A 57671-nucleotide genomic window follows, 5' to 3' on the forward strand; every position below is an offset into this window, starting at 1 on the left:
AAGCGGTTGCGCCCGATCCGCTTGATCGGACTGCCTGAGAACAGCGCGCGGAAACCCGTATCGTCGAGTGCGAGCAGCTCCGGCAGCCGCGGGGCGGCCAGTTCCGCGCGCGGCAGGAAAGCGCGGTTGGACGCAGCCGCATCCGCGAACTTGTTCCACGGACACACCGCAAGGCAATCGTCGCAGCCGTAGATGCGGTTGCCGATCGCCTTGCGGAATTCGTGCGGGATCGGGCCGGAATGCTCGATGGTTAGATACGAGATGCAGCGCCGCGCATCGAGTCGGTACGGTTCGGGGAAGGCATCAGTGGGACAGGCGCGCTGGCATGCGTCGCACGATCCACAGGTGTCCGGATGCGCCCCGTCCGATGCCAACTCGATCGTGGTATAGAGTGCGCCCAGGAACAGCCACGATCCGTGTACCCGGCTGACAAGATTGGTGTGCTTGCCCTGCCAACCGATCCCCGCGACTTGCCCCAGCGGCTTTTCCATGACCGGGGCGGTATCAACGAACACCTTGACCTCGGCTCCCGGAACTTCCCCGACCAGCCAGCGGGCGAGGCGCTTGAGAGCTTTCTTGACCGTGTCGTGATAGTCGCGGCCCTGTGCATAGACCGAAATCCGGCCCCGGTCCGGATGACCTTCGAGTGCCAGCGGATCGGTTTCGGGGGCGTAACTCATGCCAAGCGCGATCACGCTGCGGGCGGCGGGCCAAAGTCCTTTGACCGAAGCGCGCTCTTTCGCACGCTCGACCATCCACTCCATCGATCCATGATGGCCATCGGCCAGCCAGCTCTGAAGCCGGGCGGCGCGCACCGGGTCCGTTTCGGCGGACGCGATGCCCACCGCCACGAAACCCTCGGTCCCCGCGCGCTCGATCAGCCGCTGGCGCAGGTCGCCGCTTGGATCGCCATTAACCAATCTTGGGGTTGCTCCCGTTCATGCCGCAGGGTTAACGCCCGCAGCCTATGCACGCACCGCTAGGCGCAACCGCCGCTTCCGACAATGTATCGCGCCCCCTGGCGCTCGAGGCCATCGGCCTCGTCAAACGGTTCGACGGCACGACCGCCGTCGACGGAGTCGACCTGACCGTGCCGCAGGGTGCGATCTACGGCATTCTCGGCCCCAACGGTGCGGGCAAGACCACGACGCTGCGAATGCTGCTCGGCATCATCGACCCCGACGAAGGCGTGCGCCGCATGTTCGGGCACGAGCGCCCGCACGATATCGCCCGCCTGGTCGGATACCTGCCCGAGGAACGTGGACTCTACCCCTCGATGAAGGCCTACGAAGCGATCGGCTTCCTGGGTGCGCTGCGCGGAATGCCGCTGGCCGAAGCCAAGCGGCGCGGCCGGGATCTGCTCGAGGAGCACGGACTCGGCCACGCCGCCGACCGGCAGATTCGCCAGCTGTCGAAGGGCATGGCGCAGACCGTGCAGCTGCTCGGCACGCTGGTCCACCGCCCGCGCCTGGTCGTCCTCGACGAGCCGTTCAGCGGGCTCGATGCGCTCAACCAGGGTAAGCTCGAACGGATGATCCGCACGCTCGCCGACGAGGGGACGACAGTGATCTTCTCGACCCACGTTATCGCCCATGCCGAGCGGTTGTGCGAAGGCGTGGCAATCATCGCCGGGGGCAAGGTGCCCTACGCCGGCAGCGTGGATGCCGCGCGCGACCGCATCCCGGCGCAGGTCCGGCTCGAGACCGCCGCGGTCGACGGTCCGTGGCGCGCCGCGCTGCCTGCCGATGTCCGGCACAAAGGAAACTTCTGGCTGTTCTCGCTGCCCGAAAGCGGGATCGAGCCGCTCTTGCGCGCCCTTATCGAAGGAAACGCGGGGATCCTGTCGCTCTCGATCGAGCGGGCCGGACTGCACGATGCCTTCGTGCACATCGCGGGCGAAGCTGCGGCGCGCGCGCTCGATGAAGAAACTTCGGCGGAGCAGGCGCGATGACCGATCAAATGGCCAACACGCGAATGAGCCGCCTGCCGCTGCCTCGCGCCGCGTTCGTGATCGCCAGGCGCGATTTCACGGCGATCCTGTTTTCCAAGGCCTTCCTGTTTTTTCTACTCGGCCCGGTCTTTTTCGGCCTGATCAGCATCGGCGCCGCGTCAGTCGGTCGAAAGGCTGCCGAGAACACGACGCCAGCCGTGCTGGCGATCGCGATGGATCAGGCCGACGCGGCCGCGATCGAGCGCGCGTCCGACCGGCTCGACACCCTTATCGACCTGCCCGACATGGTCCGGGTAGATCCCCTGGCGGGCGAAGCGTCCGCGATTCTCGCAGACAAGGACCGCAATTTCGGCGCGGTCCTAACCGGAACACTCGAAGCTCCGCGCCTGATCGGCACCGAGGAACGGATCGATCGATGGAAGGGCGAGGTCGCGCTCGCTGCGGCGGCGGCGCGGGGATCGGGCGAGGATTACCCCGAGGTCGCATTGGAACCGACCGCGTCTAGCGGAGCGACCCAGCGCAGCGCGCGGGCGGGCACCGCCACGGGCTCGGTCACCCTCATGTTCCTGCTGACCATGTTGCTGGCTGGCATGGTCATGTCCAACCTGGTCGAGGAAAAGGCCAACAAGATCATCGAAATTCTGGCCGCGGCAATTCCGATGGACGCGGTTTTCGTGGGCAAGCTGTTCGCAATGCTCGGGGTCAGCTTCGTCGGGATCGCAGTCTGGGGCGGATTGGGCGGACTGGCGGTGGGCATTGGCGGCATGGGCGGCGGGATGAACGGCATCGGGATGGCGGGCCTGCCCGCGCCCGCAGTGGGCTGGCCCCTCTTCGCGCTGCTGTTCCTGATCTATTTCGCGATGGCATACTTGCTGATCGGGTCGATCTTTCTGACGATAGGCGCGATGGCCCCGACGGTGCGCGATGTGCAGACCCTGTCGATGCCCGCCACGATCCTACAACTGGGCGTATTCTTCCTCGCCACTTATGCAACCAGCGACATCGGCTCGCCGGTCGAGATCGCGGCGGTCGCGTTCCCCTTCAGCAGCCCTTACGCGATGATATCTCGCGCGGCGCAGGAAGCGGCGCTGTGGCCCCATCTCATGGCGCTTGGTTGGCAGGTGCTGTGGGTTGTCGTCTTCGTCCGCTTCGGTGCGCGGCTGTTCCGCCGTCGGGTCATGAAGTCCGGCCCGCAGGGCGCGGGTAGGAGCGGCCTGATCGCGCGCTTCATGGGGCGCGGCGGCAAGGCGCCCGCCTGATCGGTCGCAATTCGAAACCTGCTATTGACACTGCGGTAAGCAGCGGCAGGATAGGCGCGACGAGAGGCGGCCGGACCGGAGTCGCCCGAGCAGGAGAGAATCGATGGCCACGCAGCCACTCGAAGCGCCAATGACCTGGACCACTTCGCCCCGTGCTGCGGACGCGCTCGAAAAGGCGTTGAAGGAAAATCCGCAGGTCATCCCGCATCATAGCGAAAAGTGGGACGTCAGCCGCTCGGACATCTATTACGAGGATCGCTGGCAGCCGATCTTCCGCGAGATGCGGGCCGCGGGAGATCTTCACAAGGTCGAGGACAGCCCTTTCGGACCGCACTGGAACGTCGTCAGCCACCGTGCGATCCAGCATATCGAGGCGTTGCCCGATCTCTATTCCTCGGCCGAGGGCATCACGATCCTCGACAAGCTGAGCGACGAGAAGCTGGCCGAACTCGGCCGCGACCGGTTCGAGCTGCCGATGTTCATCGCGATGGACCGGCCCAAGCACACCGGCCAGCGACGCACCGTGGCACCTAAGTTCACGCCATCGAACATGGGCGACATGGAAACCGAAATCCGCGCGCGGACCGGCGAATTGCTCGACACACTGCCGCGGCGCGAGGTGTTCGACTGGGTCGATACCGTTTCGATCGAACTGACGACGGGGATGCTCGCGCTCCTGTTCGATTTTCCGTGGGAAGATCGCCGCCTGCTGACTTTCTGGTCGGACTGGGCGGGCGATACCGAGATCGGCCTTGTCCGCGACCTCGACATGCAGCGGCAGGGCATCCTGCGCGAAATGGGCGCCTATTTCACCAAGCTCTGGATGGAGCGGGCACAGAAGGAACCTTCGCCGGACCTCATCTCGATGATGATCCATTCGCCGGCAATGAACCAGATGAGCCCCGAGGAATACATGGGCAACCTGGTGCTGCTGATCGTGGGCGGCAACGACACGACCCGCAACACCATGAGCGGGATCATTCATGCGTTCGACAAGTTCCCCGACCAGCGCAAGCTGTTCGAGGAAGACCCCTCGCTGATCCAGAATGCGGTCCAGGAATGCATCCGGTACCAGACCCCGCTGGCCCACATGCGCCGCCAAGCGACCGAGGACAGCGAGATCTTCGGACAAACGGTCAAGGCGGGCGAAAAGCTCATCCTGTGGTATATCTCGGCTAACCGCGACGAGGCGGTATTCGAGAATCCCGACAAGCTCGACATCACGCGCGAAAACGCGCGGCGGCACCTTGCCTTCGGCTACGGCATCCATCGGTGCGTCGGCGCCCGCCTTGCCGAACTGCAGCTTCGCGTCCTGCTCGAGGAAATGCACAAGCGGCGGATGCGCGTTCACGTTGCGGGCGACGTCGAACGGGTGCGCGCCAACTTTGTGCACGGGTTCCGCAAGCTCGAGGTCGAGGTAACCGAATTCTGACCCGTTCAGGCCCCGTTGTGCACCCTGGTGCGACCACCGCGGACATGACGCAGACATCTCGCCGTTCGTTCGTGGCATGGTTTGCCGGTGCGGCAGCAGTGCCGATCCTGGCCGCATGCGGCGGTTCGCCGGCAGAGGCGAAGTCGTGGCCCAAGGGCATGAGCGACGCCCAATGGAAAGCCAGACTGACGAAGAATCAGTACTACATCCTGCGCGAGGCTGGCACCGAACGCCCCTTCTCGCATCCGCTGGACAAGGAAAAGCGCAAAGGCACGTTCCTGTGCGCCGGCTGCTCCAACGAACTGTTTTCGTCGGCGACCAAGTACGACAGCAAGACGGGCTGGCCGAGTTTCTGGCAGCCCCTGCCGGGCGCCATCGCGACCGATACCGATTACAAGATCGGCGTTCCGCGGACCGAGGTCCTGTGTGCGGATTGCGGTGGACATCTGGGCCACGTATTCAACGACGGACCCAAGCCGACCGGCAAGCGGTATTGCATGAACGGCGGCGCGATGAAGTTCCGACCTGCGAAAGCCTGACGTTCCATCAATCGCGCCGGGTACGAAAAAGGCGGCGGAACCTAGGTCCCGCCGCCCGTAATTTCACTTGCCTGCTAGTTCTTAGCGAACCCGTCCGCGCTGGACGAGGTTGGCGATCGCAAGCAGGATAATCGCGCCGACGATGGCGACGAGGAACCCGGGAAGGTTGAACGTCTGGATCGTTGTATCGATGCCGAACAGGGGACCTGCGAGCAGGTTGCCGATGATCGCCCCGACGATGCCGACGATGATGTTCATGACGATGCCCATCGACGCGTCGCGCGCCATGACCATGCTTGCAAGCCAGCCAGCGACGCCGCCGACGATAATAGCGATGATCCAACCCATTTTCGCACTCCTCCTGTTTTTGCGCCCGTAAGTATTGCGCACTGTACGCCGCATAGAACGGCGCTTGGCACAAGGCGTTCCCCGGCTGCGATGAGCCGGGAAGAGAATGCTAGCGCGTTTCCGGGAATTGGCCGAACGATTTCGCAGAGACGCCCCCCGGCGCCCCATGCGTCGCTCAGTACTTGAGCTGGCGTTCGTAGAGGTCGCGGTAGTGCTGTATGCGGGTAACCCGAAGACCCTGCATGCCCGATCGATCGACCGCACGCTGCCACGAAGCAAACTCCTCGAGCGTGAGGCCGTATCGCTCCAGAACTTCGTCGATCGTCAGCAGACCGCCGTTGACCGCGGCAACGACCTCGGCCTTGCGGCGCACGACCCAGCGCTTCGTGTCGGGCGGCGGCAGGTCGGCTATGCTCAGCGGCTCGCCAAGCGGACCGATCACTTGCGCCGGACGGATTTTCTGGTTCTCGATCATCGCGTTCCCTGGTCGCTCATGGCCACCTTGTCTGCTGTGATGAGGCATTTGGCCTCAGGCGGTTTCATGCCCTCTAAACCTTCAAGGTTAATGGTCGGTTGGTCATCCCGACAAATTGCATCGTAGTCGTGCGGCAGCCCGGAAGTCGCACGCGCCGCGAAGCTGTTGCCACCCGCCGCCGCGCGGCCGACAAGCGCACGCATGTCGCGGGTGGCGCCGAATCTTGCGACGAGTTCACCCCAGTCGAGGGGACGCAAAAATTCGCCGGCTTCGGCGACTGCAGGCTTGATGGCTGCTTCGAACATTTCGCGGTGATACGCGCGTATCGGTCAAGAACCGGTAAAGCCGCAATTCACTTGGCATTAGGAGGTTGCCGGTGCGTCGGTCGGCCGAAACTGGCCAGCGACGTCCGGCCGGTGTATGCGCCGCCACCGAAATGACCGTGACCGCCGCCTTGTCACCCCTGCTCGCCCCCGAAGCGGCCGCCGCGCTGTTCGACCTGACGCGCGCCGCGAATGCGAGCCGGATCGTCGTTGCCATGTCGGGCGGGGTCGATTCGTCGGTCGTCGCCGCCCTGGCCGTCGCGAGCGGGGCCGAGGTCATCGGGGTCACCCTCCAGCTTTACGATTACGGTGCGGCGACAGGGCGCAAAGGCGCGTGCTGCGCCGGAGATGACATTCGGGATGCCCGCGCGGTCGCCGACAGGCTGGGCATCGCGCACTACGTGTTCGATCACGAGAGCGCCTTTCGCGAGGATGTGATCGATCGCTTCGCCGACGATTATCTTGCCGGTCGCACTCCGGTTCCCTGCATCCGGTGCAACATGGGTCCCAAGTTCACCGACCTGCTGCGCATGGCACGCGAGCTGGGTGCGGACTGTCTGGCGACCGGTCACTACGTGCGGCGGATCGTCGGGGTTGCCGGTGCCGAGCTTCACCGTGCGGTCGATCCGGCTCGGGACCAGTCCTATTTCCTGTATGCAACGACCGAGGCCCAGCTCGATTTCCTCCGTTTCCCGCTAGGCGGCTTGCCGAAGTCCGAGGTTCGCCGCCTTGCCGAAGCGGCCGGCCTGCGTAACGCGGCCAAGCCAGACAGCCAGGACATCTGCTTCGTGCCCGACGGCGATTACGCGCGCATAGTGACGAAGCTGCGCCCCGAAGGCGCTCGGCCCGGACGGATCGTCCATGCCACTACGGGCGAGATGTTGGGATCACACAAGGGCGTGATCCACTACACCGTGGGCCAGCGGCGGGGACTTGAGATCGGCGGACAGCCGGAACCGCTCTATGTCGTGGGCATCGACGCCGATTCCGCCGAAGTGCGGGTGGGTCCAAAGGCCATGCTCGCGGTCGCCGCGGCGCGCCTGATCGATACGAACCGCATCGGCCCCCTGCCGGCCGAGCCCCTCACCGCCAAAGTCCGCAGCCTGGCCAAGCCGGTCCCGGTCGTCCTCGAAGGTCCCATCGGCGAAGGAGCCGCGACCACCATCCGCTTCGCCGCACCCGAATTTGGCGTCGCGCCGGGTCAGGCGGCCGTCATATATGCCGGCGAGCGCGTGGTCGGCGGCGGATGGATCGATTCGACCGAAGCCGCGGTTCAGTTCTCCCAGGGGTCCATCACGCATCCGTAACCGGGTTTCATGCGGGCGGTATCGCTGATCACCAGCATTCGCGCGGTCACGCTCTTTTCCTCGATGTCCTCTGATAGCGAGACAAGTTCCATGCCGCCGACCTTGTCCTTGGCGCAGTCCTCCAGGCTGCGACCTGCGACGAAGCGGCACGAACAGGCGACCCGAGCGCCATAGGCTGTGCCCGCCCGCGCGTAGCCCACCGCGGTGGCCCCGAACGCCAGCCACAGCGCCAGTGCCGCGACGATTGCGCCCCCGATCCAGACGAGACGGTTGGCCTTGCGACCTCCCGCACTCTTTGGCGTTGCCAATGCGATTCCTCCCGTGCGATTGCGCCCGCGCCGATGCCTTCGCCCCAGCCCTTGACCAAGCCCCTTATCGCCGCCCTCGCGCTGCTGCCAGCCCTTGCCGCGTGCTCGTCGCAGCCGGCGCCCCCGCCGCCGCTGAGCGCGGAAGCGCTGGCCGCGGTCATGCCCGATCCCGGCGCCCCGACCGAGCAGCTCGCTCGCGAAGTGGATGAGCTGTTCACAAAGGACGGCCTCGGCGAAACCCGCGCGCTGGTTGTGATGCACGGCGGCGAAGTGGCGGCCGAGCGCTATGCGAGCGGATATGGACCGCAGACCCGCTTCGTGAGCTGGTCGATGGCGAAGACCGTGACGGCGGCGATGATCGGCCTGCTGGTGGCCGATGGTCGGCTGACCCTCGATGCCCCGCCACCGATCCCGCGCTGGCGCCGACCGGGCGATCCCCGCGGGGAAATCACCTTGCGCCAGCTGCTCCAGATGCGCAGCGGGCTCAGGCACACCGAATCGGGCGACGTGCCGTACGAATCGAGCGAGGTGCGAATGCTCTTCCTCGACGGGCGCGACGACATGGCGACCTTCGCCGAGAGCCAGCCGCTCGAGGCGGAGCCGGGCCGCCAGTTCGAGTATTCGAGCAACACCACCGTGATCCTGGCCGATATCGCGGCCCGCGTCCTGACCCGCAGCACCGATCCCGAAGCGCGGCGCAAGGCGGTCGCGGACTATCTCCAGACCCGCATGTTCGGCCCGCTGGGCATGACGTCGATGGTGCCTGAGTTCGACCGAGCGGGCACGCTGATCGGTGGCAGCCTGATGCATGGCACCGCGCGCGATTGGGCGCGGTTTGGCGAATTCATGCGCAACAAAGGATCGTATCGGGGAACGCAGGTCGTCCCTCGCCGCTGGATCGAGTTCATGACCCAGCCGAGTCCGCGCAGCGGACATTATGGCGCGCAGACCTGGCTCAACCGCGATCCGCCGGAGGGCAACGACCCCCTGTTCGCAGAGCGCGGCCCGAGCAGCCTGTTCGCCCTGATCGGGCACATGGGCCAGTATGTGCTCGTCGCACCCGACCGTCGGCTTACCGTCGTACGCCTCGGTCATTCCGATTCCGCCGAACGCCCGCCGATGGTGCAGGAACTGGCCGACATCGTCGCGCTCTATCCCGCTAGGTAGAAGGACCCCTCGACCACCGTCACGCACGGCCCGCCGAGCCAAGCGCGGTCACCGTCGAGCCGGCAAACCAGGTCCCCACCCCGCGCCGATGCCTGGTGCGCGGTGAAGTTGTCGCGGCCCAGGCGGGCGGACCAGAACGGGGTCAGCGCCGCGTGCGCCGATCCGGTGACCGAATCCTCGTCCACTCCGCCGCCCGGCACGAACACCCGGCTGACCACGTCGAAGTGCTCACCTGGTGCCGTGCAGATGAACTGGTCGTCGCCGAGCGCGCCAAGACCGCGCAGGTCGGGCGAAAGGGCGCGCACCTCGGCCTCGCTGGCGAACAGGTAGATCCCGTACCGATCCGAGCTACGCCACACTTCCTGCGGCTGTGCACCGAGCAGCGCGACCGCCTCGGGCCATGCGCCAGGCTGAGTCGCTATCGCCGGCAACGCCAGTTCGTAGCCGGAGCCGTGCCGCTTCACCTCCAGGTTTCCCGCACGCCGGGTCCGAAACGTCACCCGGTCGCCGCCGTCCCGGCCCAGCAGGACGTGCCCGCTGGCCAGCGTCGCGTGACCGCACAGGCGGATTTCCATCGCGGGAGTGAACCAGCGCAGCTCCCAGTCGGAAGCGCCGCTTTCGTCGCGAACCACGAAGGCGGTTTCCGCGAACTTGTTCTCTTCCGCGATGGCGAGGAGCGTTTCGTCGGGCAGCCACGCGTCGAGCGGCATGACCGCAGCCTGGTTGCCACGGAATGGCCGGTCCGCGAACGCATCGACGTGCCAGTACGGCAGTTTCATGGGGTGTCTCCCAGCTTGGCAAACTGGTCTTCCTCGACCAGCGGGTTGTCCGGTTCGTCCACGTGGCCTTCGGGATCGATGTGGATCAGCACTTCGATTCCCGGGAATCGCGCGCGCAGGTCGTTTTCGACCCGGTGGATGATGTCGTGCGCCTCCCCCACGGTCAGGCTGGGCGGCAGATCGACGTGGAATTGCACGAAATCATGCATCCCGCTGGTCCGCGTGCGCAAGTCGTGCAGGTTCGACAGCTCGGGATGCTCGGCAGCCGCGGCGACGAAGGCGAGCCGCCGCTCCTCGGGCCACTCGCGGTCGAGCAACTGGTCGATGGCGTCGCTCGCCGCCCGCCAAGCGCCGAGCAGCAGCCAGGCCGCGATCCCCAGCCCGAACAACGGATCGGCGGCGGAAAACCCGAGGTACTGATCCAGCACCAGCGCAGCGATCACCGACAGGTTGAGATAGAGATCGGATTCGTAGTGCAGGTTGTCGGTGCGGATGGCGAGGCTGCCCGTCCGACGAATGACGTGTCGCTGCCATGCGAGCAGCGCGAAAGTCGCCGCGATCGCGATAAGCGAAACCGCAATGCCGGTATCGGCTGCCTGCGTTTGCTGCTCGGCGGCGATCAGGGTGCTCGTCGCCCGGAATGCGATGGCCGCCGCCGAGATGGCGATCAGCATGACCTGGAAGATCGCCGCCAGCGCCTCGCCCTTGCCGTGACCCCAGCGGTGCTCCGCGTCTGCTGGCTGCGCGGCGAACCACACGCCCCACAGCGTGGCAAGGCTCGCGACGAGGTCGAGCGCCGTATCAGCAAGACTGCCGAGCATCGCGGTGGAGCCCGTCCGCCAGGTGGCCCATCCCTTGATCGCACCCAGAAACAACGCCATCGCGATGGACGCGAAGGCGGCGCTGCGGGTCAGCCGGGCGCGGTCGTCGGCGGTCACGGATAGAGCAGCGTGCTGCTCCAGCCGCCGCCTTCCGTGCGTTCGAACCGCCGCCGGTCGTGCAGCCGACCCGGCCGGTCGAGCCAGAACTCGATCGCCACCGGATCGAGCGTAAACCCCGTCCAGTGAGGCGGACGCGGTACTTCGCCGGCGGCCTTGCAGGCATCCTCGATCGCTTCGACCCGCGCAATGTACGTGGTCCGGTCGTCGAGCGGACGCGACTGGTCCGACGCGGCGGACCCCACCTGGCTGACGAAGGCGCGGCTGTGGAAATAGGCGTCGGCGCGCTCGGCGCTCACTTCGGTTAGCGGCCCCTCGACGCGGATCTGGCGGCGCAGGCTTTTCCAGTGAAACAGCAGCGCGGCCTGCGGATTGGCGAGGATTTCTCCGCCCTTGCGGCTGTGCGCGTTGGTGTAGAACGTGAATCCTTCCGGCCCGAACTCCTTGAGGAGCACCATTCGCACCGAAGGCGCCCCGCCGGGCGTCGCGGTGGCGAGTGCCATGGCGTTCGAATCGTTCGGTTCGCTGTCCCACGCTTCGGCGAACCAGGTCGAGAACAGATCCATCGGATCCGAATCGGGCAAGGCGGAGTGTGCGTCGTTCATTGGTCCGGCCTTCCGGTTTGTCTCACTCGTGTCACGCTGTCACACTGTCCTGGAGAAAGTAAATCAGCCCGCCTCCCGCGGTCGTAGGCATTGCATATGCAGGAGCAGGCGCATGGCATTTCGCGGCCCTACTCCCAGCCGTCGACGTAGGAAAGCTTCGCTCCCCTCGCGGCGTCCTTGCGCCCGCGCGGCGTGTCACCTAGCTAACACGCCATGGCTGATCCCTATGCAACCCTTGGAGTAGCGCGCGGCGCGAGCGAGAAGGATATCAAGTCCGCCTATCGCAAGCTGGCCAAGGAACTGCATCCCGACCGGAACAAAGACAATCCCAAGGCTTCGGAGCGCTTTTCCGAAGTTACCCGCGCCTATGACCTGCTGTCGGACCCGGCGAAGCGCGCGCAGTTCGACAGGGGCGAAATAGACGCCGACGGCAACCCGGCCAGCCCGTTCGGCGGTTTCGGCGGCGGTGGTTTCGGGGGCGGCGGTTATGGCGGCGGCGGAGGCGGATTTCGCCCGGAGGACCTGCGCGGAATGGGCGGCGGGGCCGACGGGATCGACCTTGGCGACCTGTTCGAAGGTCTGTTCGGCGGCGGCGGCGGTGCCCGGACTGCTCGCGGCGGCGGTTTCGGCCAAGGCGGTTTCACGGGCCAGCAGCGCCGTCCTCCTCCGCCGCAGAAAGGCGCGGACATCGCCTATCGCCTGCGTGTCCCGTTCGTCGACGCAGCCGCGCGCAAGGATCAGCGCATCACACTGGCAGACGGCAAGACGATCGACCTCAAGCTGCCCGCAGGCGTCGAGGACGGAACGCAGATGCGCCTGAAGGGCAAGGGCCAGCAAGGTCCCGGCGGCCCCGGCGACGGCATCGTGACGATCGCGATCGACCCGCACCCTTTCTTCCGGCGCGAGGGCGACAATGTCCGCCTGGACCTGCCGATCACGCTGGCCGAGGCGGTGTCGGGCGCGAAGATCAAGGTCCCCACGGTGGATGGGCCGGTCATGCTCACGGTCCAGCCGGGAACCAGCAGCGGCAAGACCATGCGTCTGGCCGGCAAGGGTTTCGGCAAGAAGGACGGCAACAGGGGCGACCAGCTCGTGACTCTGGAAATCGATTTGCCGGAAGACGTCGCGGAACTCGCCAAACGCCTCGAAGGTTGGCAGGACACCCGCAACCCTCGGGCGAAGCTGGGGGTTTGATCGTCCTGCGGCCCCGATCGAAACTGCGATCGTCCGCCAACCCGTTCGGGATAGCATGAGCGAACCCCTCGTCCCCGAAATCGTCGAGCGCGAGGTGCACAAGCTCACGCCCGAGGATCGACGCATCGACGCGCTGCTTCACCGGGCGGATTTTCGTTCGCAGGTCGCCAGTAGCGTCGGTCCGGGAACCCGATTCTTCGAAATCGCCAAACGCGTAGCGATCGGCGCATACAACGACGGTTTCATCCACGCCGGCAACCTAGCCTACATGGCGATCATCGCGATCTTCCCGTTCTTCATCCTGGGCGCGGCGATCTTTTCGCTGTTCGGTGAGCAGGCCGATCGCGCCGCGACGGTCAACGCGGTTCTTTACGCGCTCCCGCCCATCGTCGCCAACGTGATCGAGCCGGTCGCCCGCTCGGTGATCGAAGCGCGCAGCGGCTGGCTGCTTTGGCTTGGCGGTCTGGTCGGCCTGTGGACGGTGTCGAGCCTGATCGAGACGATCCGCGATATCCTGCGCCGTGCCTATGGCACGCCCGCCACGCACGCATTCTGGAAGTACCGCCTGTGGTCGGCGGGGGTGATCTTCGGTTCGGTGGTCCTGCTGATGGTCAGCCTCCTCGCGCAGGTCCTGATCGGGACCGCGCAGGAGGTCATCGACGCCTACCTGCCGCGCCTGGGCGACGCGATCGACGCACTACGGATTAGCCGGATCGTCCCCGCCTTCGGCCTGTTCGGATCGCTCTATCTTCTGTTCTACACGCTTACGCCGAAGGCCTATCGCAAGCGGCGCTATCCCAAGTGGCCGGGGGCGCTGGCGACTACGGTCTGGTGGATCGCGGTAACCGTCGCGCTGCCGCCCGCGATCCGCAGCTTCTTCAGCTACGACGCGACCTACGGCAGCCTTGCCGGGATCATGATCGCGCTTTTCTTTTTCTATCTCGTCGGACTAGGGATGGTGGTCGGAGCCGAGCTCAACGCGGCGCTCGCGGAAACGCCCGAGGAGGCCGAGAACCGCATCGGGCAAGCCGACGACCGGCGCCGAGCTGCGGACCATCGGTCGACCGAGAGCATCGACGAACAGAAAGCGCAGAACGAGGGTATCGAATGACACAGCTGATGGCGGGCAAGCGCGGCCTTATCATGGGCCTGGCGAACGACAAGTCGCTGGCCTGGGGCATCGCACAGAAACTGCGCGAGCACGGCGCGGAACTGGCGTTTTCCTACCAGGGCGAGGCGCTGGGCAAGCGGGTCATTCCGCTCGCAGAGCAGCTTGGCAGCGACTTCTGCTTCGACTGCGACGTGTCGGACATGGCCGCGCTCGATACCGCCTTCGACACTTTGAAGAGTCGCTGGGACACGCTCGACTTCGTGGTCCACGCGATCGGTTTTTCCGACAAGAACGAACTGCGCGGAAAGTACCTCGACACCAGCCTCGACAACTTCCTGATGACGATGAACATCAGCGCCTACAGCCTCGTCGCCGTCGCCCGGCGCGCGGCGGCGATGATGGAGCCGGTACGCGAAGATGGATCCGGGGGCGGTTCGATCCTGACGCTGAGCTACTACGGCGCCGAAAAGGTGATTCCGCACTACAACGTCATGGGCGTGGCCAAGGCGGCGCTGGAAACGAGCGTCAGGTACCTCGCCAACGATCTGGGACCCGCAGGCATCCGCGTGAACGCCATCAGCGCCGGTCCGATCAAGACGCTGGCGGCCAGCGGGATCGGCGACTTCCGATACATCCTCAAGTGGAACGAGTTGAACGCGCCGCTGCGCCGCAACGTGACGATCGAGGATGTCGGCGGCTCTGGCCTCTACCTGTTGTCCGACTTGTCGAGCGGCGTGACAGGAGAGGTCCACCACGTCGATGCCGGGTATCACGTCGTCGGCATGAAGCAGGAGGACGCGCCGGATATTAGGTTGGTTCAAGGCAAACGCGTTAACCGGGATCAAAAACCATGAAGACGTTCGACGGGGCGGGCTCGACCGCCCGTGTGAATGACCGGCTTGACCGGCGAACGCTGGTGGCCAGCGGCGCTGGCATTCTGTCCGGGGCGGCAATCGGTGCGGCAGCAGTCGCCGATCCGGCTGCTCCGCAGACTATGCTTCGAGACTCACTGACTTTTTCCGTCCGCGATTTCGGTGCGCTCGGCGACGGCGTCACCAACGACGGGCCCGCGATCCGTGCAGCGATCAAACGGGCGCGCCAGGTCGAATACCAGGAAATTCGGATCGTCTTTCCCCGCGGAACTTACAACGTCGACACGATCGACCTCACAGGAACTCGAAACCTGACATTCCATGCCGACGGAACCGTCCAGCTCGTGGGTACAGGGGGAGACTTCATCCTCGGTTCGCGACGTGAAAAGGAAAAAGGAGGCGGATCGGTCTACAACTTCAATTTTTCGGGTGCGCCAATCCTGATTGCTTCACAAAAGAGCGCCAGATATCGTCATGCGATGCAGCTGTACGGTTTCGTTCAGTCACGTTTCAGCGGTATTGCAGTATCTGGCGAGTATGGAATCGGCGAATTCGAACGGGCAGCGGTCGATATCGACCACAGCTGGGTCAACCGATTCGAGGGCATGTCGGTCGCATGTCCGGGCGCTCCAACTTCCGGCCAGCGCAGTATCGCGATTCGCTGCGGAAACGACAACGTCAATGCCAACCTGTTCGTTGGTTGCCGGGTGGTCGGCGTGCTCGGCCAGCCAGCCTTGGCGGGCACAATCGGCATAGTGATAAACGGAAACTCCAATCGCGTCGAGTCCTGCGATGTTTCGGCGGTGATGATCGCGATTGAACTTGAAGCGGCACGCGGGTGCTCACTGCATAATAATTACCACGAAGCGGCGCAACGGATCATCGTCGCGCGGCGGGGAAATTCGCGCGGATGCACGATTGCCGGAGGCTTCTTCGAGATCGGGCCGGATGCGACCGCGCTCACGCTGAGTTCTTCGGAAAGCACGACGATCGTCGGCGGCTATTACCGAGGATCCGGCGGGGGCACTTTCGTCGATTTCGGATATGCTTGCTACGGTTTGACCGTAATCGAGCCGATGGTCGAGAACGTCGCGACGCACTATCGCGGTATCGACAGGGGCGGTGCTTCGATGAGTGCCGCCGCATCGCGCCTTTCGGCTGGCGGCATTGTATTTCCCGACACTCCAGTCCCATCGGTTCATCCCCGCACTCTCGACGATTACCGGGAAGGGCGATTTGCCCCGCAAGGTCCCGGCTTTCGCTTCGCGGGCGGAACGGGCAGTTTCACCAAGGTAGGCAACGCGGTTCAGGTTCGCTTCCGAGTCGCCTTTCCACCGAGTTCGTCTTCTGCCGAGGCCGCGCTGATCGAACTGCCTTTTGCGGCGAAGGAGGGCGAGGGCGAAGGCGTCGTCCTGGGCGACCAACGCAATCCGCTCGGCAACGTGATGGCGGTCCGCGGAAATCGCCTCGTGGTGATCGATCCCCGGTCCGGGCGCGGCCGCTCGTGCGCGGAAGTAGCCGGGGACATGTATTCTGGCGTGGCCAGCTTCATGGTTGAGGCCTGACCCGGCCGCAGGCTAACTTGCGAAACGACGGCACCACAATTCGATCATCGCCACAGCCAGCAACGGATACGCTGCGTCGATCCGTCCCGCGAAGTGATCGTCGCGCAGCGCAGCAACCGCCCGTCCATCGAACAGCCCGCGCGAATCCAGGGTTTCGCGCGATGTCAGGTCGGCGATCGTTTCGCCCATCGGGCCGGCAAGCCACGAGCGTAGCGGTACGCCGAAGCCAGTCTTCGGCCGGTAGATCACGTTGCGGGGCAGGTGCGGCTCCATGGCCTTTCGCAGCGCCCATTTGGTCACGCCCGAGCGCAGCTTGAATTCGGTAGGCAAGTGCGATGCAAACTTGACGAACTGCAGATCGAGAAACGGTACGCGGATTTCCACGCTGGCCGACATGCCCGTCTTGTCGGTGTAGTTGAGGTTGTGATCGCGGAGGAAAAAGCGCTGCTCGAGTCGGAGCATCCGCTCGACGGCGTTCGCCTCGAGATCGTCGAGATAGCTGGCGAAAGGCTGCCGCACCGCATCGCCGCCGACCGGTTCGCACAGCAGGTCGCTCGCGGCCTCCGCAGGGAGCCATTCGAAAGCCGTCAACAACCTTTCGTCCGCGCTTCCGACCCCGCTCACCAGCGCTTTGCGCAGGCGGCGGACCATGTGCGAATCCGACGGAATACGGAGTGCCATACGCGCCAAGCCGCTGCGGAGAGCCGAAGGGACGAGCCCGATCTTCGCGTCGTGCGCGGCCACGAGATGCCGGCGATACCCGGTGAGCATGTCGTCACCGCCCGCTCCGCCCAAAAGGATTTTGAGACCAAGTTCGCTGGCCGCCCGGGAAATGAAGAAGTTGCCGAGCGCGGCAGGGTCCGCCTGCGGTTCGTCGAGCATATCGACCAGCAGCGGAAGATCGCGCGCGAGACCGGGATCGATAGGCACTTCGTGCAGCTCAACACCAAGATGCGCGGCCGCTTCGCGAGCGAAGGGCAGGTCGGCGACCATCTCTCCCCGGGTGGATCCGTCGTCGCCGTAGCGGATGGTGAAACAGCGCAGGCGCTCGGGCGAATGGCGCTCGGCGAAATGGACGATGGCGGTGGAATCGAGTCCACCCGACAGGAAAGCGCCGACCTCGACATCGGCAAGCATCTGCCGTTCCACGGCATCGCCCAGTTCGCGGTACGTGGTCGACACAGCTTCGGCTGCGGACATCGTGCGCGGCCGATAATCAGGGAGCGCGAAGAAACATCCGCTACCGGCTTCCCGCCCAGCGGCGTCGTAGCGTGTCCATACGCCGGCCGGATGCTTGCGAACGGTGCGGAACATCGTCCGCTCGCCCGGCGAGTACAGATACGTAACGTAGGCTGCCGCCGCGGTGCAATCGAGCTCGGCGGAAAAACCGTCGAGGGCCTGGAGCGCTTTCAATTCCGAAGCGATTCCCAGCCCGCCGCCCGGAGGGCGCCACAGATAGAGCGGTTTCACGCCCATCCCGTCGCGGCCGATCACGAGGGTCTGTTCTTTCCGATCCCAGATGGCCACCGCGAAAATACCGTTGAGCAAGGCAAACGCATCGGTGCCATAGCGTGCAAACAGCTCAAGCAGCGTCTCGCTGTCGCTGCCTCCGCGAAACGCGCAGCCGCGCAGCCGCTCGGTGCGCAGCTCGCGATGATTGTAGATTTCGCCGTTGTAGACCATCGCAAAACGTTGCGAGGCGTCGGTCATCGGCTGGTGCCCGTTGGCCGAAACGTCGATGATCGCCAGCCGGCGATGCGCGAGCATCACCGGCGGTTCAACGATCGCGCCGCAGTCGTCGGGGCCCCGCAGGGCGAGCGCCGCGTTCATGACCGCGGCATCCCGGCGGGCATCGCGCCGCACGAGGCCGAGTGTTCCTGCGATGCCACACATGCCTTTATCGAAACCTTTTCAACGGGTGGGCGCCCGTCAATGGCGACAGGCAATTGCGGGTGCAACACCCGATTGATTCAACCGGCACGCCGCCGCGATCATGGTCGGACGACTGGCCCCATCGCGACCGCGTGCCTGAATCGCGGCGTGTTCACGGGACGTGCGCGTGCCATCGTAAAAATCAAGGCGCTGTCAGGTCAACTGGCGCAGACACGCCATAGCCATACGCGCTTGCTGGTTCCCGTCGTCGACCTCGGCGCGGCTCTCGGCCACGGCGCGCGAAACTTCGGCCGGAGCCATCCCGGCTGCCAGCGCCTTGCGACGATAAATGTCGATCGCGACCCCAACCGCGCGCTCATGTTCGGCACGGAGCGAGCCAGCCGATCGCAATCTTTCTCCCAGAGACCCGATCGCAGCGATGCACGAAGTCGCGCGCTTTTGCGGATCCTCTAATACATCGAGTTCGCTGTTGTTGCTCAGCGACAGGAGCTGGGCAGCGCGCTTGTCCGAATCGCTCACCACGCCATTTTGGTCGAACGTCCAATGCGGCCGCTCCGGTGGCGCAGCGCCGCATGCGGATACCAGCCCGGCGAGAAGCGAAGCGAAGACTGATGAGCGAAGGCTTCTGGAGGCACGATGCGATCGCCGGACCGGTGGCGCGACGAATCCGCCGGTATGGCGCAGCTTGCTTGGAGAATTGTCGGACCGGTCGATCATCGTGCTTATAAGCCTCTACAATTAAACCGGCTATGCGTCGGAGCGGGGGGCGTACCGATCCGGACGCCAGCAACGACAGGGCGCGTCCCGGCTGGGCAGCGGTCCGGTAGTACCCCGATCGCCGAGAGGCAAGTCGGCTGATCGCTGACCGACGCACTGTCGTCGAGGCTAACGGACCGTCGCCGCTCCGCGATTGCAATCGCTCCGGACATTCCGTAGGCGCCGGAAAACGGATTCAGCTGAACTCTCATGTCACGATCAACAAAGCAACGTCGGGATCGCGACCGGCGCTATCGGGTTGCGACCTCTTTGGGCGGAGGACCGGCGGGTGCTGCCGCTCGTTACTTGGTTCTTTGTGCCTTCTGCGCAGCCCTGTTCTTGTTGGGCGGCGGCTCGCGTGCGGATATCGTATCGCTCGTCTTGCTCCGGCCGTTTGCCGTGTTCGTCGCTGCATACGCGCTGCTCGTAGCCCGCCCTGGCGACTTGCGTGCGGTGCGCGTGCCGCTCGTGGGTCTGTTTCTTCTTGCACTGCTCATGATCGTGCAGTTGGTTCCTCTTCCGCCTTCGTGGTGGACGGCACTGCCGGGGCGCGAGCTCTACGCGCGCATCGCACAGGACGCGGGTCTCGCGATGACAGCCAGGCCCCTTTCGCTAGCGCCGTCGCTGACGCTGAATGCCTTGTTTTCGCTGACGGTACCGCTCGCGACCATCCTGATTCTCGCAGTCCAGGAAGGTCCATCGCGCACTAGAATTCTCATGCCCGTGGCGGTGATGGGCGGACTGGCGGTCGTGTGGGCGGTGGCGCAGGTCGCCGGCCCTGACCGGGGGCCATTGTACACCTATGCCTACACCAATTTCGGTTTCCCCGTGGGACCGTTCGCCAATCGCAACCATCTTTCGCTGCTCCTGGCGATCGAATTCGTGCTCATCGCATACTTCGTGGCGAAGTTGATCGACGCGGGGAAGCTGCGGCTCTTGTTTGCCGGAGTAATCGGCATGGCAGCGATGGTCGTGCTCGCCCTCGTCCTCGTGGCCGGCTCGCGTGCGGGCCTTGTGCTGGCCTCGCTGGCGATCGTCGCTGCGGTGCGGATCATCGTCCCAAACGCCGCGCAAGTCCCCTGGCTAAAGTCGCCGCGAGTGCGGCGGCTGGGGGCGGTGGCGCTGCTGGCGATGGTCGCCGCCATGGTCGCCTTCACGCTATACCTCCAGCAGGGCACCGCGATCGAGCGGATCGCTGGTGACAGTGCGCTGAAAGACGGGCGTTTCGAGCGCGTCGGCCTTGTTTTGCGGATGCTACAGGATCACTGGATCGCAGGGATCGGCTTCGGCGCATTCGCCAGCGTCTTCACCCGTTATGAAACTACAGAAGTCCTGAGCCCCCTGATCTTCAACCAGGCGCACAACGACTGGTTGCAATTCCTCATCGAGGGTGGCCTGCCCGCCGCCTTTCTCCTGCTGGCCGGATTGATGTGGGTCGCCCGAAAGACAGGAGAGGGCGCGCTCGCGCGTGGCAACCGTTTCGACGCAGAGGGTCTCGTCGCGGTGGCCATCATCGTGCTAACTGCCATCGCCAGCGCAGTCGACTATCCGCTGCGCACGCCCATAATCATGATGCTCGCGGCCTCCGCGACCTACATTTTAGCTGGAAAAAACACGCGATCGCAATGACTTGTGCTGTTATCGGCGTTCATGGAGGGGTCACTCGCGCGGTTTACTACGCGAACGCGATACGCTAGTGGACGCGCCAAGCATATTTAAGGAAACCTTAGTTTTGAATATTCTTCGTTGGGGCTTGGTCGCCGCCGCCGTCGCGTTAGCGGGTGCGTGCTCGACGCCGGATATAGGTACGGACCCGTCCCTTAATATGGTGCACCAAAGCGCACTACCGCCGCCATCGCGAGCGGACGTACTGGCGGCCGAGCGCCCGTATCTGGTCGGCCCCTTCGACAAGCTGCGCATCGACGTGTTCGGTGTCGATCAGTTGCAGAATAAGGAATACCAGATCGACGCGAGCGGCCGCCTCTCGTTTCCCTTCGCGGGAACGATTGAGGCCGGGGGCCTTACGCCGCAGGAAATCTCCGATGCAATTAGCGATCGGCTGCGCGGCCGGATCATCCGCGATCCCCAAGTGACTGTAAACCTGATCGAAACCGTGAGTCAGGTCGTGACGGTCGAGGGGGCAGTAAAGAATCCGGGCCGGTTCCCCGTCATCGGCGAAATGACGCTCTTGCGCACGATCGCGCTGGCGCAGGGCACATCGGACCTCGCCAAGCTCGAATCGGTCCTTATTTTTCGCGAAGTCGACGGCGTCCGGTATGCCGGGGCTTACGACCTGAAGGCAATCCGGCTCGGCAACTACGAGGACCCGGAGGTGTATCCAAACGATGTCGTGGTCGTCGGCGACTCCGCTGCCCGCCGCCTGTTCCGCGACCTTTCACCGCTGTTGGCATCGCCTTTGGTCGTGCTCTTGCAAAGACTCTGAACCATGAGCCAGATCGTAGAGTTCCCCGCAGCCAATCCGACAGGTGCGACGACCGGTGTGGTCGAGGGCCGCGCAGTCGGCGCAGGCGAAAGTCCCGCCATCGAACGCGTGTGGCACGCCGCCAACAAATACCGCATCGACATTGTCGTCATTCTCGCCCTGACTCTGCTCATTGCGCTGCTGGTGACGTTGCTCACAACCCCGCAATATACTGCTTCGTCGAGAATCGAGATCAGTCGCCAGCAAGAGCGGGTGACCAATGTCGAGGGCTTGCAGCCGGATACGGCCGGGCAGGACCTCGAATTCTATCAGACGCAGTATTCGTTGCTGGAGTCGCGCTCGCTGGCAGAGCGGGTCGTGCGCGCCGAAAAGCTCGTTTCGGACGATGCGTTCTTCGTCGCGGGCGGTGTCGATCCCAGTGTGGAGACTTCGCTCAGCCGCGCCGAACGCGAAAAGATCGCAACCGACATACTCATGCGGAACGTGGATGTCGAACCCGTGCGAAACTCTGCTCTGGTCGATCTGCGCTACACCAGTGCCGATCCCGAAATGTCGGCTCGCATAGCGAATGCGTGGGCCAATCAGTTTATTGAAGCCAAGCTCGCGCGGCGGTTCGATTCCACCGCGGACGCCCGCAAGTTCCTGACTTCGAGGCTGGAAGAGCTGCGTGAAAAGCTCGAACAGTCGGAACGTGACCTGGTGCGCTACGCGGCTGAAAAGAACATCCTGCCGATCGAGACGACGACCGATTCCGAGGGCCGGACGAGCGGGCAGCGCACACTGGCGAGCAGCAGCTTGGAAGCGCTCAATGCCGCGCTAACGAAAGCGACGACCGACCGTATTCAAGCCGAAGCCCGGCTTGCAGGGGCCGGCGCGAGTTCGGTCGCCGACACCGAGAGTGTCGCACTGCCCGGTTTGCGGCAACGACGCGCGGAAGTCGCATCGGAATACGCGAAGCTTCGCGCCCAGTTCGAAGACGGTTACCCGCCTGTGCAGGCTCTGCGATCGCAAATGTCTTCGCTCGATGAGGCGATCAAGCGGGAAGAGAGCCGCGTCGGTAGCGGTGTGCGCTCCTCTTACCGCGAGGCGCTCGCGCGCGAGCAAAACCTGCGCAGTCAGGTCGCTGCACTCGAAGACCGACTGTACCTCCAGCGCTCGGACTCGATCCAGTACAACATCTATCAGCGCGAAGTGGATACCAATCGCGAACTCTACGACGGACTCCTCCAGCGCTACAAGGAAATCGGCGTAGCCGGCGTAGGCACGAGCAACGTTGCCGTCGTGGATCCCGCAGAGATTCCCGAAGGACCGTCCAAGCCTGATCTGAAGCTGAATTTGGCGCTGGCCCTTCTTCTCGGCCTGGCGACTGCGATCTCCTACGTGTTCATCCGGGAGCAGGTCGATCAGAGCATCTCCGATCCTTCCGAAGTGCCAGGCATGCTCGGCATTTCCTTGCTGGGGCTCGTTCCCCGCTCGGACGAGGACGATGTGTCGGTGGCCTTGGCGGATCGCAAGTCCGACCTTTCAGAAGCCTATTCTTCGATCGCAACGAACCTGTCGTTCCTCACGGACCACGGGATTCCCCGCTCGATCATGTTTACGAGCACGGTCGCCAACGAGGGCAAGAGCACGTCCGCCCATGCGCTCGCCGAGATCATCGCGCGGCTTGGCCGGAGCGTTCTGATCGTCGATGCCGACATGCGGAATCCGACCGCGCACACGTTCTACGGTCTCGAAAACAAAGGCGGGTTGAGCAACTATCTGTCCGGCAATGCAGAACTCGACCAGCTGATCATGAAGCCGGAGAATTCGCGCGTGTCGGTCTTGGTCGCCGGACCCGCTCCGCCAAGCACTTTAGAATTGCTCAGCAGCAACCGCATAAAGGACCTAGTCCGCCAGCTGAACGGCCGGTTCGACCACGTGCTCGTCGACGGGCCGCCGATCCTGGGGCTGGCCGACGCGCCGCTCATATCGCGTATCGTCGAAGGCGTGGTGATGGCCGTCGAATTCGAAAATGCGAAGGTCCGCCGCATCAAGGATGCGATCGCCCGCCTCGAGGTGGCCCAAGCGCACATCTTCGGTGCGATGCTCACCAAGGTCGACAAACGCGGCCCGGCTTACGGCTACGGCTATGGATACGGCTATGGCAGCGATCGCGACGATCCGTTCAAATACGGAAGCAAGCCGGCCTGATCGGTCGGTCGTCCGGACGATCCTGTCATGAGCATGCGCCTGCGCTTCTTTGCCATCTTCGCGGTGGCTATCGGGCTGGCGACGGCAGCGGCGCTGGCATCGACTTCGGTGATCCTCGCCAAGCGCCTGCCAGAACGTGCAATCGATCTGCCGATCGTCGATGGGAACGCCTATGTAAACGGGGTCTTCAACGATGTTGCTTCACCCGATCAGAGCGGCAAGCGTTCAAGCCCCGCGGTTCTGCGCAATGCGGCGGTGCGAACTTTCCTGCGAGAACCGACGAACAGCAATGCCATCAGCTTGCTGGCCTTCACGAGCAATCTGAATGGCGACAAGACGGCATCCCGCGACCTGTTCGGCCACGCGCTAGAGCAGTCGCAGCGCAATCTCCTGGCGAACCTTTCTCTGATCGAGGACGCCAGCCAGAACGGCCGGATTGGCTTCATCCTCGAACGGTACGACGCGCTGCTGCGAACCGGCGGCGTCGCCTCGGAGACGCTGCTCGATGTGATGACGACCGCCATGCGAGAGGAGGCCATTCTCCCCCACATGCGATCGATGCTGGAAGCCCGGCCGCCCTGGGCCGAACAGTTCTGGCTCAGAGTGGCGCGGAGCCGCCCCGCACTCGCTAATGCCGCCCGGCTGCGCCTGGATTTGCTGAAGGATGGCTACGGAAATCCTGCGGGTAACGATGCGGAACTTGTTCGCCGCCTGGCAGACGATCAGCAGTACTCGTTGGCGTATCAGCTTTTCCGCAAGCTCGCTCCCGGTGGGCAGACTGCAGGCAACGCATTGCGGAATGCCGATTTCAGCGCCACACCCGCGTTCGTACCGTTCGATTGGAACACCTTCTCCGACGTTCGCTACGATGCGGAGGTCGATCCGGCAATCAAGGCCTTGGTGACGTCTACCGAATCGTCAAGAGAAACGCTGGTGGGGCGCCAGTTGGTCCGCTTGAACCCGGGCCGGTATGCGATCGGGATGAAGGTCCGCGATCCGCGAATCCTAAAGGATTACGCCACCCAATTGAAGATGCGCTGCGCCGGCGACGGCGGCGAAGCCACGCTGGGGACGGCCAAAACCCCCACGATAGGATCGAGCAACTTCGTCGTTTCGGCCGATTGCCCCTTCGTCTGGGTGGAGGTGTGGCTCAGGCATAGCGGCCCCGCGGGTACGACGCCTACCGACGATCTCGAAATCGCGAGGATCGACCTGGCTCTCGCTTCGGGTTCGGCATCGGCGGCGAAATCGACGATGCCGCAATGACCGCGACCGTCGATTTCGCCGCCGCAAGGCCGCCTTTGTCGCGGACGCTCGGAAGGGGGCGCCGGGCCTCGCTGGCATCGCTCCTGGCATTCCTGGTAGGCGCGGGCCTCCAGGTCGCCCTGTACCAGTCGCTGGCCCCCCTTCTTTTGGCGCTGGTCGTCTTGCTGCCGCCCGTGCTGTTCCTTTCCATGCGAGGGTCCGGCGACCGACAGGACTCGACGATTTTCGTTCGCAGCTTCTCGATCGGCCTGCTCGCGGCAGGGATCGCTTCGTATTATGCGATCGCGCTCTACGACCCTCTCCAGCTCGCATCCGACGCGTATTCGTTTTTCGACCTGTCCAGCCGAGCAGGCGCTGTCCGTTCTCTCCAGGATTTGCGGACGGTAACCGAAGGATCCGGGGCGGTCGTTCTTTGGTCGTGGTTCTACGACACTGCCGCTCTGCTGGGTTTCCCACGCGAGCAGTATGTCGGCATCACGATGAACGTTCTTATCGTCGCGATCGCCAGCGTCGTCTGCGCACGCAGCGCGCGAGAACTCTATGGGCATGACGATTACCGGTTCCAGCGCCTCACTCTCTTCATCAGCATTTCGGGCAATCTCTGGCTTCTTGCGGGAGTGCACCTGCGCGACAGCGTGATCTATCTTGCCATCGCGTTGCTGTCGCACTTCTGGATCCGCTATCTTGCCCGTGTCGAGACGGGTAAGCTGACCGCCGCCGTAGTGGTTACGCTTGGAATGATGCCAACTTTGCAGGTCCTACGCGCGGAATTCTTCTTTATCCCCATTATCATTGCCGCTATGGCGATGATCTCGCTCAATTTCTCTCGCGGCCGCGGCGACAGCCGGTTCATCATGCTGCTGTCCACCCTGCTCGGCTCGGCGCTCGTCGTGTTGGCCGTCGTCGTGTTCGGAGACGAGATCCAGCGCATGCTCCTCACCGGTCAGGACCAGTATTCGTCGGCGGCCAATCAGGAATCGCGATCCGGTTCGCTGGGCACCTCGCTGATCGTCAATCAGCCGTTCTATATTCGCCTTGCACTGGGCCTTCCCTACCTGTTCTACTTCCCGATCCCGGCTTGGAACGGGCTGGACAGCAACAGCGCCATTCCCTTCTTCAAGTCGCTGAATGCCGTCACGTTCTACGCGATTTCCGGTTTCGTTTTCGTCGGCATCTACCGCATTGCCCGCGACCCGAGGTTGCGCAGCCCCGCTTTCGTATTCGTATCGGCGACACCGGTCGTCTTGAGCGCGATTATCGTGATGACCAGCCTCGAAACGCGGCATCTCGCCGCGTTCATGTCGTTTTTCTTCCTCACCGGGCTGCTGCCCGACCTGCGCGATCCTGCGGATCGGAGTACGGTGAGACTGGTCCTGACGACCATAATCCTGGGCATGCTGCTGGTCCACGGTGCCTGGTTCGGTTTGCGCTATGCCTAGCGACGTGCGTGCCGAAGGCCGAAGTGCCCGCTATCGGATCGTCATGTTGATCGACGGCCTCGGATCGGGTGGAGCGCAACGACAGTTCACATATCTGTCGTGCGGCCTTGCCCGTCGCGGGCATGACGTCGCGGTGGCTGTCTATAACGATCAGGACCATTACGCCGATGCCATCACTTCAGCGGGAATACCGATCGCGAGGCTGCCGAAGCCCAGCCGGTTTTCGTTTCGTCCGGTGTTCGCTCTGGTGAAGCTGTACCAGGACCGCCGGGCGCAGGCTGTCGTCGCCTTCCTGCGCTCCCCCGCCGCGAAGGCCGAACTGGCGCGGCTGCTCGATCCTGCGATCAACGTGATCGCTGCGGAACGCTCGGTGTATCCGGAGCCGCGGCTGCCACTCCTGTTGCGGCTGACACACGGCCTGCATCGCCTCGCGACTTTCATCACGACAAATTCCCAACATCAACTCATTCGCATGAAGCGCTTGAGCCCCGGCAGCGCACGACGAATGACGTGCATCGCGAATGCGATACCGCTGCCGGCCAACGTTGCTGCGGTCCGCCCTCGGGTCGCGGAAAACCTGCGCATCCTCGCCATTTCCAGCCTTATGCCGAAGAAGCACAGCGTGATGGTCGCCGAAGCCCTTGCGCTGCTGCGGGACGAATACGGCATCACGGCATCCGTCTCTTGGCTGGGCGAAACTTTCGCCCATCTTGGTGAATACGGCGCATACCGCGAAACGTGCGCGACGATCGCGCGCCTCGACCTCGCGGATCAATGGACCTGGCTGGGCGCGCAGAAGAACGTCGACGATTTTCTCCTGGCTCACGACGTCTTGCTCCACTCCTCCAGTGTCGAGGGGTCATCGAACGCAGTGTGCGAGGCCATGGCGATCGGCCTGCCGGTCATCGCGGGGTCCATCGCCGATCACGCTTCCTTGCTCGAGGAAACGGGGGCCGGCCTCCTGTTCGAGAGCCATACTCCGCGTTCGATAGCAGCAACCGTCGCGCGCTTCTCGCAGCTGGACGCGGAGACGCGTGCAGCCATGGGCAAAGCGGGCCGGAGCATCATCGAAACCGAGTTCGCCGAAGCGCGGATGGTCGACCACTACGAAGCCCTGATAGCCGCTTCCATCGCGGGTCGAGGCATCCCGCGCGAGCTTACCGGACAGGAGGACCTTCGCGCATGTGCGGTCTGACCGGATTCTGGACGCCGAGCGGGTTCGACGAAGGCCACGCGCAGCGCCTTCTGGCGCCGATGGTCGGTGCGATCGCGAAGCGCGGGCCGGATGCCGAGGGCGTGTGGGTCGATGGGCGCGCCGGGGTCGCGCTCGGCCACCGGAGGCTCGCGGTGCTCGAACTGTCCGAAGCGGGCGCCCAGCCGATGGCATCGCGTTCTGGCCGCTATGTCCTGGTATTCAACGGTGAGATCTACAACCACCTCGCCTTGCGCGACGAACTTGCGCAGAATGGTGCCGCCCCGTCATTCCGCGGTCACTCCGATACGGAAACGCTGCTGGCGGGCTTCGATGCCTGGGGGATCGCATCGACCCTGGCGAAGTGCATCGGGATGTTTGCGCTTGCCTGCTGGGATCGATCGGACGGAGCGCTCCATCTGGCCCGGGACCGAATGGGGGAGAAGCCCCTCTATTACGGCTGGCAAGGTGATGGAGGCTCGCGAACCATGCTCTTCGGATCGGAACTGAAGGCGATCGTTCCGCATCCGTCGTTCGAGGCACGGATCGACGAAACGAGTCTCGGACAATACTTCGCCCGCCTGTGCGTACCGGGAATCCGCAGTATCTGGTCGGGCATCCGGAAGGTAGCGCCGGGCACGATCGTGCGGATGACCGCCGATGGCACGGAAGACGAACAGGTTTTCTGGTCTCTGGACGAAACGATCCGCGAAGGTGCGAGGCAACGGATCGGGGATCCCGACGAAGCCCTGAATTTGGTGCACGAAAGCCTCGCGAACGCCATCGAGAGCCAGATGATCTCCGATGTTCCGCTCGGTGCCTTTCTGTCCGGGGGGGTTGACAGCTCGCTCGTGGTCGCGCTCATGCAAAGAGCGAGCTCGTGCAAAGTCAAGACCTTCTCGATCGGCTTCGAGGACAGCGAGCATAACGAGGCCCATCACGCCCGGGCCGTCGCCGACCATCTGGGCACGGATCACGCCGAGATGCTCGTCACCTCGCGAGACGCCCAGTCGGTAATTCCCGACCTTCCAACCATATATGACGAGCCCTTCGCCGATTCGTCGCAAATCCCGACGCTCCTCGTTGCCGGTTTCGCGCGCCGTCACGTGACCGTGGCCCTCTCGGGCGACGGTGCGGACGAGCTGTTCGGTGGCTACACACGTTATGGAAAGGCGCTGGCCGCCTGGAACCGCATCCAGGCACTCCCGCCGTTCCTGCGCAATCTGGGCGCATCGGCGGTCTCGGCCGCGGCCCCTCTCCTTCCCAGCTCGGTTGTGCGCGCGGGATCGGCGGCGGGCGCGGCGGATCTGGCGACGATGTACGGCCGGTACACGGATCACACAGTGGGCTTTTTCTCGACCGCGGCGGAGACCCGCGATGCGCCGCTGCCTGGAGGCCTTGCCCCTGCCGAGACACTCATGGCGCGCGACCAACGGACTTATCTGCCCGACGACATCCTCGTAAAAGTGGACAGGGCGGCGATGGCCGTCAGCCTGGAGACGCGCGCACCGTATCTCGACGCGCGAGTGGTCGCCGCGAGCTGGCGTCTCCATGCCGACATCAAGCGCCGAATGGTCGACGGCGTGGTCGTCCCGAAATGGCCGCTTCGGCGAATCCTTTACCGCTACGTTCCGCGCGAGATCATTGAGCGCCCCAAGCACGGGTTCTCGATCCCCATCCAATCGTGGTTGCGCGGCTCGCTGCGCGACTGGGCCGGCGATCACCTCTCGCACGATGCACTACGCGGCAGCGGCTTGATCGACGCTAAGAAGACCGGTGCGCTGTGGGATGCCCATCTGGCGAGCCGCGCCGATCACGGCGAGCTACTATGGGCGATCCTCATGTTGCAGGCGTGGCTTTCCCAGAACTCCCGTCCGGCGTTGCGAAACGGCAGCACCCGGGTATGAAACCCGGCGAACCCGCCTCGCATCATTCGACGTTGCCGGTTCTGGTGGTAGCGCCCGATCCAGCATCAGGGCGGGCACGGCAGGCCGGGGGCCTCGTCACGCGCTCGATCGGATTGGCCCACTATGCGCGACGGCGGGGCAGGCGGATCGACTGGATCGATACCTCCCAGAACAATTTTCCCCCTCCGAGCGCGGTCGTGCGAACGGGCCGGGCGGTCCTGCGGATCATCACGTTCGCTTGGCGCACGGTGACGCGCCGTTATGCCGGCGCCATCGTCTTCGGCGGGGCCGGGGCCGGGTTCTTCGAACGATCGGTGATGGTACTTATCGGGCGTGCGGCCGGATTGCGCACGGCCCGCTTCATCGTCGATGGCAACATGCTCGGATTCTATGAGCGTCACTCCGCTATCCGGCCGATCATTGATCGACTTCTGCGGGCTGCGGACATAGTCGGATTGCAGGGGGATTCGTGGCGCCCCTTTTATCGCAGTGCCGGTGTACCCGACCAGCGGATGCAGGTCGTCCCCAACTGGTATCTGCCTCCGCACGGCGAAACCTCGCCCCGATCTCCCCGGTCAAGCGGGCCGGTCCACTTCGTCTACGTCGGTTGGCTCATTGCCGAAAAGGGGATCCGCGAACTGCTCGCAGCGGCACGTGTACTCGCCGCGCGCAACGCCGACTTCCGGCTTACCATCGTCGGCGGCGGTGACTTGCTCGGGGAAGCGGAAGCGGCCACCAACGAGCCGGCGTTCCGCGACCGTGTCGTCGCCCCGGGGTGGCTGGATTCCGAGCGCGTGCGGGTGCAACTGGCGCAAGCCGACGTGCTGGTTCACCCGTCCTATGCGGAAGGTCTGCCCAACTCCCTTCTCGAAGCGATGGCCTCGGGGCTAGCCGCAATCGCCACGCCGGTCGGGGCCATTCCCGATGTCATAGAGGAAGACGCGAGCGGCTTTCTCGTCGAACCGCGCGATGCGGCGAGCTTGGCCGATGCGATGCAGCGATACTGCGACGACCCGTCCATGGCATTCCGGCATGGTCTGCGCGGCATGGAGATCGTCGCCACACGGCACGATCTCGACACGAATTGCGGGCTGCTCTTCGGTCTGCTCGACGATGACAAGGCGGGGCGGTAGGGACGGTCGCTCCCACCGACCGAAACCGCCGACCGACAATCCGGAGAAATGCGCGCTAAATGACAATGCTGATCGACATAATCGTGGGCGCGCGGCCCAATTTCGTCAAGATCGCCCCGATCATCGCGGCAATGCGAGCCCGTGCCGACGCGGGCGCCGATATCGCTTGGCGCTTGATCCACACGGGGCAACACTACGACCCCCGCCTGTCTGGCTCCTTTTTCGAGCAACTCAGCATCCCCGAACCGGACCACAACCTCGAGGTCGGCTCGGGCACCCAGGCCGAACAGACCGGGGCGATCATGATCGGGTACGAACGGATTCTGCTCAAAAGGAAATCCGATCTCTGCCTGGTCGTCGGCGACGTCACGTCCACCATGGCTTGCGCTATCACCGCCCAGAAGCTGCATGTTCCTGTCGCCCACGTGGAGGGCGGCATCCGGTCGGGAGACTGGACCATGCCGGAGGAAATCAATCGGCTCGCCACGGACGCGGTGACGGACTGGTTCTTCACGACGAGCGAGACCGCGAGCGAGGCGCTGCGCCAGAGCGGTGCGCCAGCGGCTGCGATATATTTCGTCGGCAATACCATGATCGACACCTTGCTCGCCAATCGGTCGCGGTTCGCGCCTCCGGATTGTTGGGAAACGCTCGGCCTTAGTGACGACGGCTTCATCGTGGTGACAATGCATCGTCCGGCCAACGTCGATCAGGTCGAAAGCCTAGCGCGGACCTTACGGGAAATCGGAGAGAGTGCACGCGGCCTTCCCGTCGTGTTTCCGGTCCACCCCCGCACCGCGAAGACACTGGCGGGTGTCGCCAGGCTGCCCACCAATATCCACGTCGTGGAGCCGCTCCCCTACCTCGAGTTCAACTATCTCGTCGAACGGGCGCGGATCGTGATAACCGATTCCGGCGGGATTACCGAGGAAGCCACCGTCATGGGTGTGCCCTGCATGACCTTGCGCGATACCACCGAGCGACCCGAGACGGTGACCATCGGGACCAACGAACTGGTCGGCACCGACCCGGGCGTTATCGCGCCGTGGCTTTCGCGCCTGTTCGATTCCGGATGGAAGCGCGGATCGGTTCCGCCATTGTGGGATGGCCGCGCCGGCGAACGGATCGTTGACGCGCTGCTCGCCCTGCCCGACCGCGCCACGATGCGGCGCCCCGGGAGGTCCGCCCGGCCCACTCCCGCGCATTAGTCCCGAGACGCCGACAAGGTGTTTGAATTTGCGGGCTTCGTCGCTATCAGGGCGCCCAATTCCATGGAAAGACGATGACAGCGGAACCGCTTACTTTTGGCCTGGTCGGATGCGGCCGCATTTCAGCCAAGCATATCGAGGCCTTGCAGGCGCATCGCGAAGACGCGACGATTACGGACGTGTGCGATATCGATCCGGCGGCGCTGGCTGCCGCGGTTGACGCAACCGGGGCCACCGGTCATGCCGGCCTCTCCGAGCTGCTGACGAACGGGCGCTGCGATACGGTCGTCCTGTGCACTCCGTCGGGCCTCCACCCTTGGCAGGCGATCGAGTGCGCCCGGGCAGGTCGGCACGTGGTAACTGAAAAGCCGATGGCGACCCGCTGGCAAGATGGCTTGGCGATGGTCCGCGCTTGCGACCAAGCGGGCGTCAAGCTGTTCGTGGTCAAGCAAAATCGCAAGAACCGGACCCTGCAGCTCCTTAAGCGCGCGGTGACTGACCAGCGGTTCGGGCGCATCTACATGGTAAATGTCAATGTCTTCTGGACCAGGCCCCAGGAATACTACGACAGTGCCGACTGGCGCGGAACGTGGGAAATCGATGGCGGCGCCTTCATGAACCAGGCAAGTCATTACGTCGACTTGCTCGACTGGCTGATCGGCCCGGTGGCGAGCGTCAACGCGATGACCGCCACGCTTCAGCGCAACATCCAGGTCGAAGATACCGGCGTACTCAACGTCCGATGGCGATCAGGTGCGCTCGGGAGCATGAACGTGACCATGCTGACCTATCCCAAGAACCTGGAAGGTTCGATCACCATCTTGGGCGAGAAGGGATCGGCTCGCGTTGGCGGGGTTGCGGTCAACGAGATCCAGTTGTGGGATTTCGCCGACGAGCGCGACTACGATGCGGAGATTGGCAATGCCAACTACGCCACGGAGAGCGTCTACGGGTTCGGGCACGCCGCGTATTACGACAATGTCATCGCAACATTGCGCGGACGCGTGGACGCGGAAACCGACGGGCGCGAGGGTCTCAAGTCGCTCGAGCTGCTGATTGCGACGTATATGTCGGCGCGGGATGGGCGCACCGTATCCCTGCCCCTTGAGTATTGACGGCTGCGATGACTGCGACAATCCACGAAAGCGCGATCGTCGACGCGGGCGCGTCGATCGGCGAAGGCACTCGGGTATGGCATTTCTGCCACGTGTCGTCCGGTGCCGTGATCGGACGCGGCTGTTCGTTCGGACAAAACGTCTTCATCGCCAATCGCGTCGTCGTCGGTGACAACGTGAAAGTCCAGAACAACGTCTCTATCTACGACAACGTGACGCTGGAGGATGACGTCTTCTGCGGCCCGTCGATGGTCTTCACGAACGTATACAACCCCCGCAGCCACGTCAGCCGCAAGGACGAATATCGCGATACCGTGGTCCGCCGCGGCGCGACGCTGGGGGCTAATTGCACGATCGTTTGCGGCGCGACGATCGGTCGATACGCGTTCGTCGGGGCTGGCGCGGTCGTGAATGCCGATGTGCCGGATTTTGCGCTGATGGTCGGCGTACCTGCGCGGCGGATCGGTTGGATGAGCGCGGCGGGCCTGCGTCTCGACCTGCCGCCCAGCGGTGAAGGGGAAGCGACCTGCCCGGACACGGGAGCGAAATACCGTCTCAACGGCGATCGTCTCGAGGAGATCGCGCCGTGAACCTCCCATTCATAGACCTGAAGAGCCAGTTCGAAGCCATCGAACCGGAAGTTCGCCGCCGGATGGACGCGGTGCTGGCTCACGGACAATTCATCATGGGGCCCGAGGTGGCCGAGATGGAACGCGCGCTCGCCGATTTCGTCGGCGACGGGCGCACATGCATCAGCTGCGCCAGCGGTACGGAAGCCCTGCTGATTGCGATGATGGCGCTGGGGATCGGCCCGGGCGACGAGGTCATCACTACGCCGTTCACCTTCGTCGCTACAGGCGAGATGATCGCCCTGCTCGGTGCCGTGCCGGTTTTCGTCGATGTGAGGCTGGAAGACGCGAACATCGACGAGCGACTGATCGAGGCGGCGATCACCGAACGCACGAAGGCGATCATTCCCGTCAGCCTCTACGGCCAGCCAAGCGACATGGTCGCGATTGAGGCGGTCGCCGGGCGGCACGGGATAACCGTGATCGAGGATGCCGCGCAAAGCTTCGGAGCCGAACAGGGGGGGCGGAAAAGTTGCGGCCTTTCGCGTATCGGCACGACGAGCTTCTTTCCGTCCAAGCCGATCGGTTGCTACGGCGACGGCGGGGCGATCTTCACCGATGATGGCGATCTGGCCCAAGCGATGCGTGAGATCCGCGTGCATGGGCAGAGCCAGCGTTACGTCCACACCCGTATTGGGGTCGGCGGGCGCATGGACACCCTGCAGTGCGCGGTGATTCTCGCCAAGCTGACGCGGTTCGAGGCAGAGCTCGAGGCTCGTCGGGAAATCTCGGAGCGCTATCTGGAGGGCCTCGCCGGGCTCGACCCCGCGCTGCGGCTGATCGAGGTAGGGGACGACCGCAAGAGCGTATGGGGCCAGTTCACCGTGCGCGTCAGCAATCGAGAGGCGCTGGTCGAGTCTTTGGCGGCGGAAGGGATTCCAACTGCCGTGCACTATCCCGTCCCGCTCAACGAGCAGCCTGCCTACTTGTCGTTTGCCAAGGGCGGCCCTACGCCGAATGCACGCGAACTCGCCCGGACGGTGATGAGCCTTCCGATGAGCGCCGACCTGTCGATGCAGGATCAGGGGCGGGTCATCGCCACTATCAAGAGGACTTTGGATCAATAATGGATATCACCGGCAAAAAGCTCGTCGTCGTCGGCGGCGCGGGGTTGATCGGCTCGCATACGGTCGACCGCCTGACGCGCGAAGACGTGGGCGAGATCGTCATTTACGACAATTTCACCCGGGGTAGCACCGGCAATCTCGAAAACGCGCTCAAGGATCCGCGTGTCAGGGTCTACGATATTGGCGGCGACATCACCCAGCCGGATATCCTGGAAAGCGCGTTCCAGGGCGCGGACGGTGTGTTCCATTTCGCAGCGCTGTGGCTGCTCCAATGCCACGAGTATCCGCAGAGCGCGTTCAAGGTGAACGTGGAGGGAACTTTCAACATCCTCCAGGCATGTGTCGCCAAGAACGTCTCGCGGCTGGTCTATTCCTCGTCCGCCAGCGTCTACGGGGACGCGGTGAGCGAGCCGATGGGCGAAGACCATCCGTTCATGAACAAGAACTTCTACGGAGCCACCAAGATCGCCGGCGAAGCCATGGCGACGGCGTTTCATCACCGCTACGGGCTCGATTTCGTCGGCCTGCGCTACATGAACGTCTACGGTCCCCGCCAGGATTACCAGGGCGCGTACATCGCCGTGATCATGAAAATGCTCGATGCGATCGATCGCGGAGAAGGTCCGACGATCATGGGCGACGGATCCGAAGCGTTCGACTTCGTCGCGGTCGAGGATTGCGCTTATGCCAACGTGCAAGCGATGAAGTCCGCTGCCACTGCGCAGTTCTACAACGTGGGCACCGGCAAGCGTACCAGCCTCAAGGAAATCGCCGAGAAGCTGCTGCACCTCACCGGGTCGAACCAAACGGTCAACTATGCTCCGCGCAGCCAGGCGACGCTCGTGCGCAACCGTATCGGCGACCCCGCCAAAGCTTCGCGAGAAATCGACTTCACGGCACAGATCGATCTCGACGAGGGCCTGCGCCGCCTGATCGACTGGCGCGCTACCCACATTGAGGCGGTTGAACATCGACGCGCCAAGAGTCGTTCTTGAGCCCATACGCTCCCTAGGAAAAAGCACGCGTCATGAATGCCACCCGTACCGTCCATATCGCACTGCCCATGATCGGGGAGGAGGAGCGCCGAGCGGTCCTTGAACCTCTGGAGAGCGGCTGGCTGACCCAGGGTCCCAAGGTCGCGGAATTCGAACGTATGTTCGCTGAGCGGCACAGGGTTTCCACCGCGTTGGCGACGACCTCGTGCACCACCGCCACGCATCTGGCGCTCGTCGCCGCGGGCATCGGGCCGGGCGACGAGGTCATCGTGCCTGCGTTCACCTGGGTGTCGACCGCCAATGTCGTCGTCCATTGCGGAGCGACCCCTGTCTTCTGCGACGTACGGACGAGCGACTTCAACATCGATCCCGCACAGATCGCCGAGAAGGTGACCGACCGGACGAAAGCGATCATCCCAGTTCACCTGTTCGGGATGGTCGCTGACATGGATGCGGTGAAGGCGGCGCTGCCAGAGCACGTCATCGTCATCGAAGACGCTGCTTGCGCCGCGGGCGCCGCCTACAAGGGCACTCCGGCCGGTGGCCTCGGACACATGGGCGCGTTTTCCTTCCATCCGCGCAAGTCGGTCACGACCGGCGAGGGCGGCATGCTGACGACGAACGACGACCGGCTGGGCGAGATAGCCGACCGGCTGCGCAATCACGGTGCCAGCATTTCGGAAGAGCAGCGCCATCATGGGCCCAAGCCTTACATCCTTCCGGAATTCGACCTGTGCGGCTTTAACTATCGCATGACCGATCTGCAGGGCGCGGTCGGTGTCGAGCAACTGAAGAAGCTCGATGGCTTCATTGCCGAACGCGATCGCCGCGCGGCCTGGTTCGCGGAGCAGTTGGCCGACATCGAATGGCTGCGCACGCCCGAGGTGCCGAACTGGGCCAGCCACGCCTGGCAATCCTACGTGACTTATGTGGAGCCCGAGCGCGCACCCATGCCGCGAAACGCTATGATGGACCGGCTGAAGGAGCTCGGCGTGGCCACCCGTCCGGGCACCCATGCCGTCCATATGCTCGGATACTATCGCGAGAATTTCGGGACTCATCCGGATCAGTTTCCCGGAGCGCGGGACAGCGACGCCAATTCGATGGCCATCCCGCTGCACAATCGAATGGGCTCCGATGACTACGACTACGTCGTCGAGGCGTTGCATTCGATCGGGGCGTGATCCCGGTCGGTCGCGATGATGCGAGAATCCCACTTTTCCATGCCGGTCGCAGTTCGCGACATGGCGGTTTCAGCTAAAGGCAAGGCACCATGTGCGGGGTAGCGGGCGTACTTCACCTGGACGGCGAACCCGCATCGCCTGTCGCGGTAGAAGCGATGGCCAAGGCGGTGCGGCACAGGGGGCCGGATGGCGAAGGGCAGTGGTGCGAAGGTCCGGTCGGCCTGGGACATCGCCGTCTGGCCATCATCGACCTCTCGCCGCTCGGGCGCCAACCAATGATCTCGGCCGATGGTCGGCTAATCATCAGCTATAACGGCGAAGTCTACAATTTCCGCGAGCTTCGGACCGAGCTCGAAGCCATGGGCTACGCCTTCCGCTCCGACACCGACAGCGAGGTGGTGCTCAACGCCCTGCACGCCTGGGGCGAGGCGGCACTGTCGCGCTTCAACGGAATGTTCGCGCTGGCGCTGTGGGACCGCTCGGCGCGCACCCTGACGCTCGCGCGCGACCGGTACGGAATCAAGCCGCTCTATTGGGCGCATTTCGGAGACACATCCCTGTTCGGGTCCGAACAGAAGGCGATCATGGCGCACCCCGCCGCCCGCCCGGCGCTCGATCGGTCCGCGCTGGTCGAGTACTTCACCTTCCAGAACATCTTCACCGATCGGACCTTGCTGGAGCAGGTGCGGATGCTGCCGCCCGCCACCGTGGCCACGATCGGGCTCGACAAGGGCGCGTCGCTGACACAGCGATCCTACTGGGACTATCGCTTTCGCGAGCCCGATGGCCCCGTCGATCCACGGGCCTATAGGGAAGAACTCGACCGGCTTCTGCGCCAGGCGGTAACGCGCCAACTGGTGAGCGATGTCGAGCTCGGTTCATACCTTTCGGGCGGAATGGACTCGGGCACGCTGACGGCGCTTGGGGCGCGCCAGTTTCCCAACATGAAAAGTTTCACCTGCGGTTTCGACATCTCGTCGGCCTCAGGGCTCGAGCTGGCTTTCGACGAGCGCGCCAAGGCCGAAGCGATGAGCGCGCTGTTCCGCACCGAGCACTACGAGATGGTTCTCAAGGCGGGCGACATGGAGCGTTGCCTCCCCGACCTGGCATGGGCGATCGAGGAACCCCGGGTCGGTCAGAGTTATCCCAACTTCTACGCTGCCAAGCTCGCGAGCAAATTCGTAAAGGTCGTGCTTTCGGGCGCGGGCGGCGACGAATTGTTCGGCGGATATCCATGGCGATACTATCGCGCCGTCAACTGCGAGAGCTTCGACGAATACGTCGATCATTATTACGGGTTCTGGCACCGCCTGATCGCTTACGAGGATACAGAGGCGCTGTTCTCCCCGATCGGCGATGCCGCCAAAGATGTAGATCCGCGCCAGATTTTCCGCGGCGTGTTCGCCACCCACGACAACGATCTCGACAGGCCTGAGGACTTCATCAACCATTCGCTGTATTTCGAGGCCAAGACCTTCCTGCACGGTCTCTTCGTGGTGGAAGACAAGCTGTCCATGGCGCACGGCCTCGAAAGCCGCGTTCCGTTCATGGACAACGATCTCGTCGAATTTGCGATGGCGTGTCCGGTCGGACTGAAGCTCAACAATCTGGCCGAGGTAATCCGGATCGACGAGAATGAGCCAGCCGACAAGCAATCGGCTTATTTCCAGAAAACGAAAGACGGCAAGCAGATCCTTCGCGACGTCATGGCGAACTACATTCCCGCCGAGATCACCGGCGCAGCGAAGCAGGGCTTCTCCGCCCCCGATGCCAGCTGGTTCCGCGGCGACAGCATCGAGTTCGTCCGCCGCAAGCTGTTCAACTCGAATTCGCCCCTCTACGATTTTCTCGACCGCGCCACCGTGCAGCGGATCGTCCAGCGCCATCTCGACGGAGAGGAAAACCGCCGACTGTTCATCTGGTCGCTGCTCAATGTCGATGCATGGATGGAGCGGACGCTGTGATCGACCTCCTCGAAAAACTAAAATCGTTCTGGAGCGGCCGTCGCGCAGAAGTGAATTCGCGCTTCGAACGAACGTTGCCCTTTGGCGATTACGTCGTGGATCGGTGGGAAAAGGCCGAGGCCCTCGGTTTCGGCAGCGGCACGTCGATTTACGACAGCGCCCATGTCTTTGGACCGGTTTCGGTCGGGTCGAACACCTGGATCGGTCCCTTTACCGTGCTCGACGGATCAGGCGGATTGTCGATCGGCGACAACTGTTCGATTTCGGCAGGGGTGCAGATCTACTCGCACGATACCGTCGACTGGGCGGTCAGCGGCGGAACAGCCGATTATGTGCGTAAGCCGACCACCATCGGCAACAGATGCTACATAGGGCCCAACAGCGTCGTCGCGATGGGCGTGACTATCGGCGACGGGGCAGTCGTCGGCGCGAACAGCTTTGTCAATCGGGATGTCGCCAGCGGTGCGCGCGTCGCGGGAAATCCCGCCCGTCCCATCGACCGCTCCGCCGAACGCCAAACCGGTGACGCCGAGGGGCCTTCTGAGGTGGCGCCCCCCAATCACATCGGATCCGTATCACATGACCAATGAATTCGCCGACCGGCTGCAAGCCGTCATTTCCGTGGAGATCGACCGCTCGGGCAATTTTAGCTCGATCGTCGAGAGTTCGGAAGCGGCCAACCAGCAGCAGACCAACGAGGTATTCACCGAAAAGTGGGAGAAGTACGGTTCGACGCAGGAACTGGAGAAGTTCTACGCCTTCCAGCGCCGCTGGTACCTGGATCTTTACGGCTTCGCGGATGAGGCGGCTCTCGCCGCGCACTTGGCTGATGCACGCGTTATCCTGGATGCGGGATGCGGGCTCGGCTACAAGGCCGCGTGGTTCGCCGAACTGGCACCTCACGCGCTCGTGATCGGGATGGACTTTTCGGCCGCCGCGCAACAGGCGGCGCGATTGTTCGGCGATCGCAGCAACCTGTACTTCCTGCGCGGCGACATCGCCAACACGCTCTTGGCGACCGGTTCGGTCGACTACGTGAGTTGCGACCAGGTCATCATGCATACCGAGGATCCCGACGCCACTTTCGCCGAGCTCGCGCGCATCACCGACCCGCGAAATGGCCAGTTTGCGTGCTATTTCTACGCAAAGAAGGCGCTGCCCCGCGAACTGCTCGACGATTTCTTCCGGCTCCACTGCAAACAGGTCTCGAGCGAGCAATTGTGGGAGATGTCGGAGCAGTTGACCGAGCTCGGCAAGCGACTGAGCGCGATCGACGCTGAGATCGATGTACCGGCAATCCCGTTGCTCGGCATCAAGGCCGGCACGATGCCGATCCAGCGCTTCATCTACTGGAACTTCCTCAAATGTTTCTGGAACGAGGAGCTCGGCTGGGATACGTCTCTGGCCACCAACTTCGATTGGTACAGCCCGAGCAATGCTCGGCGCTTCAGCGAAAGCGAAGTTCGCGATTTGGTGGCCGCAACCGACATGTCGATCGTCCAGATCCACGTCGAAGAAGCTGCCTTCTCGGGGCGCTTTCGCCATGCGACAGCATGACAATTGCACGCCTGTTCTGCGGGGCGACGGCCAGGCGACAACGCTGGGCAAGCCGCAGGTCATCGTCACCGGCGATGTCGACTGGGCGTCGGACGCGCTGATCGAACGCTTTTGCGACGACCTGCTCGCGCGCGGGATAAGGCCGACGTTGTTCGCCACTCACCGAAGCGATCGCCTGCGAAGCTATGTCGATGCCGATGCGATTGACATCGGCATCCATCCTAACTGCTTCGACGGATCGGACCAAGGCAAAGACGCCGATGAGGTACTTTCGTTTCTGCTCGGCCTCTATCCCGAAGCTACGATCAGCCGGTCGCACGGCTATTACGATAATTCGCGATTCGCGGCGCGGGTGTTTGCCCACGGACTGCGATACGACAGCAACACCTGTCACATCGGTCTGCCGGCTATCGCTCCAATACCGATGTGGACGGGAATCACGCGCTTGCCGGTCTTTTGGGAGGACGACATCCATTGGGCTCAGGGCAAGCGCTTCGTCATGGATCAAGCTTTTCGCGAGACGCTGACGACGCCGGGGCTTAAGATCCTTGATATTCACCCGGTCCATTATGGATTCAATGTCGACGGTGCGGCGCACTATGAGGTGATCAAGGCCATGACCTGCACCGCAACACATGACGACCTTCGTCGACATGCCAACGCGGGCCCGGGCGTAGCAACATTTCTGACTAGCATCTTTGACTGCCTCGACGACGCTAAGATCGCCGTCACCAGCTTTCGCGATTGGAAGTCGCGGTTCGAATCGATTAGCACTTGCGCGTCAATTTGGAGCCCACGATGAAAATCAACGAGATGACGACCGTTGCATGCGAGGAGCGCATTCGCGACGTGGACTTCGACAGCTTCGGCATGATTGGCGACCGCGGACGTCGAATTTTCGCACCGGTCGGGACGGCGGCGCAGCTTGCCGCAGCGATCGCCAATCCCGATGTCGTTGCGGTGGCATGCTTGCCCGAATGGGCCGAAACGGTGCCTGCCCATATGGGACTGTGCGTAAGCCCCGCGCCGTTGGCGTTTGTTTTCCGGAATCACATCGCGGCTTGGGAACGCGGGGATTACAGACGCAATGCACTGACCACCATTGCCCCGGGAGCCAGCGTTCATCCCAGCGCCTTCGTGGCCCCAGAGGACGTAGTAATCGGCCCGGACAGCGTAATTGGCCCACTGGCAGTGATCGAGCGCAACTCGATCATCGGGGCCTGTTGCGTTATCGGTCCGGGCGTTGTCATCGGCGGTAATGGGTTCGAAGTGCGCGAGGTCGATGGTCGCCAGCGCACGATCCCGCACGCCGGTGGCGTGGTGATCGGCGATCGGGTTGAGTTGCAGGCCAACACCTCGGTCACCCGTTCGCTGTTCTGGGGCGCGACGGAAATCGGTGCAGATAGCGCAACCGACAACCTCGTGCACATCGCGCACAATGTGAAGATCGGCCAGCGCTGCCGACTGGCGGCCGCGGCGATGATTGCCGGTTCGACGACGCTGGGTGACGATGTGTGGGTGGGGCCCAATGCCACAGTCTCGAACGGGCTGATTATCGGCGACGGCGCCCACATCACGTTAGGTGCAGTTGTCACAAAGGATGTGGTTGCCGGCCAGCGTGTCACCGGCCACTTTGCAGTCGAGCATCGTCAGTTTTTGCAGTTCTTCCGCACCATGAGAGCGCCAGCGTGAGCGAGCAAAGTCACGGCCTTCAGGCGAATGTACAAATATGCGCCCGCTGCATCTATGACGAGCGTGTTCCTTCAATCAGCTTCGATAACGAAGGCGTTTGCAATTACTGCCACCTAATCGACGACATGAAGGAGATGTTCGGCACCGGAACGCCCGCCGGCAAGCTGAAGCTTGAGAACACATTCGAACAGATCAAACGTGACGGGCACGGTAAGCGCTACGACTGCGTGATAGGCGTTTCAGGCGGTACCGATTCTTCGTTCATGTTGCATCTAGCTAAAGAGCAGGGGCTGCGGCCGTTGGCAGTCCATTACGATAACACTTGGAACAGCGCGATCGCGACGCAAAACCTTCACAAGGTTCTTAAAGCGCTCGACATCGACCTTGCCACCAAGGTAATGCACAACAAGGAGATCGACGACATCCATCGCTCGTTTCTCTTCGCGGACTTAGCCGAGCTAGAGGCGCCGACCGATTTGGGCGCGGCTGAATATGTCTATCGCGCGGCAGCACAGCACGGTGTCAAATACATTCTCGAAGGCCATTCATTCGTCACTGAGGGCATCTCGCCGCTCGGCGACAATTATTTTGACGGTAAGTTCATCCAGTCGGTCCACGCACAGTATGGGCGACTGCCGATGAAGACGTACCCGCTGATGACATTTGCCAATTTCATGCGTTGGACGGTTTTCAGCCGGATCAAGAAAATCCGGCCGTTCTGGTATCTCGATTATTCGAAAGAGAATGCTCGAGCCTTTCTGCAATCCAACTTCGACTGGGAATATTACGGCGGGCACCATCTCGAGAACCGAATGAGCGCGTTTCTTCACAGCGTCTACTTGCCGGGCAAGTTTGATCGCGATTGCCGCAACAACACGCTGGCCGCACTGGCTCGCGAAGGCGCGACGACGCGCGAGCAAGCATGGCGCGAATATAACCTGCCGCCGCACGTCGAGGAGAACATCGTTACATACTTCGTCAAACGGATGGGCCTTTCACGTGGCCAGTTCGACGACATCATGGCGCGCCCGCGTCGCAACTGGCGCGAATTTCCCAGCTACAAGCGACGCTTCGAATTGCTGCGTCCACTTTTCTATTCGCTTGCTAAGGCCGAGTTGGTGCCAATGAGTTTCTATCTTAAGTATTGCTTTCCGTTGCCGCAGACCGGCGGGGCTCGATGATATGACGGAAAACAAACCGATCATCGGGATCGTCGACTACGGGGTGGGTAATTTGGGTTCGGTGCGCAATATGTACCGGCGGATCGGCATACATGCCGAGATTGTCGACACGCCTGCGGCTATGCGCGGCTGCGCGAAGCTAATTTTGCCCGGTGTGGGCTCCTTCGACCGCGCGATGGAAAGGCTGGAAACCTCGGGCCTGCGCGAGCCGCTGGACGAAATGGCACTGCACCGGAAAGCCCCGGTCCTCGGCATATGCCTCGGCATGCAAATGCTCACCCGCGGGAGCGAAGAGGGGGAGCGCCCTGGTCTGGGTTATATCGCTGCCGAAGCGCGGCGCTTTCCGCGCAATCTCGGGCTCAAGGTGCCCCACATGGGATGGAACCTCGTGCGAGCATCCACCCCATCGCCCCTGACCGCCGGTTTCGAAGACGAGACGCGGTTCTATTTCGTGCACAGTTACTTCGTCACCGTCGATCGGCCCGAGGTTTCGATGATCAAGTGCACGTATGGCATCGAGTTCGACGCGGGCATCGCCTCTGGCAATGTTTACGGTGCCCAGTTTCATCCCGAAAAGAGCCATCGGTTCGGTCGCGAATTCTTCGCTGCGTTCGGAGCGCTCTGAGATGTTGCGTACGCGCGTGATCCCCTGCCTGCTGGTGCGAGACGGTTCGCTGGTCAAGACGCGCCAGTTTGGCCGGTTCGAATACGTCGGCGACCCCGCCAATACGTGCCGTATCTTCAACGAATGCGAAGTCGACGAATTGGCTATCGTCGATATTCTGGCAAGCGTGGAGGGCCGTGGGCCCGACTACCGCATGCTCGAGGAGGTGGCGGAAGAATGCTTCATGCCGGTCGCCTACGGGGGCGGCATCGCGACCGTAGATCAGGCGGAGAAGGTCCTGCGCTTGGGCATGGAGAAGATTATCGTCGGGACGGCCGCACACAGGCAGCCTGGGCTACTCGGCGGAATCGCCGGCGCCTTCGGCTCCCAATGCGTCGTGGCGGCATTGGATGTGCGCCGCGTCGGGCATGAGCGTTACGCATGCTTCGCGCGGTCGGGCTCGGACAACACGGGGGTCGATCCCGTAAGTTGGGCGAGAAAGGTCGAAGAGTTGGGGGCCGGTGAGATCCTGCTGACGTCGATAGACCGCGAAGGCACCTGGTCCGGCTTCGACATCGAACTCGTTCGCTCCGTGAGCGAAGCCGTGACGATTCCTGTTATCGCGCATGGCGGCGCGGGCACGCTGTCCGACCTGTCCGAAGCCGCGAAGACCGGCGGTGCCTCGGCGGTCGCCCTCGGCAACATGGTCGTCTTTCAGAAGAAGGACATGGGAGTGCTCGTGAACTTTCCCGAGCATCCACTTCTGGAAGCGGCGTTAGGGCACTGAAAACCAAATGACTCCGGGCTCGGCACAGCGGATCGCCCTGATCGGCAACATGAACAACGCAAATTTTGCGCTGATGCGATATTTGCGCGACCTTGGACGCGATGCACATCTGTACATGTATACCAACGAGGCTGACCATTTCCTGCCCCCCAACGACACCCACGACTGGGACCGCTGGAAGGACAGTGTACACCGGCTGCCGATATCCAATGGAGGGCGCGATTCGTTGTTTGCGCCATTGGGCAAGGTCGAGGCGGCGCTATCGGGGTTCGACGTCTACTACGGCAACGGCATCTCGCCGGTGCTGTTCGACCGGATGGGCCGCCACCTCGATGTCTTTGCGCCATATGGCGACGGAGTGGAATTCATCATCGAATACCAGTGGCGGACGTCCCGCTTCTTGGCCTCCAGCTATTCGCTGTTACGGAAGCGCGCGATGGAGCGGGCCTTGCAACGATCCGTCGAGACGATCCTCACCGCCAACATGCATGCGCACTCGATGGATACCTATCGCCGGCTGGGTCTGCAGACGACGACCCTTCCGCTTGTCGCGCTCTACGACCGCGAACGCGACGATCTGGCGTGCGCGAGCCCGGAGGTCGCATCCGCGATCGATCGGATGAAGTCGGCGGACCTGGCGATATTCTCGCACGTCTCGCACATTTGGAAGAACCTGCCCGTGGACCATTTCATGGGCGGTCTGGGCAAGCGCAACCAATGGCTACTCGAGGGCCTCTCGCGTTATGTGAAAGCACGACCGGACGCGAAACCCCTGCTGGTGATGACCGAATACGGGCGTGACGTCGGGGAGAGCAAGGCGCTGATAGAGAAGCTCGGTATCTCCGATTATTGCGCTTGGCTGCCGGCCATGGCGCGCAAGGATATCTTGCCGATCCTGCGCTACGTGGACCTCGGTGCCAGCGAATTTGCCGGCATGTTTTGGGGCGGTTGCGGATGGGAGTTTCTCTGCAAGGGCGTCCCGATGCTCCATTCGCTCGACGATCCGGAAGATTACGAAACGCCCGAGCGGCCCCTGCCGTTCTTCTTCAACGTCTCGTCTCCGCAGGACATCTGCGACGTGCTTCTGCGACACGACCGGGCAAGCTTGACCCGGCTCAAGCCGTCGATACGCACGTGGTACGATACCCATCAAGGTGTCGAACTCGCGCGCAAATACCTCGCCCTTTTCGACGGGATCGTCGACGGCCGTCAGACGCCTGGCGACCGGCCGAAGTGTTTAACATGACCGGCGCCGACCCGGCAGGGCTTGGGCTGGCATCGCGGATCAAGTTTCTGGTCAAGGATACCGCGTTGTACGGTATCGCTTCCGCGGTCGGAAAGCTGTCCAGCCTGATACTGTTTCCGTTTCTCACTCGTGCCTTGAGCGTCGCGGACTACGGCCGGGTCGATCTGATCCTATACGCGGCGATGTTTTTCGGCCTGTTGATGATTTTCGGGCAGGATTCCGCGGTCGCGCGTTACTTCTTCGAAGACGAAGACCCATCGCGGCGGCGGAGAATGATCTCACAGGCGCTAGCGGTAATGATGTTAAATGGCCTTTTGGCCGTAGCAACGATGTTGGCGCTATCGCTTCATCCCGCGATCCGCGGCGTGTTTGGCGACGACTGGAACAAAATTCTGCTGCTTCTGATCGCGTTCGCTCCACTTAACGGCCTGCTGTCGTACTGCCAAGGCATTCTGAAGTGGAGCTTTCGGCGAGCCAAATTCCTCATCATCTCGCTCGGCGCGCCTTTCGCCAATCTGGCTCTGATCGTGGGCTTCGGCAATTTGAGCGAACTTACCTTGCTGCGCGTGATGACCATCATGGTAGCCGTTAACGCCGGGTTCGTCCTACTTGGACTTTTCTTCATTCGCGAGTGGCTGACTTGGCCGCGCGACACCGAATACGTCCGCAAACTACTCCCGCTCGCCCTGCCTTACGGCCTGATCGCCGCAATCGGTGCCAGCGTGCCGCTGCTGGAACGAAGCGTCGTGGCATCGGGGTTTGGAGAGCACGATCTGGGGCTTTATGCAGCCGGCGCGAAGATCGCCGCACTGGCCACGCTTGCGTGTTCGGCGTTCCAGATGGGATGGGGACCGTTCTCATACGCCATCTACAAGCGACCCGATGCAGGGGCCACTTATGACGTGGTGCTACGCCTTTTTACATTGGTGATTTGCCTCGTGGTACTTTTCCTGTCGGCGGCAGCCGAGCCGTTAATCGCTCTTCTTGCAGGGAAACGTTATGAAGGTGCCGGACTATTTGTCTTCCCCTTGGCGATGGCGGTCGCGACGCAAGCCATCGGCTGGATTTCCGAGATTGGGATACATCTTTCGAAAAGAAGTTATCTCAATTTAATTGGATTTGCGTCGTTCCTAATCGTCGCTGTTACTGGAATGTTTGTTTTCACGAAGTTCGTCGGCGTGATAGGAATTGCTTTGGGGTCCTTAGCTGGTCAGCTGGTGATGGCTGCGACCTCGGCTGCCGTTGGGCAAAAGGCCTATCCCATCGCGTGGCGCTTTGGTCCACCCTTTGCGACGATCGCCGCGACGCTGGCAATAGGAGCGGCCGCGTATTGCGCGGAGACATATGATTCAAGCCCCCCACCTTCAGTCATTTGCGCACTTGGCATGTTCGCGATTCTCATTGGCAACATGCTATTCGGCTTTTCACAAGCCGAGTTCCGTGGTTTGCGCCAAAGTCTGAAGAAGTCGCTAGGCGACACAATTTAACCCACTAAGTGTTTGCGCACTCAGAATTCTGATGCGTATTAGCATCGGATCCTCTTGCCGGAAATTCAGGTTTTAGAAGTAGGGAAGAAGAATGGCGGAAGCATCTTTTGAAGAGCAACGCGAAAATAAAGAACGTTTCCAGTTTGGGCAAAACTGGAAGAGTTTTTTAAATGTTTTGAATGAAACTCGCATCAATGAAGCAGAGCGGTCACTCGTCGAGATGCTCAGTTTCGATGAGTTGAGCGGGATGCGCTTTATCGACATCGGGTCCGGCAGCGGATTATCTTCGTTGGTAGCCCGACGATTAGGTGCGCATGTAACATCGCTCGATTTCGATCCCGCTTCGGTTTGGTGCACAAGCCATCTACGCGATCGGTTCTTTCCTGGTGATGGCGACTGGGAGGTCATGGAAGGGTCCGCACTCGATCGACCCATGTTGATGGATCTTGGTCAGTTCGACATCGTTTATAGCTGGGGGGTGCTCCACCATACGGGCGAAATGTGGACAGGTTTGCGCAACGCAATCGATATGATACGTCCTGGTGGAGTTTTATTTATTGCTATTTACAACGATCAAGGTTGGAAGTCGCGAGCTTGGTGGCTAATCAAGAGGTTTTACAACTTTTTACCAAAACCCTTACATACAATCTTTGCTTGGTCCCTGGGATTGATCTTGAATGCTGGGAATGTGTTAAAATATACCGTGATGTTAAGGCCGATGGATGCGATCCGCCCGTTACTTAATTATGAAAAGAGAAGGGGAATGAATTTCAGCCACGACCTCATTGATTGGATGGGCGGATTTCCCTTCCAGTTCGCGACTTATGAAGCCCTCGTCAACTATGCTGAAGCGGCTGGCCTTCGCCACGAGAGAGGTATTAAGGCGACGAGCCTCGGTTGCCACCAGATCGTTTTCTCGAAGCCTGACCGGGGCGCCAGTATACCTTAATCTCGAATCAGAAGAACAGGCAGAGGCGCTTATCGGCAATCATGTCTGACCTCGACGTCCTGGTCATCGGCGCCGGTGTCGTCGGCTTGGCGGCCGCCCGCGCCCTGGCGTTGGCGGGCCGGGAGGTCGTCGTTGTCGATCGACATGGCGCGTTCGGCACTGAAACCTCGTCGCGCAACAGCGAGGTCGTCCACGCGGGTATCTATTATCCCCCCGGGTCGTTGAAGGCGCGCATGTGCGTTGCCGGTCGCGACGCCCTTTATCGCTATGCAGCCGAACGGGATATTGCGCTCAAAAGGTGCGGGAAGATCATCGTCGCCAACGGAGATGCGGGGAAATCGGGGCTGGAAGCGATTGCCGCGCGAGCGAAGGCCTCCTTAGCGGGCCCCCTTGATACACTGGATCGCGCGGCGATCGCGAAACTCGAACCTGAGGTGACCGCCGAGTTCGGCCTGTTGAGCCCCCTGACGGGGATTATCGACAGCCACGCACTGATGCTTTCCTATCTCGGAGATCTCGAGAACGCGGGCGGAGCGTTTGCCCGCAATACCAACGTCAGGGCAATCGATCGCGGACCGGACGGCTTCATCGTCGAGATGGATGCCGGGGCCACGCTCGCTGTCGGCCATATCGTCAACGCCGGCGGCCTTCGTTCGGACGCGATCGCCCGCTCGATCGCGCCGTTGGGCGATGCGTTCAAACCAACGCTCCGCTACGCCCGAGGGGTCTATTTCAAGGCACTCAACGCGCCCCGATTCCGCCGCCTCGTCTATCCACTCCCTACGGAGGCGTCGCTGGGCACGCATGCTACCATCGACCTGACGGGTGCGGTACGGTTCGGTCCGGATGTCGAATGGATCACCGATCCCGACGACTACCACGTCGACCCGCACCGTGCCGAGCAATTCGCCCAAGGCATTGCCGACTACTGGCCTGCCGTGGATCCAAGTCTCCTCGTTCCCGATTATGCCGGCATCAGGCCGAAGCTTGTCGGCCCTGGCCAGCCGCCAGCGGACTTCCGCATCGATGGCCCGGCGGATCACGGTATCGCCGGCCTGGTCAGCCTTCACGGCATCGAAAGCCCTGGATTGACCGCATCGCTGCCGCTCGGCGATCTGGTGGCACGACGGATCTTCGAGCCGCCACTTGCGCCTTGAAACCGATCTGTTAGAGGCGCAGCCCTGCCCTCATGGCTGACACGACGACCGGTTTTTCCGCATCGAAACGCGTGTTTGCATGGGATCACTGCAGGGAACTTGGCCGCCGGTTGCGCAATCGCCGGCAATTGGGTTCGGTGTCATCTCGATTGGGCGACGCCACAGTACAGGACAGCGAGTGGGTTTGATGGCGACTACGGAAAAGATTGTCGTATTGGGTCTGGGTTATGTGGGCCTGCCGCTGGCAGTCGCGCTAGCCGGGAAACAGGACGGAGTCGTCGGTTTCGACGTGTCGAAACGCCGTGTCGAATCTTTGACTTCGGGAACCGACTGGACCGGCGAGATTGCCGATGCGGACCTTCAGGCGTCTTCATTGAAGATAACTGCCGATGAAGCTGCGCTGTCCGACGGGACCTTCTTCATCGTCACCGTTCCCACTCCAATCGACGAGGAGCGCCGCCCCGATCTCGGTCCGGTGCGATCCGCTTGTCGCCTGGTCGCCCCCCATCTTACCAAGGGTGCGATCGTGGTTTTCGAATCCACCGTGTATCCCGGCGTCACCGAGGACGAGTGCGGGCCGCTGCTCGAAGAAGGGTCGGGTTTGAAGGCTGGCGAAGACTTCTTCCTCGCCTATTCGCCCGAACGCATCAACCCGGGCGACAAGGAGCACAGGCTGGAGACGATCACCAAGATCGTCGCCGCCGACACTCAGGCGGCGCTCGATCGGGTCGTGGCAGTGTACGGATCGATCATCGAGGCGGGCCTTTATGTGGCGCCGTCGATCAGGGTCGCCGAGGCGGCCAAGGTGATCGAGAACACCCAGCGCGACATCAACATAGCCCTGATGAACGAAATCGCGCTGATTTTCGACCGCATGGGTTTGCGCACGCAGGACGTGCTCGAAGCGGCCGGGACGAAATGGAACTTCCTGAAGTTCTCACCGGGTCTCGTCGGGGGTCACTGCATCGGCGTTGATCCCTATTACCTCACGAGCGCGGCGGAGAGGCTTGGATACCGACCCGAAGTGATCCTCGCCGGACGCCGGATAAACGATTCGATGGGCGGCGAGGTGGCTCGCAAGGGCGTCAAGCTGTTGCTGTCGCAGGGCGGCGGGCTAAGCGGCGCGAAAGTCGGCATCCTCGGCCTGACGTTCAAGGAAAACGTCCCCGACCTGCGCAACTCGAAGGTGCCCGATATCGTGGCGGAGTTCCGCGAATTCGGGGTCGAACCCCTGATCCACGATCCACATGCGAACGGCGATGAAGCGCAGCACGAGTACGGCCTGACCCTCAGCGACGAGGCCGATCTCCACGATCTCGATATTCTCGTTCTGGCGGTCAATCACCGCCACTATCTGGAAGATACCGAAGATCTGGTCGCGCGGCTCAAGCCGAAGGGGATTCTGCTGGATGTGAAATCGGCACTCGATCCCAAGGCCATGCCCCAAGGCAGGATCTACTGGAGCCTGTAGGGCGCCGCGGACTGGATTTTCATGAAGCAAGTCATCCAAAGCCTCAAGACCGGTAAGATCGACGTCGTCGATGTGCCGGCGCCGATGTGCGGCAGGGGGCAGCTGCGCATCGTCACCAGCCGGTCGCTGATATCCGCCGGGACCGAGCGGATGATGCTGGACTTCGGGCGCGGCAACCTCGTGCAGAAGGCTCGGCAACAGCCCGACAAGGTGCGGATGGTGCTCGAGAAGGCCAAGACAGACGGCATCGCAGCGACGATAGAGACCGTTCGCAACAAGCTGGATCAGCCGCTTGCGCCTGGGTATTGCAACGTCGGTATCGTGGATACTGTGGGCGCGGATGTCGCCGGTTTCACCATCGGCGACCGCGTGGCGAGCAACGGAAAACACGCCGAACTGGTAGCGGTCCCGGTCAATCTATGCGCCAAAATCCCCGACGCGGTTAGCGACGAGGACGCGGTTTTCACTGTCGTGGGAGCGATTGCCCTTCAAGGAATCCGCTTGGCCGCACCGACGCTGGGAGAAAGCGTGGCCGTGATCGGTCTGGGGCTGATCGGGCAACTTGCCGTGCAGCTCCTCATCGCCAATGGGTGCCGCGTTATCGGTTTCGACTTCGATCCGGAGCGGGTGGCCCTTGCACGGAGCTTCGGTGCCGACGCGGTGCAGGTAGGAGAAGGGAGCGATTCGGTGTCGGCGGCGCTGTCCTTCAGCCGCGGCAATGGCGTCGACGCGGTGCTCATTACTGCCGCCACGCAGAGCGATGGACCGATGACCGACGCGGCCAGGATGAGCCGCAAGCGTGGCCGGATCGTCCTGGTCGGAGTGGCTGGACTAAACCTGTCGCGAGCCGACTTCTTTGAAAAGGAACTCAGCTTCCAGGTGTCCTGCTCCTACGGTCCGGGGCGTTACGATCCGGAGTACGAGGACAAAGGTCGCGATTATCCGCTTGGTTACGTGCGTTGGACCGAACAGCGCAATTTCGCGGCGGTGCTCGACATGATGGCGGCCGGGAAGATCGATTGCGCACCGCTGCGGACCCATGGGTTCGATCTTGATCAGGCAGCCGAAGCCTACGAGATCGTCGGCGGTGCCGAGCCGTCGCTGGGCGTCGTCCTGTCCTATCCCCGCCCGGCCGAACACCGGCTGGCGACCGAAACGGTTGTCGCCAGTTCGCCTGTGCCTTCGATCGATCGTGTCGGAGCGGGGGTCATCAACGTCATCGGCGCCGGAAGTTACGCGAGCGCGGTTCTCGTACCGGCGTTTGCCCGGGCCGGGGCAAATCTCAATGCGATCGGGTCTAGCGGCGGTTTGTCCGCACGGCAGCTGGCCGAGAAACACGGTTTCGCGAAGGCGGGCAGCGACACGGATGCGTTGATCGCTGACGGCGCCGCGGACAGCGTGGTGATCGCGACGCGTCACGACAGCCACGCCCGCCTGACCCTGCAGGCGCTGGAGGCCGGGAAGAACGTTTTCGTCGAGAAGCCGTTGGCGATGACCTATGACGAACTCGACGCGATCGAGGCGTTCTTCGCCGGGCGACCCGATGCCCCGCTGTTGACGGTCGGTTTCAATCGTCGGTTTGCCCCACTGGTGCAGACGATGCGCGGGATTCTGGCCCGTTTTCCCCAGCCCAAGGCAATGACGATGACCGTCAACGCTGGCGCGATACCGCCCGACCACTGGACCCAGGATGCCGAGGTCGGCGGAGGCCGCATCATCGGCGAGGCGTGCCACTTCGTGGATCTATTGCGATGCCTCGCCGGGGCGCCGATCGTGGAAGCGAAGGCCACGGGAATGGCAGGCGCAGTGGCTGATACAGCCACGCTTTCGGTCAGGTTCGCCGACGGGTCGATCGGAACGGTCCATTATTTTGCGAACGGCAACAAGGGCTTGCCGAAGGAGCGGCTCGAAGTATTCGTCGGCGGAGGGGTTCTCCAGCTCGACAACTTCCGCAAGCTCAAGGGCTTCGGAATGCCAAAGTCGGCCAGCAAATCCTCCTTGCGCCAAGACAAAGGGCAGGCCGCCTGCGCCGCGCGCTTCGTGGCGGCGGTCCGCGGCGAAGCCGGCTGGCCCATCCCTCTCGACGAACTCATCGAAGTTTCCCGCACGACCATCGATCTAGCCGCCCAGTTGCGGTAGGGTCACCGCGTGCATTCTCCGGCGCGATATTTCCAAACGATCCGACACCTCAGGTTCGGGCAGATCGCTCGTCAGGTCCAGCGCCGGTTGATGAAGCCACGTTACGTGTCCGTCGGTCAACTCGCGCAGAGAGAGGCCGCAGGCCCGCTGATCCCCGGCCCGGCCCTACCGGCCCTCATGACCGGCGCAGATCGCTTCGAGTTCCTGGGCGAAGAGGGATCGCTCGAGCACGGATGGAACGATCTCGGCAAGAGCGCACTGTGGACGTATAACCTTCATTATTTCGATGATCTACGCAAGGCGGGGGCCGCCGATAGGACCGATTGGCACCGCGCGCTGATTGCCCGGTGGATCGCGGAAAATCCGCCTGCCATGGGCGTGGGCTGGTCCCCCTACCCGACATCGCTGCGGATCGTGAACTGGGTCACGTGGGACCTCGCAACGGGCCACCTCGATATCGAAGCGCGCCGCAGCCTCGCGGATCAGGCGGAGTGGCTTGCCCGCAATCTCGAGACACACATTCTAGGCAACCATCTGTTTGCAAATCTGAAGGCCCAGATTTTTGCCGGTTGCTATTTTGCAGGACCAACCGCCGACCGTTGGTTAGGAAACGCGCTGGCCATCTTCGAACGGGAGTTGGGCGAGCAAGTTCTGGACGACGGGGCGAACTTCGAACTCAGTCCGATGTATCACGCGATCTTCCTTGCCGATCTGCTCGATATCCTCGCGCTCGACCGCGTATTTCCTGGGCGCATCCCGAGATCGGCCGGGGAGATGATCATCGACGCCGCAGAGCGCATGCTCGGCTGGATGGCTACGATGACGCATCCCGATGGGCAGATTGCCTTCTTCAATGACAGCGCCATTGGAATAGCTGCCGATTTCGCTTCGCTGAAGGAATACGCGCGGCGTGTGGGTATTCGGCCGTCGGGGCCACGCGTGTACGATGGGTCATCGTCGAGCGGCTATTTCCGGCTCACGCGTGGTCCTGCGGTGGTGATCGCTGACATCGCGGCCGTCGGGCCGGATTACCAACCCGGGCACGCCCATGCCGATACCCTGAGTTTCGAATTGTCCGTTGGTAAGCAGCGCGTGATCGTCAACTCAGGCACCTCGGTTTACGGGACTTGCCAGGAGCGACATCGCCAGCGGTCGACGGCCGCGCATTCAACACTCGAACTCGATGGCAAGAACAGCTCGGACGTCTGGTCAGGCTTCAGGGTCGGCCGGCGCGCCCGCGCGACTCTTCATAGCCTTTTCGCTGGCGGTGCGGTCGGCAGTCACGACGGTTACCGGTTTTTGAAGGGCCGTCCGAGGCACGAAAGAAGTTGGGCGCTCGGGGCAAATGAACTCGTCGTCACCGACACGGTGCGCGGTGATCACGGGTGTGCCTGGGATGCGATCGTGCGTTTTCACCTTCATCCCGATTGTTCGTCAGAACGGATCGATGATTGCACCATTCGGATCGCCTTGCCTTGCGGTTCATCGATAATCGGCCATTCCAATCACCCGATGGCCATCACTCCCGGCACGTGGCACCCCCGTTTCGGCAGCAGCATTGCCAATCTCCGTATCGAGATCGCCTGGCGCGCCGATGGAAGCGACCCGCGATGCGAAACGACATTCAAATGGAATCCCGACGGATGAAGATTGTTTTCTTCACGTATTATTTTCCTCCCGATCTCAGCGCGGGCTCGTTTCGCGCATCCGCCCTTGTCGAGGCGCTTCTCGACAGGATGGGAGAAGACGATTCGATCAAAGTCGTGACGACCAGCCCGAACCGGTACGCGCGTATGGAGATCACCGAATCGCAGTCCTTTGCAGACCCGCGGTTGAACGTGAAACGCGTCCACATCCCGCAACATGAAAGCGGCGTGGTGGACCAAGCGAACGGTTTCCGATCGTTCGCGCGTGGAGCACTCGCCGCGAGCGCAAATTCAACTCCGGATCTGGTCCTCGCCACTTCGTCGCGCCTGTTGACCGCTACGCTGGGCGCATTCGCCGCACGTCGCTGGAGGGTGCCCCTCTACCTCGACATCCGCGACATCTTTTCCGAAACGATCGAGAACGTATTCGCCGCGCATCCCATCAGGTTTGCGGTTCCGTTCGTCAACGCACTGGAACGTTGGACCGTCCGCAGTGCGAGCCGGATAAATGTCGTGTCGCCCGCTTTCCTCGAACATTTCGAGCCGATCGCGGTCAACACGCCCACGAGCGTGTATACCAACGGCGTCGACCAGCAGTTTCTCGACTTCAGGCGGCAACACCCGGTGCCGCTGCAGCGACCCGGCCGTCCCGTCGTGGTCGCAGCAGGCAATATCGGCGAAGGACAGGGGCTCCACCATATCGTCCCCGGCCTGGCAGCGGCCCACCCAGATGTCGATTTCAGGATCATCGGTGGCGGTGGTCGACGGGCCGAGCTCGAAAGCGCCGTGCTTGCAGCCAGAAACGACAATGTCACGATTATCAATCCGGTGTCGCGCGACCGGCTCACGGAGGAGTATGCGAACGCCAGTGTGCTGTTCATGCACCTGAACGACCTTCCGGCTTTCGATCGCGTGGTGCCTTCCAAGATGTTCGAATATGCCGCGACCGGGCGACCGATTCTGGCGGGAGTGCGAGGTCGATCGGACGCGATGCTCTCCCAGGTAGCCGGCGTTGAGCGATTTCCGCCGTGCGACGTCGCAGCCGCGGCGTCCGCCCTGTCGCGTTTGCTGGACGGGCCGCGCCAGCACGACCGGGACGAATTCGTCGCTCAGTTCGACAGGCGAAAAATCATGGCGGCGATGGCCGAAGAGATCATCGCCACCGCTTCAGGTGGCGACGCGGTCTCCGCCGCCGCGACCCAAGAAGGTTTGCAGAACGATCCGCACGTCCAGCAGTAAGCCACGAATACGGCAATAGAGCACTTCCCACCGCACCAGTTCGGCGGGGTCGCTCATGTCGATACCGTTGACCTGAGCTAGCCCGGTCAGCCCCGGCGTGAGTGAAAAGATACCCGCCGCTCGCCGTCGTGCGATCAACTCGTCCTGCACGAAGAGGCACGGGCGCGGTCCCACCAGTGCAAGATCGCCCCGCAGGATGTTCCACGCTTGCGGCAATTCGTCGAGTTTCGTGCGGCGGAGAAAATGCCCCACGCGGGACACCGCGGCGGCGCCGATCTCGTGGGTTGCCCCCTCGTTGGTACCCACCGCCATCGTCCGGAATTTGTAAAGCGTGAAAGGCCGCTCGTGACGCCCGACACGACGTTGGCGAAACAGCGCTGGGCCTGTGCCTTCCAGCCGAATGGCCACTGCCAGCAGTATCATCGCCCAGCCGAGCCCGACGAAGATGGCGATGGCGAATCCGATGTCGATCGCTCTCGAGACCAGGCGATAGGCCCGGTCGTGGCCGATGCTGGAGACCCAAATCGGTTCATCGGGTGTTGCAGCAGAGAGGATGGCTCGCTCGATCGCTGCGGCGGCGGCTTCGAAGAAAGCGGCTGGTTTCACTGCGGCCAGGCACTGCCAGATTCGGCGTCTTGCACCGTTTGCGTCAGGCGCGATCTTGGGAAGCACGACCAAGCGGACTGGCTGCGGCGCGGTTTCAGCCACCCACTTCTCCAGCGCACGCTTGCTGGCCGCATACCCGGTGTCGTTATCCGGATCGGCGGAATGGAATGACGTGATGAGGACGACCCGACCGACCGCTGCACTCTCGGCTTGCCCGACCAACGCTTGCACGCGTTCGACGTTCACGGCGTGGAATTCGTCGAAAAGCGCGGTAGCGTTGCTGTTCATCACGATCAGGTCGACCACGGCGTCGATATCTCTGCGCCCGAGCCGATCGGAGATTTCGCGATCGGCACAGATTTCTTGCGCGCCCGCCATATCGACGATCGCCGCCCGATCGCGAGCGGTCGCGATCACGTAGGCATTACGCTCTGCCAACCAGGGAACCAGACGGCGACCGAGCGATCCGCTTGCCCCGGTTACCAGAACTCTGCATCCGGAAAGCCCCTTCCGATCGTCCTCACTGACGTTAAGCGCATGGATTGACGGTGGGGACGCGGACATACGGCTGTTCGATCTTATGCAGGGGCGGGGGCGCCATACTGTCGCCGGGCAGCGCGTTCAATCCCGGGGCGATCGCCCCGACGAAGCCCTTGTTCTCGTGTACTCTACCGCCTAAAGCCGCGCGAGCAAAAGAACTGCTTCCCCAATAGATGATGCTGAAATTTATCACGTTTCTGGGACGGATTGCGGCCATGCCGAGGCCGATGAAACGTGCATTCGTCTTGGCTTCGGACGCGACGCTATGCGCGATCGCGTCGGTCCTCGCATATGGCTTACGCGTCGGCGCATGGGCGATCTGGAACACGGGTGTAGCGAAACTCGTCATCGTCAGCCTCGTCGTAATGCTGCCGGTGATGATCGTCAGCAAAGTCTATTCGGCAATCTTCCGATACGCCGGTCGCGGGGCGTTCCGGACGCTTCTCCACGCGAGCGCGGCTTACAGCGTCGTCTTCGCATGCATAATCGGCCTGATTGGTCTGGACTACGTTCCGCGAACGACCGGTTTCATCCAGCCGATCATCTTTTTTGGCCTTTTGACCAACTCGCGCCTTCTCGCGCGCTATCTCCTCGTCGACATGCTCAACCGAAAGCACAGCGACGGCGAGCCGCGATCGGTGCTGATCTATGGCGCAGGCTCTGCGGGACAACGTCTGGCGTCTTCGTTCGATACCGAACCCAATTACCGACTTGCGGCATACGTGGACGACGACCCACTGATGGACGGACAGCGCTTGGACGGCGTACCGGTGGTACATTCATCGAAGCTGGAAGACGCGCTTAAGCGCTACG

The 57671-nt window shown here is 62.8% G+C and carries 52 protein-coding genes (2 of these 52 running past the window's edge); 41 read left to right on the top strand and 11 right to left on the bottom strand.

Annotated features, from left to right (window positions below; translation table 11 throughout):
• A protein-coding gene (gene queG / locus AR323_RS01090; protein WP_057882096.1) for a tRNA epoxyqueuosine(34) reductase QueG crosses the window boundary here: on the bottom strand, nucleotides 1–920 show its 5' portion. It extends 142 nt beyond the left edge of the window; the window shows 920 of its 1062 coding nt (coding positions 1–920); the start codon lies at nucleotides 918–920; its stop codon lies off the left edge, out of view.
• Between the two features lie 47 nt (nucleotides 921–967).
• Here queG and AR323_RS01095 point away from each other — a divergent pair, with 47 nt between their 5' ends.
• The 4 genes from AR323_RS01095 to msrB all read left to right on the top strand — a co-directional run bounded on the left by AR323_RS01095 (nucleotide 968) and on the right by msrB (nucleotide 5181).
• Nucleotides 968–1951, top strand: a complete 984-nt coding sequence (locus AR323_RS01095; RefSeq protein ID WP_057882097.1) for an ABC transporter ATP-binding protein — start codon at nucleotides 968–970, stop codon at nucleotides 1949–1951.
• Nucleotides 1948–3210 (top strand): ABC transporter permease, encoded by a 1263-nt coding sequence (locus AR323_RS01100; protein WP_057882098.1) that lies wholly within the window; start codon nucleotides 1948–1950, stop codon nucleotides 3208–3210. Before AR323_RS01095 ends, AR323_RS01100 begins: the two co-directional genes overlap by 4 nt.
• Before the next feature lie 103 nt (nucleotides 3211–3313).
• Nucleotides 3314–4642, top strand: coding sequence for a cytochrome P450 (locus tag AR323_RS01105; RefSeq protein ID WP_057882099.1), 1329 nt, complete (start codon nucleotides 3314–3316; stop codon nucleotides 4640–4642).
• Nucleotides 4643–4686: 44 nt separating this feature from the next.
• Nucleotides 4687–5181, top strand: coding sequence for a peptide-methionine (R)-S-oxide reductase MsrB (gene msrB / locus AR323_RS01110; protein WP_057882100.1), 495 nt, complete (start codon nucleotides 4687–4689; stop codon nucleotides 5179–5181).
• Between the two features lie 81 nt (nucleotides 5182–5262).
• On the opposite strand, the gene AR323_RS01115 is transcribed toward msrB, so the two are convergent.
• The 3 genes from AR323_RS01115 to AR323_RS01125 form a co-directional block, all read right to left on the bottom strand.
• On the bottom strand, nucleotides 5263–5529 hold the full coding sequence (locus AR323_RS01115; protein ID WP_057882101.1) for a GlsB/YeaQ/YmgE family stress response membrane protein: 267 nt from the start codon (nucleotides 5527–5529) through the stop codon (nucleotides 5263–5265).
• 175 nt (nucleotides 5530–5704) lie between these two features.
• On the bottom strand, nucleotides 5705–6004 hold the full coding sequence (sciP, locus tag AR323_RS01120; RefSeq protein WP_057882102.1) for a CtrA inhibitor SciP: 300 nt from the start codon (nucleotides 6002–6004) through the stop codon (nucleotides 5705–5707).
• Complete coding sequence (locus AR323_RS01125; protein WP_057882103.1) at nucleotides 6001–6309, bottom strand: hypothetical protein; 309 nt, start codon at nucleotides 6307–6309, stop codon at nucleotides 6001–6003. Before AR323_RS01125 ends, sciP begins: the two co-directional genes overlap by 4 nt.
• A gap of 131 nt (nucleotides 6310–6440) precedes the next feature.
• Here AR323_RS01125 and mnmA point away from each other — a divergent pair, with 131 nt between their 5' ends.
• Entirely contained in the window at nucleotides 6441–7634 is a 1194-nt protein-coding gene (gene mnmA, locus AR323_RS01130; protein ID WP_057882104.1) for a tRNA 2-thiouridine(34) synthase MnmA, read from the top strand.
• On the opposite strand, the gene AR323_RS01135 is transcribed toward mnmA, so the two are convergent.
• The gene (locus tag AR323_RS01135; RefSeq protein WP_083495176.1) at nucleotides 7601–7942 is read right to left on the bottom strand and encodes a hypothetical protein; all 342 of its coding nucleotides are present in this window, start codon (nucleotides 7940–7942) and stop codon (nucleotides 7601–7603) included. The genes mnmA and AR323_RS01135 overlap by 34 nt on opposite strands.
• A 33-nt stretch (nucleotides 7943–7975) precedes the next feature.
• On the opposite strand from AR323_RS01135, the gene AR323_RS01140 reads away from it, so the two are divergent.
• The gene (locus AR323_RS01140; RefSeq protein ID WP_057882105.1) at nucleotides 7976–9109 is read left to right on the top strand and encodes a serine hydrolase domain-containing protein; all 1134 of its coding nucleotides are present in this window, start codon (nucleotides 7976–7978) and stop codon (nucleotides 9107–9109) included.
• Here the strand turns inward: AR323_RS01140 and AR323_RS01145 are convergent.
• From AR323_RS01145 to pdxH, 3 genes are read right to left on the bottom strand one after another with little or no spacing between them, the layout of a single operon-like run.
• Nucleotides 9094–9888, bottom strand: coding sequence for a PhzF family phenazine biosynthesis protein (locus AR323_RS01145; protein ID WP_057882106.1), 795 nt, complete (start codon nucleotides 9886–9888; stop codon nucleotides 9094–9096). The genes AR323_RS01140 and AR323_RS01145 overlap by 16 nt on opposite strands.
• Complete coding sequence (locus tag AR323_RS01150) at nucleotides 9885–10826, bottom strand: cation diffusion facilitator family transporter (RefSeq protein WP_057882107.1); 942 nt, start codon at nucleotides 10824–10826, stop codon at nucleotides 9885–9887. Before AR323_RS01150 ends, AR323_RS01145 begins: the two co-directional genes overlap by 4 nt.
• A complete protein-coding gene (gene pdxH, locus AR323_RS01155) occupies nucleotides 10823–11431 on the bottom strand; it encodes a pyridoxamine 5'-phosphate oxidase (protein ID WP_057882108.1) in 609 nt (202 codons plus the stop codon). The genes AR323_RS01150 and pdxH overlap by 4 nt, the downstream gene beginning before the upstream one ends.
• Nucleotides 11432–11644: 213 nt before the next feature.
• On the opposite strand from pdxH, the gene AR323_RS01160 reads away from it, so the two are divergent.
• Genes AR323_RS01160 through AR323_RS01175 form a run of 4 tightly spaced genes read left to right on the top strand, consistent with a single transcriptional unit; the run spans nucleotide 11645 to nucleotide 16173 of the window.
• Nucleotides 11645–12625 carry a DnaJ C-terminal domain-containing protein gene (locus AR323_RS01160; protein ID WP_057882109.1) on the top strand — a complete coding sequence of 327 codons (981 nt, stop codon included), beginning with the start codon at nucleotides 11645–11647 and terminating at the stop codon, nucleotides 12623–12625.
• Nucleotides 12626–12680: 55 nt separating this feature from the next.
• Entirely contained in the window at nucleotides 12681–13736 is a 1056-nt protein-coding gene (locus AR323_RS01165; protein ID WP_057882110.1) for a YihY/virulence factor BrkB family protein, read from the top strand.
• Nucleotides 13733–14590 carry an enoyl-ACP reductase FabI gene (gene fabI / locus AR323_RS01170; protein ID WP_057882111.1) on the top strand — a complete coding sequence of 286 codons (858 nt, stop codon included), beginning with the start codon at nucleotides 13733–13735 and terminating at the stop codon, nucleotides 14588–14590. Before AR323_RS01165 ends, fabI begins: the two co-directional genes overlap by 4 nt.
• Nucleotides 14587–16173, top strand: coding sequence for a glycosyl hydrolase family 28-related protein (locus AR323_RS01175; RefSeq protein ID WP_057882112.1), 1587 nt, complete (start codon nucleotides 14587–14589; stop codon nucleotides 16171–16173). The genes fabI and AR323_RS01175 overlap by 4 nt, the downstream gene beginning before the upstream one ends.
• A 12-nt stretch (nucleotides 16174–16185) precedes the next feature.
• Here AR323_RS01175 and asnB (AR323_RS01180) read toward each other — a convergent pair whose 3' ends face one another.
• A complete protein-coding gene (gene asnB / locus AR323_RS01180) occupies nucleotides 16186–18066 on the bottom strand; it encodes an asparagine synthase (glutamine-hydrolyzing) (RefSeq protein WP_057882113.1) in 1881 nt (626 codons plus the stop codon).
• 192 nt (nucleotides 18067–18258) lie between these two features.
• Nucleotides 18259–18585 (bottom strand): hypothetical protein, encoded by a 327-nt coding sequence (locus tag AR323_RS14600; RefSeq protein WP_152980277.1) that lies wholly within the window; start codon nucleotides 18583–18585, stop codon nucleotides 18259–18261.
• A 636-nt stretch (nucleotides 18586–19221) separates the two neighbouring features.
• Between AR323_RS14600 and AR323_RS01190 the strand changes: the two genes are divergently transcribed.
• From AR323_RS01190 to AR323_RS01335, 30 genes are all read left to right on the top strand, one after another.
• Complete coding sequence (locus AR323_RS01190) at nucleotides 19222–20451, top strand: O-antigen ligase family protein (protein ID WP_161808699.1); 1230 nt, start codon at nucleotides 19222–19224, stop codon at nucleotides 20449–20451.
• A gap of 67 nt (nucleotides 20452–20518) precedes the next feature.
• The gene (locus tag AR323_RS01195) at nucleotides 20519–21265 is read left to right on the top strand and encodes a polysaccharide biosynthesis/export family protein (protein ID WP_235510410.1); all 747 of its coding nucleotides are present in this window, start codon (nucleotides 20519–20521) and stop codon (nucleotides 21263–21265) included.
• A gap of 3 nt (nucleotides 21266–21268) precedes the next feature.
• On the top strand, nucleotides 21269–23458 hold the full coding sequence (locus AR323_RS01200; protein ID WP_057882116.1) for a GumC family protein: 2190 nt from the start codon (nucleotides 21269–21271) through the stop codon (nucleotides 23456–23458).
• Between the two features lie 27 nt (nucleotides 23459–23485).
• Nucleotides 23486–24724 (top strand): hypothetical protein, encoded by a 1239-nt coding sequence (locus tag AR323_RS01205; RefSeq protein WP_057882117.1) that lies wholly within the window; start codon nucleotides 23486–23488, stop codon nucleotides 24722–24724.
• The gene (locus tag AR323_RS01210; protein WP_057882118.1) at nucleotides 24721–26163 is read left to right on the top strand and encodes a hypothetical protein; all 1443 of its coding nucleotides are present in this window, start codon (nucleotides 24721–24723) and stop codon (nucleotides 26161–26163) included. The genes AR323_RS01205 and AR323_RS01210 overlap by 4 nt, the downstream gene beginning before the upstream one ends.
• A gap of 4 nt (nucleotides 26164–26167) precedes the next feature.
• Nucleotides 26168–27358: a glycosyltransferase gene (locus tag AR323_RS01215; protein WP_161808700.1), complete on the top strand. Its 1191-nt coding sequence runs from the start codon at nucleotides 26168–26170 to the stop codon at nucleotides 27356–27358.
• On the top strand, nucleotides 27346–29262 hold the full coding sequence (gene asnB / locus AR323_RS01220) for an asparagine synthase (glutamine-hydrolyzing) (protein WP_057882120.1): 1917 nt from the start codon (nucleotides 27346–27348) through the stop codon (nucleotides 29260–29262). Before AR323_RS01215 ends, asnB (AR323_RS01220) begins: the two co-directional genes overlap by 13 nt.
• Entirely contained in the window at nucleotides 29259–30395 is a 1137-nt protein-coding gene (locus tag AR323_RS01225) for a glycosyltransferase family 4 protein (protein ID WP_057882121.1), read from the top strand. Before asnB (AR323_RS01220) ends, AR323_RS01225 begins: the two co-directional genes overlap by 4 nt.
• 59 nt (nucleotides 30396–30454) lie before the next feature.
• Nucleotides 30455–31603: a non-hydrolyzing UDP-N-acetylglucosamine 2-epimerase gene (gene wecB, locus AR323_RS01230; protein WP_200956656.1), complete on the top strand. Its 1149-nt coding sequence runs from the start codon at nucleotides 30455–30457 to the stop codon at nucleotides 31601–31603.
• A 74-nt stretch (nucleotides 31604–31677) separates the two neighbouring features.
• Nucleotides 31678–32718 carry a Gfo/Idh/MocA family protein gene (locus tag AR323_RS01235; protein WP_057882123.1) on the top strand — a complete coding sequence of 347 codons (1041 nt, stop codon included), beginning with the start codon at nucleotides 31678–31680 and terminating at the stop codon, nucleotides 32716–32718.
• 8 nt (nucleotides 32719–32726) lie between these two features.
• The gene (locus tag AR323_RS01240) at nucleotides 32727–33308 is read left to right on the top strand and encodes an acyltransferase (protein ID WP_057882124.1); all 582 of its coding nucleotides are present in this window, start codon (nucleotides 32727–32729) and stop codon (nucleotides 33306–33308) included.
• Nucleotides 33305–34414 (top strand): DegT/DnrJ/EryC1/StrS family aminotransferase, encoded by a 1110-nt coding sequence (locus tag AR323_RS01245; protein WP_083495179.1) that lies wholly within the window; start codon nucleotides 33305–33307, stop codon nucleotides 34412–34414. Before AR323_RS01240 ends, AR323_RS01245 begins: the two co-directional genes overlap by 4 nt.
• Nucleotides 34414–35409 (top strand): NAD-dependent epimerase/dehydratase family protein, encoded by a 996-nt coding sequence (locus tag AR323_RS01250; protein WP_057882125.1) that lies wholly within the window; start codon nucleotides 34414–34416, stop codon nucleotides 35407–35409. The genes AR323_RS01245 and AR323_RS01250 overlap by 1 nt, the downstream gene beginning before the upstream one ends.
• Nucleotides 35410–35441: 32 nt before the next feature.
• Nucleotides 35442–36593: a DegT/DnrJ/EryC1/StrS family aminotransferase gene (locus tag AR323_RS01255; protein ID WP_057882126.1), complete on the top strand. Its 1152-nt coding sequence runs from the start codon at nucleotides 35442–35444 to the stop codon at nucleotides 36591–36593.
• 89 nt (nucleotides 36594–36682) lie between these two features.
• Nucleotides 36683–38557, top strand: a complete 1875-nt coding sequence (gene asnB, locus AR323_RS01260) for an asparagine synthase (glutamine-hydrolyzing) (RefSeq protein ID WP_057882127.1) — start codon at nucleotides 36683–36685, stop codon at nucleotides 38555–38557.
• Nucleotides 38554–39147 (top strand): acyltransferase, encoded by a 594-nt coding sequence (locus tag AR323_RS01265; protein ID WP_200956657.1) that lies wholly within the window; start codon nucleotides 38554–38556, stop codon nucleotides 39145–39147. The genes asnB (AR323_RS01260) and AR323_RS01265 overlap by 4 nt, the downstream gene beginning before the upstream one ends.
• Entirely contained in the window at nucleotides 39137–40114 is a 978-nt protein-coding gene (locus tag AR323_RS01270) for a class I SAM-dependent methyltransferase (protein ID WP_057882128.1), read from the top strand. The genes AR323_RS01265 and AR323_RS01270 overlap by 11 nt, the downstream gene beginning before the upstream one ends.
• A complete protein-coding gene (locus AR323_RS01275; protein ID WP_057882129.1) occupies nucleotides 40101–40916 on the top strand; it encodes a polysaccharide deacetylase WbmS family protein in 816 nt (271 codons plus the stop codon). Before AR323_RS01270 ends, AR323_RS01275 begins: the two co-directional genes overlap by 14 nt.
• Nucleotides 40913–41806 (top strand): UDP-3-O-(3-hydroxymyristoyl)glucosamine N-acyltransferase, encoded by an 894-nt coding sequence (locus AR323_RS01280; RefSeq protein WP_057882130.1) that lies wholly within the window; start codon nucleotides 40913–40915, stop codon nucleotides 41804–41806. The genes AR323_RS01275 and AR323_RS01280 overlap by 4 nt, the downstream gene beginning before the upstream one ends.
• Complete coding sequence (locus AR323_RS01285; RefSeq protein WP_057882131.1) at nucleotides 41803–42987, top strand: N-acetyl sugar amidotransferase; 1185 nt, start codon at nucleotides 41803–41805, stop codon at nucleotides 42985–42987. Before AR323_RS01280 ends, AR323_RS01285 begins: the two co-directional genes overlap by 4 nt.
• A gap of 1 nt (nucleotide 42988) precedes the next feature.
• Nucleotides 42989–43612, top strand: a complete 624-nt coding sequence (gene hisH / locus AR323_RS01290) for an imidazole glycerol phosphate synthase subunit HisH (RefSeq protein WP_235510411.1) — start codon at nucleotides 42989–42991, stop codon at nucleotides 43610–43612.
• A gap of 1 nt (nucleotide 43613) precedes the next feature.
• Complete coding sequence (locus tag AR323_RS01295) at nucleotides 43614–44378, top strand: AglZ/HisF2 family acetamidino modification protein (RefSeq protein WP_057882132.1); 765 nt, start codon at nucleotides 43614–43616, stop codon at nucleotides 44376–44378.
• A gap of 7 nt (nucleotides 44379–44385) precedes the next feature.
• The gene (locus AR323_RS14795) at nucleotides 44386–45624 is read left to right on the top strand and encodes a hypothetical protein (protein ID WP_057882133.1); all 1239 of its coding nucleotides are present in this window, start codon (nucleotides 44386–44388) and stop codon (nucleotides 45622–45624) included.
• Nucleotides 45621–47111, top strand: a complete 1491-nt coding sequence (locus tag AR323_RS01305; protein ID WP_057882134.1) for a lipopolysaccharide biosynthesis protein — start codon at nucleotides 45621–45623, stop codon at nucleotides 47109–47111. The genes AR323_RS14795 and AR323_RS01305 overlap by 4 nt, the downstream gene beginning before the upstream one ends.
• A 91-nt stretch (nucleotides 47112–47202) precedes the next feature.
• Nucleotides 47203–48060 carry a class I SAM-dependent methyltransferase gene (locus AR323_RS01310; RefSeq protein WP_057882135.1) on the top strand — a complete coding sequence of 286 codons (858 nt, stop codon included), beginning with the start codon at nucleotides 47203–47205 and terminating at the stop codon, nucleotides 48058–48060.
• 41 nt (nucleotides 48061–48101) lie between these two features.
• Nucleotides 48102–49217, top strand: coding sequence for an NAD(P)/FAD-dependent oxidoreductase (locus tag AR323_RS01315; protein ID WP_057882136.1), 1116 nt, complete (start codon nucleotides 48102–48104; stop codon nucleotides 49215–49217).
• Nucleotides 49218–49404: 187 nt separating this feature from the next.
• Nucleotides 49405–50688, top strand: a complete 1284-nt coding sequence (locus AR323_RS01320; protein WP_057882137.1) for a nucleotide sugar dehydrogenase — start codon at nucleotides 49405–49407, stop codon at nucleotides 50686–50688.
• 21 nt (nucleotides 50689–50709) lie between these two features.
• Complete coding sequence (locus AR323_RS01325; protein WP_057882138.1) at nucleotides 50710–52827, top strand: bi-domain-containing oxidoreductase; 2118 nt, start codon at nucleotides 50710–50712, stop codon at nucleotides 52825–52827.
• 378 nt (nucleotides 52828–53205) lie between these two features.
• Complete coding sequence (locus AR323_RS01330; protein ID WP_407701061.1) at nucleotides 53206–54474, top strand: heparinase II/III family protein; 1269 nt, start codon at nucleotides 53206–53208, stop codon at nucleotides 54472–54474.
• Entirely contained in the window at nucleotides 54471–55712 is a 1242-nt protein-coding gene (locus AR323_RS01335; RefSeq protein WP_057882140.1) for a glycosyltransferase family 4 protein, read from the top strand. Before AR323_RS01330 ends, AR323_RS01335 begins: the two co-directional genes overlap by 4 nt.
• On the opposite strand, the gene AR323_RS14285 is transcribed toward AR323_RS01335, so the two are convergent.
• Nucleotides 55641–56882: a hybrid nucleoside-diphosphate sugar epimerase/sugar transferase gene (locus AR323_RS14285; RefSeq protein WP_123321870.1), complete on the bottom strand. Its 1242-nt coding sequence runs from the start codon at nucleotides 56880–56882 to the stop codon at nucleotides 55641–55643. The genes AR323_RS01335 and AR323_RS14285 overlap by 72 nt on opposite strands.
• Nucleotides 56883–57085: 203 nt before the next feature.
• Here AR323_RS14285 and AR323_RS01345 point away from each other — a divergent pair, with 203 nt between their 5' ends.
• Nucleotides 57086–57671: the 5' portion of a polysaccharide biosynthesis protein gene (locus tag AR323_RS01345; RefSeq protein ID WP_161808701.1), read on the top strand. 1271 nt of this gene lie beyond the right edge of the window; only the first 586 of its 1857 coding nucleotides appear in the window; it begins with the start codon at nucleotides 57086–57088; the stop codon falls past the right edge of the window.

It is taken from the genome of Tsuneonella troitsensis, from assembly GCF_001441535.1.
GTDB lineage: Bacteria > Pseudomonadota > Alphaproteobacteria > Sphingomonadales > Sphingomonadaceae > Tsuneonella > Tsuneonella troitsensis.

Bases quoted from the DNA above. Each gene is read 5' to 3' on its own strand.
- AR323_RS01235 (WP_057882123.1), top strand. From the start codon at position 31,678: ATGACAGCGGAACCGCTTACTTTTGGCCTGGTCGGATGCGGCCGCATT.
- AR323_RS01105 (WP_057882099.1), top strand. From the start codon at position 3,314: ATGGCCACGCAGCCACTCGAAGCGCCAATGACCTGGACCACTTCGCCC.
- AR323_RS01295 (WP_057882132.1), top strand. From the start codon at position 43,614: ATGTTGCGTACGCGCGTGATCCCCTGCCTGCTGGTGCGAGACGGTTCG.
- AR323_RS01240 (WP_057882124.1), top strand. From the start codon at position 32,727: ATGACTGCGACAATCCACGAAAGCGCGATCGTCGACGCGGGCGCGTCG.
- AR323_RS01320 (WP_057882137.1), top strand. From the start codon at position 49,405: ATGGCGACTACGGAAAAGATTGTCGTATTGGGTCTGGGTTATGTGGGC.
- AR323_RS01250 (WP_057882125.1), top strand. From the start codon at position 34,414: ATGGATATCACCGGCAAAAAGCTCGTCGTCGTCGGCGGCGCGGGGTTG.
- AR323_RS01200 (WP_057882116.1), top strand. From the start codon at position 21,269: ATGAGCCAGATCGTAGAGTTCCCCGCAGCCAATCCGACAGGTGCGACG.
- AR323_RS01115 (WP_057882101.1), bottom strand. From the start codon at position 5,529: ATGGGTTGGATCATCGCTATTATCGTCGGCGGCGTCGCTGGCTGGCTT.
- asnB (WP_057882113.1), bottom strand. From the start codon at position 18,066: ATGTGTGGCATCGCAGGAACACTCGGCCTCGTGCGGCGCGATGCCCGC.
- AR323_RS01175 (WP_057882112.1), top strand. From the start codon at position 14,587: ATGAAGACGTTCGACGGGGCGGGCTCGACCGCCCGTGTGAATGACCGG.
- AR323_RS01160 (WP_057882109.1), top strand. From the start codon at position 11,645: ATGGCTGATCCCTATGCAACCCTTGGAGTAGCGCGCGGCGCGAGCGAG.
- AR323_RS01325 (WP_057882138.1), top strand. From the start codon at position 50,710: ATGAAGCAAGTCATCCAAAGCCTCAAGACCGGTAAGATCGACGTCGTC.
- pdxH (WP_057882108.1), bottom strand. From the start codon at position 11,431: ATGAACGACGCACACTCCGCCTTGCCCGATTCGGATCCGATGGATCTG.
- AR323_RS01310 (WP_057882135.1), top strand. From the start codon at position 47,203: ATGGCGGAAGCATCTTTTGAAGAGCAACGCGAAAATAAAGAACGTTTC.
- AR323_RS01280 (WP_057882130.1), top strand. From the start codon at position 40,913: ATGAAAATCAACGAGATGACGACCGTTGCATGCGAGGAGCGCATTCGC.
- AR323_RS01305 (WP_057882134.1), top strand. From the start codon at position 45,621: ATGACCGGCGCCGACCCGGCAGGGCTTGGGCTGGCATCGCGGATCAAG.
- wecB (WP_200956656.1), top strand. From the start codon at position 30,455: ATGACAATGCTGATCGACATAATCGTGGGCGCGCGGCCCAATTTCGTC.
- AR323_RS01100 (WP_057882098.1), top strand. From the start codon at position 1,948: ATGACCGATCAAATGGCCAACACGCGAATGAGCCGCCTGCCGCTGCCT.
- AR323_RS01095 (WP_057882097.1), top strand. From the start codon at position 968: ATGCACGCACCGCTAGGCGCAACCGCCGCTTCCGACAATGTATCGCGC.
- hisH (WP_235510411.1), top strand. From the start codon at position 42,989: ATGACGGAAAACAAACCGATCATCGGGATCGTCGACTACGGGGTGGGT.
- AR323_RS01255 (WP_057882126.1), top strand. From the start codon at position 35,442: ATGAATGCCACCCGTACCGTCCATATCGCACTGCCCATGATCGGGGAG.
- AR323_RS01275 (WP_057882129.1), top strand. From the start codon at position 40,101: ATGCGACAGCATGACAATTGCACGCCTGTTCTGCGGGGCGACGGCCAG.
- AR323_RS01335 (WP_057882140.1), top strand. From the start codon at position 54,471: ATGAAGATTGTTTTCTTCACGTATTATTTTCCTCCCGATCTCAGCGCG.
- AR323_RS01145 (WP_057882106.1), bottom strand. From the start codon at position 9,888: ATGAAACTGCCGTACTGGCACGTCGATGCGTTCGCGGACCGGCCATTC.
- AR323_RS01205 (WP_057882117.1), top strand. From the start codon at position 23,486: ATGAGCATGCGCCTGCGCTTCTTTGCCATCTTCGCGGTGGCTATCGGG.
- AR323_RS01270 (WP_057882128.1), top strand. From the start codon at position 39,137: ATGACCAATGAATTCGCCGACCGGCTGCAAGCCGTCATTTCCGTGGAG.
- AR323_RS14795 (WP_057882133.1), top strand. From the start codon at position 44,386: ATGACTCCGGGCTCGGCACAGCGGATCGCCCTGATCGGCAACATGAAC.
- mnmA (WP_057882104.1), top strand. From the start codon at position 6,441: ATGACCGTGACCGCCGCCTTGTCACCCCTGCTCGCCCCCGAAGCGGCC.
- AR323_RS01210 (WP_057882118.1), top strand. From the start codon at position 24,721: ATGACCGCGACCGTCGATTTCGCCGCCGCAAGGCCGCCTTTGTCGCGG.
- AR323_RS01225 (WP_057882121.1), top strand. From the start codon at position 29,259: ATGAAACCCGGCGAACCCGCCTCGCATCATTCGACGTTGCCGGTTCTG.
- fabI (WP_057882111.1), top strand. From the start codon at position 13,733: ATGACACAGCTGATGGCGGGCAAGCGCGGCCTTATCATGGGCCTGGCG.
- AR323_RS01125 (WP_057882103.1), bottom strand. From the start codon at position 6,309: ATGTTCGAAGCAGCCATCAAGCCTGCAGTCGCCGAAGCCGGCGAATTT.
- asnB (WP_057882127.1), top strand. From the start codon at position 36,683: ATGTGCGGGGTAGCGGGCGTACTTCACCTGGACGGCGAACCCGCATCG.
- AR323_RS14285 (WP_123321870.1), bottom strand. From the start codon at position 56,882: ATGTCCGCGTCCCCACCGTCAATCCATGCGCTTAACGTCAGTGAGGAC.
- asnB (WP_057882120.1), top strand. From the start codon at position 27,346: ATGTGCGGTCTGACCGGATTCTGGACGCCGAGCGGGTTCGACGAAGGC.
- AR323_RS01165 (WP_057882110.1), top strand. From the start codon at position 12,681: ATGAGCGAACCCCTCGTCCCCGAAATCGTCGAGCGCGAGGTGCACAAG.
- msrB (WP_057882100.1), top strand. From the start codon at position 4,687: ATGACGCAGACATCTCGCCGTTCGTTCGTGGCATGGTTTGCCGGTGCG.
- AR323_RS01140 (WP_057882105.1), top strand. From the start codon at position 7,976: ATGCCTTCGCCCCAGCCCTTGACCAAGCCCCTTATCGCCGCCCTCGCG.
- AR323_RS01315 (WP_057882136.1), top strand. From the start codon at position 48,102: ATGTCTGACCTCGACGTCCTGGTCATCGGCGCCGGTGTCGTCGGCTTG.
- sciP (WP_057882102.1), bottom strand. From the start codon at position 6,004: ATGATCGAGAACCAGAAAATCCGTCCGGCGCAAGTGATCGGTCCGCTT.